This is a genomic window from Methylomagnum ishizawai (genome assembly GCF_019670005.1).
GTDB lineage: Bacteria > Pseudomonadota > Gammaproteobacteria > Methylococcales > Methylococcaceae > Methylomagnum > Methylomagnum ishizawai.
The window spans coordinates 2,905,891-2,963,342 of record NZ_AP019783.1 but is presented as its reverse complement, the minus strand read 5'-3'; the positions used below and the strand labels follow the sequence as shown (position 1 = coordinate 2,963,342).

Genomic DNA, 57,452 nt, shown 5'->3' with positions numbered 1-57,452 from the left:
GCTGGCCATCGCCGAAGCCGGGGGCCGGTTTTATGGCGCGAGCCGACAGGTCAGGGTGATGGTGGGCGGTTGTGGTTGAGGCGGGGTTTCGGCCTATCATTCCGCATCCCAATCTTCCCGCCGAGTGTGCCATGAGTGCCGAAACCCCCGCCACCAAACCCGCCGTCCCGCCGCCCGTGCCGGAGGTTTCACCCCTGGGCCGGCAATTCGCCGCCTATCTGTGCCGTTTGGGCGGCGAGGACGATCCGGCGGTGGCCTGGGCCGTGCGGCTGGCCTGTCTGGCGGTGGCCGGGGGCCAGGTCTGCCTGCGCCTCGCCGATTATGCCGGTACCACGATCCTGCCCGAGGATGGGACCGATCCGGTCGAACTGCCCGCCCTCGCCGAGTGGCAGGCGCGGCTGGGACGCTCGCGCCTGGTCGGCCCGCCCGGCCAGTTCGCGCCCTTGATCCTCGATACGGGTTCGCGCCTCTATCTGGCCCGCTATTGGAATTACGAGCGCAAACTGGCCGTGCGGTTGTTGGATTTGGCCGAAAGTCCCGCGGAAGGCATCGACCTCCCGCGCCTCCGGGCCGATCTCGACCGCTTGTTCGCCCATAACCGGGAAATCCCCGACCGCCAGAAATTGGCGGCGGCGGTGGCGGTGCTGCGGCGGTTCTGCGTGATTTCGGGGGGGCCGGGCACCGGCAAGACCTCGACCGTGGTGCGCATCCTCGCCGCCTTGCAAGCCCAGGCCGGGGCGCGGCCCTTGCGCATCGCCCTCGCCGCCCCCACCGGCAAAGCCGCCGCCAGGGTGCAGGAAGCCATCCGCAACCAAAAGCAAAGGCTGGATTGCCCCGACGCCCTCCGCGCCGCCATCCCCGACACCGCCTGCACCTTGCACCGCTTGCTGGGGGCGCGGCCCGATTCGGTGTATTTCCGCCATCATCGCGACAACCCCCTGCCCATCGATGTGGCCGTGGTGGACGAAGCCTCGATGATCGACCTCGCCCTGATGGCGAAGCTGGTCGATGCCCTGCCGGAACACGCCCGCTTGATCCTCTTGGGCGACAAGGACCAACTCGCGGCGGTGGAAGCGGGTTCGGTGTTCGGCGACCTTTGCGCCAGCCAGGGCTATGGCCTGGATTTCGTCGCGCGGCTGCGCGAGGCGTCGGGCGTGCCGGTCGCTAGCAGCGATATGTTCCCCCCGGCGCTTTCCAATTGCGTGGCCCTGCTGACCCATAGCCATCGTTTCCGCGAGGACAGCGGTATCGGCGCCCTGGCCCGCTTGGTCAACGAAGGCCGCCCCAAGCCCGTGCTGGATTTGTTGAACAAGGGCGGCCATGCCGATCTGGTTTTCGTGCGCGAACGCGGCAAACAGGTGCAGGACTTGGCCGAGCGCATGGCGCAGGGCTACGCCGCGTATTTCGCGGCGGTGGACGCCGAGGCCGGGCCGCGGGAAACCTTGCGGGCCTTCGACCGCTTCCGCGTGCTGACCGCCCATCGCGAGGGCGGACGCGGGGCGCGGGGCGTGAACCGGCAATTCGAGGAGCGGCTGTGGGCACAGCGGCGGCTATGGCCCGGTACCCGCTGGTATGCCGGGCGGCCCGTCATCGTCACCCGCAACGATTACGACCTGCGCTTGTTCAATGGCGATATCGGCGTGGCCTTGTTCCTGGAAGGGGAGTTGCGGGTGTATTTCGAGGACGCCGATGGCCGGGTGCGCGGCTTCGCGCCGGGGCGGTTGCCCGAACATGAGACCGTGTACGCCATGACCGTGCATAAGAGCCAGGGTTCGGAATTCGACGAGGTCTTGCTGTTGCTGCCCGAGGCCGCAAGCCCGGTGTTGGATCGGCCCTTGGTCTATACCGCCATTACCCGCGCCCGCCACAAGGCCGAAATCCGCGGTTTGCCCGCCGTGTTGGACGGGGCGATCAAAAGTCCGCCGCGCCCGTCTTCGGGTTTGGGGGAACGCTTGTGGCACAGTGGCCAATGAGCCGCGACTGGGCCGGAACCTCGCTGGGTCTGGCGTTGTGCCTGGGCGGCGTGGCGGGCGGGGCCGGAGCCGCGCCGGGGCCGGGTTGTCCGGGGAATGGCGAGGTCGCGCAACAGGTCGAGTCCCTGCGCCAGGAGTTCCGGCAGGCGATGGCCGCGCAGGAGCGCCGTCTGCGTGAATTGGAAGCCGCCTTGCTGCGACTGTCCCCGCCCGAACCCCGCACCGAAGCGGCCCGGCCCGCGCCCGTGCCACCGCCCACGCCAACCGCGCCGCCGCCATCCCGCGCCAGCCTCAGCGTCTGCGCCCAGGGCTGCGATGCCCGCGATTTGCAAAGCGCGGTGCGGCAGGTCGCGCCCGGCGGCGAAATCCGGGTCGCGGCGGAGACCCGTGGCGATTGCGCGGTCCTCGACAAGCCGCTCGTCCTCAAGGGGCTGCGCGGAGCCGATGGCCGGCGCGCCCATCTGGCGGGCGGGGTGTGCATGGGCAAGGCGCCCTTGGTGACGACGGCGGCGAATATCGTCATCGAAGGTTTCGAGATCACCGGGGCCGAGGTCGAGGACGGCAATGGGGCCTGCGTCCGGCTCGATCCCGGCACCCGCGATTTGACGATCCGGGATATCCATTGCCATGTGGTGCAGGATGGATTGTTGGGCCAGGTCGGCGGGCGCTTGACGGTGGAGGATTCGACCTTCATCGGGGATCGCGGCGGCCAGACCCATGGCAAATTCGGGCATGGGTTCTATCTTTGGGGCGACGCGGCCCTGATCCGGCGCACCCGTATCCTGTCGATCCAGCACCAAGGCCACACCCTCAAGACCGGCCTGGGTCAACTGACGGTCGAGGATAGCGTCCTCGCCGCCCTGGACGGCCATAATTCCCGCGCCATCGACGCCTATGGCGGCGGCAACCTCGTGGTGCGGCGCAGCGTGATCCAACAAGGACCGCATTCGGATAACAACGACATGATCGGGCTGGGCTTGGAACCGGGGCGGATGTTGGCCGGGGGCCATTCGCTCACGCTGGAGGATAACTGGGTGGTGTTCGACGCTGGCGGGCGCTGGCGGAAATCGTTGTTGCGGGGGCGGGAACTCGGACCCATCGCCTTGGTGGGGAACCGGCTGGTCGGCGTGGACGCGCCCGGTTTGGATACCGTCCGCGAAATCGGCGACCACTGGTTCGACGACCGGCGAAAAGCGGGTTTGCCGCCATTCGATGGCTCCCTGGAATCCTTGCCGAAGCCGGGCGGTGCCTTGTGAAGGGCGGGGCGGCGGGGCTTCCGCGATAAGCTCAGCACCGTTTCGCATTGAGCCATCCCCTGGCGGCGACTACAATGCGGTGTTTCTCAGCGCTACCGGCAATCCATGAACGACGAATTCCAGCGCCGCGCCGACGAGATCATCGAGGCCGGCCGTTTCATCCACGGCAAGGGCTGGGCACCCGCCACCAGCGGCAATTTCTCCGCCCGCCTGGCCGATGGCCGCATCGCCATCACCGTCTCGGGCCGCCACAAGGGCCAACTCACCCCGGACGACATCATGCTGATCGACGCCGAGGGCCGTTCCCTCGACGGCAAGAGGCCCTCCGCCGAAACCCTGCTGCATACCTCGCTCTACCGCCGCTACCCGGCAGTCGGCGCGGTGCTGCATCCGCACGGTCCCAGCGCCACCCTGGTGTCCCGGCTGTTCCGCGATGAGGTGGTGCTGGAGGATTATGAGTTGCTGAAGGCGCTGGCCGGGATTTCCACCCACGAAAGCCGCATCGCCATCCCGATCTTCCCCAACGACCAGAACATCCCCCGCTTGGCCCTCCGGGTCGAGGAATACCTGGAACTGCACGGCGATATTTATGGCTACATCATCGCCGGGCATGGTTTCTATACCTGGGGCGACTCGGTCGCCGACGCCCTGCGCCATGTCGAGGCTTTGGAATTCCTGTTCGATCTCGAAATCCGCTTGCACGGAGTCAAAACCCTATGAGCGTACTCACCATACACCCCGCCGACAACCCGGCCCAGGCCGAACGCATCACCGACCCCGACCTCATGGCCGAACGGCTGTGGGAAATCGGCGTCCTGTTCGAGCGCTGGCGGGCCGAGCATGAATTCTCCCACGAGGCCGATCAGGACACGGTGATCGCCGCCTACCGCAAATCCATCGACCGGCTGATCGACCGCTACGAATTCCATTCGGTCGATGTGGTCAGCCTCAAACCCGACCATCCGCAGAAAGATGAACTCCGCGCCAAATTCCTCAGCGAACACACCCACGACGATTTCGAGGTGCGCTTCTTCGTCGAGGGCCGGGGACTGTTCTACCTGCACGCCGAGGGCAAGGTCTACGCCGTGCTATGCGAACAGGGCGACCTCATCAGCGTGCCGGACAACATCCAGCACTGGTTCGACATGGGCGAAAATCCCGCCTTCAAGTGCATCCGCCTGTTCGCCACGCCCGAGGGCTGGGTCGCCAATTTCACCGGCTCGGCCATCGCCGCAAGCTTCCCCAAGTTCGAGCAATATCTGGCCGCCTACGCATGATTAAGGCGATCCTCACCGATATCGAAGGCACGACTTCCTCGCTGTCCTTCGTCAAGGATGTGCTGTTCCCCTATGCCCGCGAACGCTTGCCGGGGTTCGTCCGCGCCCATGGCGGCGATCCCGAAGTGGTGCGTTTGCTGGACGAAACCAGTGCGTTGGGCGGTTTCGCGGCGGAGGGCGAGCGGGCCATCGCCCAGCTTTTGGCCTGGATCGCGGAGGACCGCAAAGCCCCGCCGCTCAAGGCGCTGCAAGGCATGGTCTGGGAGGAGGGCTATCGTTCCGGCGCGTTCTTCGGCCATGTCTACGCGGACGCGGCACGGAAGCTGAGGGAGTGGCACGCGGCGGGCTTGGCCCTGTATGTGTTTTCCTCCGGCTCGGTCCAGGCCCAGCAACTGCTGTTCGCCCATACCGAATACGGCGATTTGACGCCCTTGTTCTCGGGCTATTTCGATACCCGCACCGGCCCCAAGCAAGAGCCGGATTCCTACCGGGCGATCGCCCGCCAGATCGGCCTGGAACCCGGCGCGATCCTGTTCCTGTCCGATATCGTCGCCGAACTGGACGCGGCCCGGGCGGCGGGATTCGCCACCCGCTGGCTGGTGCGCGGCCCGGCCCGGCCCGCTCCGGGGGGGCATCCCGCCGTGCCGGATTTCGACGCCATCGCGGAAATAGCCTGATTGTCCGCCAATCCATTGTTTTCCATGCTGTTTTTGCCTATCCCAGGAATCGCGGGTCCGCAGTGGGCCGGTTCCGGGGTGGCGCGTTTCGTGCTTTGTAGTTCGTCGCAATTAAAGGTTGATCCTGTCGTGGCTTTCCAAGTAAAGTGCCCGGCTTTCGACCAGGGAAATATTTCCCGCCCAAGTATCGAAGAATTCCCCGCCCAACCGCACCCGCTTGTGTCAGGGGGCTACGGAGAATTCCTCGATGCTTATGCGAAGACCGCTTGCTTCTTTTCCATCGAAGAGGACTTCCCGTGAGCAACCCATCCAAACTCGTCCTGGACCGCCAGGATTTTCCGGTCCGTGGCCTGTCGCGCCGCGGTTTCCTCAAGCGGGCGGGTGCCGCCGCCGTCGGCGCGATGCTGTTGCCCTCCGCCGAGGCCGTCGCCAAGAGCTTCAGCCGCGAACGCCTGCTCTCGTTCCACAATGTGAATACCGACGAGGAGATGAACATCCTGTGCTGTCCCGAGCAGCAATACGATGCCCGCCTCCTGGAACGCCTCAACCATTTCCTGCGCGACCACCACGCCGAGGTGTCGCGGCCCATGGACCCGGCTTTGTTGGACCTCCTGTTCGCCGTGTCGGTCTTCACCGGCAGCAACGGCACGTTCAAGATCATTTCCGCCTACCGTTCGCCCGAAACCAATAGCTGGCTCCGCAAGATCAGCCATGGCGTGGCCGAGCATTCCATGCATATCGAGGGCAAGGCGGTGGATATCCGCATGACCGACGTGGACACCCACACCATCCACCGGGTGGGTTTGGCGCTGCAACAGGGCGGCGTCGGTTATTATCCACGCCATGATTTCGTGCATCTGGATACCGGCGACGTGCGCTCCTGGTAGGCGCGGCCGGTCCCGATCCTCGGTTTTTTGAATTCAAAGGAGCAGCAGCGATGCGTATCGACGACGATGGCAATATGGAACTCAGCGCCGAGGAGAACCAATCCTTGATGGACGAACTGGATATCCCGGAAGAGGAATACGACGATCCGCCGGTCGAGATCGAGAGCGTGGGGATGGAGGGCGGCGCGGCCACCTTCACCGCCACCAACACCAAGACCGGCAAGACGGTGACTTTGGTGTTCGATCTGATGGGGGAGGGGGATTTCGAGGGATAAATCCTTTCAGTTTAGTCTGCCGGGGATCGCTGGCTCTCAAGCCCCGCTTGGGAACCAGCGGAAATCAGCGGACACCCCTGCTACCCGATCACCCCGCTCAATCCCTCCACCAAGGCCAATCCCGGCCTATCCCAGTAAATCCCGGTCTTCTGCCCCGGCTTGATGCCGCGCAGGAACAGGTAGAACACCCCGCCGAAATCCCGCCCATAGTCGTAGCCCGGTAGCCTTTGTCCCAGATAGCGGTGCAGGGCCACGGTGTAGATCAGGTATTGCAGATAATAATGATCGCGGGCGATGGCCGCGCCCAAGCGGGCCGGGGCGTACTTGGCATAGGCGTTGCCGAGCCAGTTGGATTTGTAGTCCGCCAGGTAATAGCGCCCGCCCGCCTCGAACACCAGGTCGATGAAGCCCTTCATATAGCCTTCGATATGCTTGAAATCGAGGTGCCGCGCCGCCTGGGCGAAGCGCGGGTCGCAGCCGTGTTCCGGGTTTTCCAACAGTTGTTGGAAGCGCCGCGCCGCGCCGCCCCGGATCGTATAGGTGAATTCCATTTCCACCAGCCGTTTTTCCGGCGGGATCGCGCCCAATAGCACGCCTTCCTTGTTGAGCGGGGTCGCCAGCAGGGTTTCGATGTTCTTGCGGACGGTGGCGGTCCAGGCTTCGTCCAGGCCGTGGGCCTTGAGCTTGCGTTTCACCAATTCGCCCAGCTTGTCGCCGTCGGGATGGGTGAAGTCCCAGTCCTCCAAAATGGCGTGCAGACACGTCCCGGCCTTGGCCCCGCGCGGAAAGGCGAACATGGAATCGCCCGCCGCTTCCTCGTCCTCGGTGTCGGGTTCGGCGGAGAGGTCGTAGTCGGGGTCTTCGCTGTGGCGGCCGGTGGCGAGCCCGGTGAAGCTGCTCATGCGCCAACTGGGATAGAGCCCTGTGCGCGAAAAGCCACGGGCCGCGAGTTCCGGGGCCGGGTCGATGTCGGCGGCGCGATAGCTCGATGGGACGCGATCCAGGGGGTCCACGCTGGCCCCGCCGTCCAGCTTGGCCGCGAACGCTTGCACATCCCCGAGGATCAGGGGATGGCCGCCTTGCGCCAGCCGTTGTTCCAGCGCGGCGGCGGGATCGGCGGCGGCGTCGATTTCGGGATTGCCGTGCAACAGCCAGCCCAGGGCGGTGGTATGCAAGCCTTCGCCCGGATCGCGGCCATTCCGCACATCGCCCCACACCACATAGCAGCGGTAGATGGCGCGGGTCAGGGCCACGTACAACAGCCGGAGCTTCTCCGACATTTCCTCCAACACCGCCTGGGCGCGGTGGGTTTCGATTTGGGGCGAACCCAGGTCCAGCACCGGCTCGCAGCCGTCGTGGAACAGGATGGCTGTGGCGAGGCGCTGCATCAAGCGTCCATCCCAGGCGAAGGGACAGAACACGATGGGATATTCCAAGCCCTTGCTGGTGTGGACGGTGACGATCTTCACCCGCTGGGCGTCGCTTTCGAGGCGCAGTTGGGCGGCTTCGTCGGCCTTCGCGGCTTGGCGGAGGGTATGGCCAAACCAGGTCAACAAGGTATCGATCCCGGCTTTGCGGCGGCTTTCGACTTGCAGCAATTCGGCGAGGTGCAGGAGGTTGGTCAAACGGCGTTCGCCATCGCGGTAGTCGGGGAGGTTCCGGGTCACGCCGGCTTCCTCGAACCAGCGCCGGAACATGGGCATGAAACCCTCGCGCAGCCAGAGCTGGTGATAGGTTTGGAAGCGCTCGAACAGCTTTTCCCAGCCCGGTTCGTCCTGTTGCAGCCGGTGGATGGCGTTGGCGCTATAGCCCATCAGTTCGGTGGCGAGGGCGGCTTTCATCAGGGATTCGCGCCCCGGCGACGCGATGGCGCGCAGCACCCGCTCCAATTCCAAGGCTTCGCCGCTCTCGAACACATTGTCCTGGCCTTGGCGCACGCTGGGCACGCCGCACAGGCGCAGGGCCGCCTCGACCTGGCGGGCTTGGTGGTGGGTCGCCACCAGGACGGCGATATCGCCGCCGTCGAGCGGGCGTCCGCCCAGGCGGTTGTGGCCCGCCGCCGCGCCGCGCAAGAGCCGGGCGATGGCGTGGGCCGCGCCTTCCGCCGCGAGGCTGGCGGCGGCGCCCTTGCCCAGCGGGACCGGCGCGCCGTCCTCGTCCTGCTCGGCGGGCAGCATCAGGAAGCGCAAGGGCTCGCCGCCATCGCCCGCGATCTGCAACGGATCGCGGGCGCGGTGGGCGGGCGCGACCGCCGGGTAGGGGATATCGTCCAGCAGGAACGGGCGCTCCCGGCCCAGGAACAAGGCGTTCACCGCCCGGATCAAGCCCGGTTCGGAGCGCTGGTTGTGCATCAGCGTCCCGCGCCGGATGTTGCCGGCCCGCCGCGCTTCCAGGTAGCTGAACACGTCCGCGCCCCGGAAACCGTAAATCGCCTGCTTGGGATCGCCCACGAAGAACACCGGCTGGCCCCCATCGCCGTACACCCGGCGGAAGATGCGGTATTGCACCGGGTCGGTGTCCTGGAATTCGTCGATCAGGGCGGCTTGGTAGCGGCGGCGGATGGTCGCCGCCAGCCGTTCGCCTTGTTCGGCGTCCAGCGCCGTCGCCAGCCGGTTCAGCAGATCGTTGTAGGAGAACAGCCGGGCCAGGGTCTTGCGCCGCTCCAACTCTTCATCGCAGTAGCGCAGCAAACGCGGTTTCAGCGCCATGAGCCGGGTGGTGTAGGCGGTACGCAAACGCTCGGCGGTGTTCAGCAAATCTTGGCAAGCTTGGCAGAACGGATGCTGTGGCGGCTCATGGCCCTTGTTCATGCAGGCCGCCAGCGTGGCCGCGCCCAGTTTGCCGACGCCTTCGGGCAGGGCGAGGCTAGGGAGGCCCGCCATACCGTCCAGCGGCCAGGGCGCGAGATAGGCGTCGGCCTCGGCCAGCCACAGCTTGAGCTTGGCGGCGGTGATCTTCTTGCCATTGAAGCCGCGATGGCCGAGCAAAAGCGCCGCAATGCCCGCCCGGTCTCGATGCCAAGCCAGGGCGGTCCGCCGCATGGCGGCGTGGAAGGCGGCTTCCAGCGCCGCCGTATCGGCCATTTCCTCCGCGCCCAGCACTTTCAAAAAGGGCTTGCCGACATGCCCGGCGATTTCCCCCAGCCAGAGATCGGGCGATTGCTTTTGTTCGAGCAGGAACCCGGCCCAGGCTTCCGAGGCGGGATAGACTTCGCACCGCCAAAAATCATCGACGATTTCGCGCAGCAACTCGGTTTCGTTGGGCAGGATTTCGCAATCGAAATCGCTGCCTGACTCGAAGGCGCTCTCGCTCAGGAGCCGCTGGCAGAAGCCATGGATGGTGAACACCGCCGCCTGGTCGAAACCGCCGATGGCGCGGGTCAAGCGCCGGACCGCCAGTTCCTGGGCCGGGGCGTGGCGTTCGAGCATGGCGCGGCAGAATTCGTCGCCATTGGCATCGCCGGTTTCCAACGCTGCCAGTACGTCCCTGAGACGTTTGCGGATACGGTCCTGTAGCTCGGCGGTGGCGGCTTTGGTGTAGGTGACGACCAGGATTTGATCCACGCTCAAGCCGGAGTCCAGGATCAAGCGGGTATAGAGTCCGGAAATGGTCCAGGTTTTGCCGGTACCGGCGCTGGCCTCGACCAGGGTCAGCCCGGAAAGTTCGGCTTGGTAGACGTTGAATTCAGGGTTGGGCGAGATTGCCATATATGGGTCCGAGTGAGGATGCGTTAAAATAAGCCTGGGATCATGAAATCTTGCCTAAAACCCTTATCGGGCGCGGTTATAGTCAATCCAGGGATGCACTGCTCGCTGACGCTCAATAATCATTATAAAATCGCTATAAAGGAGGGTGCCATGTATGCAAATCGTAGACAACATTATCGTCGGCCTTTCAGGTCCACCGCCTTGGTCATCCGCCAGGGGGGCTCGCCGCAATTATGCGTACGGGATTTGTCCTTGGATGGTTGCGGCGGTTATTTCAACGGTGATCCCCTGCTGGAGGCCGGCAGCGTGGTGCGGATGAAACTGCCCAGCCTGGACCTCGAAGTCTGGGCTACCTTGACCCGGCTCACGCGCCTCGACAAAGGCCGGTATTATGCCGGTTTCCATTTCGACCCTTCGACCCGCAAGCCGGTCTAGACGGGCAGGGCGCGGCTTCCGGGCCTCGATCCCAGGCGACGCACGCCCCCGCCTTACGGTCGATCCGGCACCCGGTGGTGCGCCATCCCGTGAATATCGGCTTGAACCGCTTCTCCTTTTGTACTGGCGGAGCCGACGCGATTCTGGCCGAGTCCGTCCCACAGCCCGCATCGCCAGCTCCTTGTTGAACACTACCGCCGGTTTTTCTTGGGCCTAGGGTATTCCTTGGCTATCTCCTGGGCCGTTCCACCGTTATCGGACGGCGAATATCCCCACATGGGCAAAGATCAGAAGCTTGGAAACCATCGGCTTTGGTCGGCTAGCTTCGGCGGTGGGAGGTGGGTATGGTGGCTATACGGTTTATCAGCCCGGATACCGCCGGAGCGGGCCCGTGTTTTCATCCAAAGTGGCGAACGCGCAAGACAGGTTCGGGCTGGTTTCGCCGGCCTGCTGGAAACCCTTTTTATCGAACGTATGGGGCGGAACGAAAACTTTTTCGCACGCTTTATGAACGGAGCGCGGTTTAAGTTACAGCGTTTTCAAATTCAGTTAGTAACCAATGGTGCTAGAGCATTTTCATGCCGTACAAGCAACATGAAAATGCTCTAGGGAAAGTTTAGGCAAGCTTGAGGAGGTCACAGAAAATTTATGTGATTGATTCCATAGGCTTTTGAAAGGACTGGAAAGGTTGGGAAAGCCTTACCCGCAGCACTTCTTGTATTTCTTGCCGGAACCGCAAGGACAGGCTTCGTTGCGGCCCACCTTGCCTTCCGCTTTGCGTACCGGGCTGGTTTGGGCGGCGAAATGGGCGTGGAGGGCGGCGACCGCGGCGGGCAGGGCGGCGGCGACTTCCTCGAAGCGGGTGCCGCTCTGCGAGATGGTTTTGCAGCCGCGCTCGGTGCCCAGCAACAGCATGGGCGAGAGCATTTCGCTGTGGCGGTCCAGGAGCTTGTCCCAAGGGTCGGGGGACAGCGACATGCCGGTCACGAAGCCCTGGCACCAGCGCTGCGCGTCTTGGACCGCATCGCCGTCGGCGGGGGTGGGATGCGGCGCGAAGCGTTGTTCCTTGATGGCGTCCTTGACCCGCTCATAATGGGTGAGGATTTGCCGGGTGAGGCGTTGTTCCTGCTCGGCGTCGGCGAACCCAGGCCGCTGCGCGCCCGCCTCGCTGTCCCAGGCCCAGGCCAGCCATTCCCCGGCCGGCACGGGCTCGGGCGAGAGGGCCAGCGCGGCGCACAGGCCGTCGAGTCCGTGCAGGTTCAGGCCGTGTTCCGGCATCGCGGTGGAAGAGAGGAAGCGGTCGAGTTCGTCGATGGAAGCGATGGTGGTCATGGATAGGGTCGGGTTCTCGTGATGGGGAAGCGGCGGCAACCGCCGGACATAAAAAACCCCGTGTCATCGCTAACATGGGGCTTGGGTTGGGGCGCCGGACCACCGGCACGGGAGTCCGCGGCCAGCCAACCGATGGAAAACAAGCGTTTGGGCACCTGTGTCCAAGGCGTTGATTTTACAACAGGATGAAGGTTTCTGGATGATTTTGTGGCGGAGCCTTTTGCCGCCCCTGGCCAGGAGCCCAAAGCTTGCTTTGGACTCCGGCGGACACCCGCTCACGTGGTCCCGGCCTTGACCGCCTGCCAATCCAGCCCGAACCGCGCCAGATATTTCCGCAGCCGGTCGGCGTCGTTGGGGCTGGCGCGTTGATTCCGGGACACGGCGAACAGCCGCCGCCCCGCGTCCGACAGGCTGGCCGCTTCCCGGCACACGCCGATCACCGCTTCCAGTTGCAGCCGGTCGAACCAATCGAGTCCCGCCCAGGCTTCCGGTGTCAGCAAACACCCGGCCCGGCCCCCGTCCGCCACCGGCTCCCACAAGGCCCGCAGCCGGGCGATTTCCGTTTCCACCAGGCTTTCGGCGATCCGCCCGCCCTCGGCCAGGGTCGCCAGCCGCATCACCGAAGCGCCCAGGTCGCGGAAATTGCCGCGCCACTTGGCGGCGGGCGACTGCGCGAACGCCAGGTATTTGCGCCGGGCCTCGGCGCTGAACCGCACCCGGTGGCCGAGTTCCGCCGAATGCCGGGCCAGGAAGAAATCCAAATTCGGCTCGATATCCTCGGGGCGTTGGGCCAGTCCGGGTAGTTCGTAGGTCCACAGGTTGATGCGGGCGAACAAATCCTCCCGGAACCGCCCGGCCAGCACTTCCCGCCGCAAATCGCGGTTGGTCCCGGCGATCAACTGGAAATCGCTGCCGACTTCGCGGTCCCCGCCCACTGGATAGAAGGTCTTGTCCTCGATGGCCTTGAGCAGCATGGCTTGTTCGTCCAGGCCCAGTTCGCCGATTTCGTCCAGGAACAACACGCCGCCATCCGCCGCCCGCAACAAGCCGCCGCGTTCCGCCATCGCCCCGGTGAACGCGCCCTTGACATGGCCGAACAAGGCCGAGGCCGCGCCATCGCCGCGCAGGGTGGCGCAATTCACCTCGACGAAACCGCCCGCCACCTGCCGCCGCGCCTTCTTCAACTCGAACACCCGCCGCGCCAGGAAGGATTTGCCCGCGCCGGTCGGTCCCATCAACAGGATCGGTGCCTTGGAACGCACGGCCACCTGTTCGATCTCGGTGATGACCCGGTTGAATTGCGGGTTGCGGGTGGCGATGCCGGATTTGAGCAGGGCGATGGCGTCTTGCTGGGCGCGGGCGAAGCGTTGGGCGATGGCGTCGTATTTGGAAAGATCGAGGTCGATCAGGGCATAGCCGCCGACTTCGCCCACGCCTTGGCGCTTGGGCGGGGAGGTTTGCAGCAAGGGGCCGGGCAGGTAGCGGGCTTCGGCCATTAGAAATAAGCAGATTTGGGCGACATGGGTGCCGGTGGTGATGTGGACCCAATAGTCCTCGGCTTGGGTATCGAAGCTGTAGCCGCTGGCGAAATCGAACAGCGCCGCGTAGACCTCGCCGAAATCCCAAGGATCGGCGATGTCCAGCGCCACGGGCCGGACCAGGGTTTCCGGCGAAACGGCGGCGATATCGGCCACGATTTGTTCGACCAGGGACAGGTGCCGCGGCGTGTAGAGCAGTTCGAAGCGGTGGACTTCCAAGTCTTCGCGCTGGGTCAGGGCCACGCTGGGACGCCACCTTTCCCAGCGCCCGGCGGCCCTGCCCGCGTCGAGCTGGGTGCCGATGAAGCCGATGACGACAAGGTTCTTCATGGGAATTTTCGCTAAGGATTTAGCCTTGAGTATAAAAATTCCCGGACCACGCGCCAAGCCGATGGAGTGCTTATCGACCCTGAAACAGATTGCAGATCAGATAAATCAATGGGTTGGAGCAATGGCGTAAACCCTGGCACGGCGGCTGCAATGGTTCAGCCGTAACCGCAACGATCACGAGATGAACGCCATGGCGAATCCACAGTTGTTCCAAAGCGCGGGGCCGCCGTTGTCGTACTGCTTTTTACGAAACCAGAGGGGCGCATATACTGGCGTATATACCCATCAACGGAGGACGCCATCATGTATGAAACGCGGGTCGCCAAGCTTTTTAAGAACGGTTCCAGCCAAGCCGTGCGCCTGCCCACCGAATTCCGCTTCGAGGGCAAGGAAGTGTTCATCCGCAAGGAGGGCGACAAGGTGATCCTGTCGCCCAAACCGGAATCCTGGGACGATTTTTTCGATGATCCCGACCGGGTTACGGCGGATTTCATGGCGGAGCGGGAAGACTTGCCGCCCCAGGAGCGGGAGTTGTTCTGATGCCGAAGCTCTACATCCTCGACACGGATACCTGTTCGTTCGTCATCAGGAACAAGCCGCCCGAAGCCCGGCAGCGCATGAACTCGGTGCCTTTGGACCAGCAGGTCATTTCCATCGTGACCTATGCCGAGTTGCTATATGGCGTGCGGCGTTCTTCCAGCGCCAAGGTCAACCGCGGGGTGGTCGAAAATTTTGTGCGCCACCTGGGCATCCTGGATTGGAACCGCGCCGCCGCCGAGCGCTATGCCGAGTTGCGGACCCAGTTGGAAGCCGCCGGTACGCCCATCGGGGCCATGGACATGATGATCGCGGCGCACGCCCTGAGCTTGGACGCGGTGGTCGTGACCAACAACGAGCGGCATTTCCGTAGGGTGCCGGGGTTGGTGGTGGAGAACTGGCTGACCGAAATACCCGTACCCGGCTTGTAAGCGAGCGGGGTGGTGAGCGGAAAGGCTTTTCAGTAAAAGTAGGCGGATTTATATGATTATGAATTCAATATCAATTGAAAAATAAAATCGCATGAAAATAAATTGGATTGCTGCCTATAATAAATTATTTGAGATCATTAATCGTTCTAATGAGCCTACATATTATAGTGGTCCAGAATTTTTGCGTATGGCACAGCAGGTGGATAAAGGAGTGCCAAGCTATGAGATATTTATTCAACTTAGAAACCAAAGCGGAAAAAGCACGTCTAGGAATGCTTTTTATTGGGATGTGATTAATTCATTCAGAGAAGAGCAGCGCTGTGAGCTTTTTAGGCTATTTATAGATGCTTTGGAGCCACATGCTAAAAGTGATGCGGATGAAATAAGAGCAATGGTATTTGGTGGTGGCTACGCTGTCCCAATAGCAAATATCCCTAGAAATATTTGGAGTTCTGAAAAACTGAATAAGTCTCTAAAAAACATCGATATGGCGATAGATTCACAGCAATTTAATCGCGCTGTGACATTGGCGTATACCTGTTTAGAGGGGCTATATAAAGCTTATATTAGGGAGCATATACCGGAAAAATCAAATGTTTCCGAATTGCTTCCCCTGTCGAAATTAGTTAAAGATGATATTTCAAGAAAACTACGCAAAACAGGTGCTTTTCCTGAGCAAATTGTGAACTCAATCCCAACGATTACGAACGCTGTTGCCAATTCACGAAATGGATTTAGTGAATCCCATTTCGATAAGGATGCTAATAAATGGCTGGCTATATTTGCTAGGGATTTAATTAATTCGATTGGTAGGTTATTACTTCACTTTTTACCGCGATGAATGCCGATGGGATTATAAGGTAAAGCGGCGGAGCGATCCGCAGGTTCCGGGTTCAAGTCCCGGTCGGCCTATGGCCGGTAGCGAATAGGAATTTCATCACCCCTTGTCATCGCGCCTTTTATTCCAGGGGAAAACCCATGAACCACGAATCCTACGAAGTCATCCAGCCCACCCAAGGCCACCATATCAAAATGTGGACCCGTGGCGTCCCGGTCGAGGAAGAAGCCAAGCAGCAGCTTTGCAACATCGCCCGGCTACCCTTCATCTTCAGCCATGTGGCGGTGATGCCGGACGTGCATCTCGGCAAGGGCTCCACCATCGGCAGTGTGATCCCGACCCTCGGGGCCATCATCCCGGCGGCGGTCGGGGTCGATATCGGCTGCGGCATGATCGCCGCCCGCACTTCGCTGACCGCCGCCGACCTGCCCGACCACCTGCATGGCTGGCGCACGGCCATCGAAAAAGCCGTCCCCCATGGCCGCACGCCCGGCAGCCGCGATGTGGGCGCCTGGACGAATCCGCCGCCGGAGGTGGACGAAGTCTGGGCCGAGCTGGAACCCCGGTTCCGCGAAATCACCGCGAAATACCCCAAGCTCGCCAAGACCAACAACCGTAACCACCTGGGGACGCTCGGCACCGGCAACCACTTCATCGAGGTCTGCCTGGACGAGGCCGACCGGGTCTGGTTCATGCTGCACTCGGGCTCGCGGGGCGTGGGCAACGCCATCGGCAACCTGTTCATCGAACTGGCGAAGGAGGATATGCGCCGCTATTTCATCAACCTGCCGGACGCCGATTTGGCCTATTTCCCGCAGCAAAGCGAGCATTTCGCCGACTATGTGCAGGCGGTGGAATGGGCGCAGGATTACGCCCGCCGCAACCGGGCGCTGATGATGCGGCAGGTGGTCGAGGCCATCCGCCGCATCATGCCCCGGCCGTTCGCGGCGGAGGTCGAGGCGGTGAACTGCCACCACAACTATGTGCAGCGCGAACACCATTTCGGCAAGAACATCCTCGTGACCCGCAAGGGCGCGGTGTCGGCGCGGGAAGGCGAACTCGGCATCATCCCCGGCTCGATGGGGGCGCGGTCCTACATCGTGCGCGGCAAGGGCGAGCCGCAATCGTTCTGCTCGTGCAGCCACGGCGCGGGGCGCTTGATGTCGCGTTCCGAGGCCAAGCGCCGCTACAGCGTAGCCGATCAAATTGAGGCCACCGAAGGCGTGGAATGCCGCAAGGACAAAGGCGTGATCGACGAGATTCCCTTGGCCTACAAGGACATCGACGCGGTGATGCGGGCGCAGGCGGACTTGGTGGAGATCGTGCATACCCTCAAGCAGGTGGTGTGCGTCAAGGGTTAGGCGGGCCGCGTCAGAGGGGGATATTTTTCGGTGTGCGCCGGGTGGTCATGGCGCGGAATAGCCGGAAACCCTGGGCCACTTCGTGCATGGTCTCGCTGGTGTCGATTTTGGAAGCGAACGCGATCCGCGCAGCCACGCCGCGTAGCTGGAAAAACCAAAACAACCCCATAAAGGGATTGATGAACAACTCGCTGCCTTTCGTCCTGGGGGTGACATGGAAATTCCCGAATTCACCCCGGATGGCGCTGGCTATGGAATTGGCGACGATACTCATATATCCCGGCAGCCGCTGGTTCAGGTATTCCACCAACTCCAAATAATCCCGTCCCTCGTCCATATCCTGGGTCAAAGCGATGGCACCCAGGTATGCGCCGTCCCTGGTGAGGGTGGCAATATTTTCCAGGCAGGCATGGTGATTGAGGTCGTGGAAATAATCGACACCAAACCCGGTCGCGACCAGATAGCGATGGGCGATGGGAACTTTGGCCGCCGCGATGATGGAACAGGCATCCTCGACGATGGTGCCGACCCCTACTTCATCGCCGAACATCAGGCTATCCGTGCCGCCATCGACCAGGATGAGCGTGTCTATACCGTATTTCTGGGTGATCACCGAATAGGCATGGCCGAGCGGGATAACCCCCAGCTTGTTGGAGCAAGCGTAAATATCGGGATTCTCGCCCCTAGTGCTTAGCCATTCCAGGATGAATTTCTCTGGAAAATAAGGTATATCCCGCGATTCTTGGGTGATCCGATAGGTGCCTGGACAGATTTCCTCGCTGTCCGTGGACGGTAATGCGGTGAAGGATAAGTTGGCCAGAACCACAGGCTTGCCGAGTTTGCGTAGATATAAATAGATGGGTATGCCGCTTGCCACGTCGAAACCACCACCCGCGCCCGCGATCAGGATGGATTTCGAGTCCGATAAGGCGTCGAAGAAGGGAATTTTCATTTTTAAAACCTATAAGCAGCGCTTTGTTCGATGTGGACTTTAATGCGGCATAATCCCGATGGTCAAGGATTATGATGTGAAATATATTCCGGGGGCCTGAAATGGTGAATGAATACTTGGAACTGGACGGTTCGGAAGGCGAGGGTGGTGGACAGGTATTGCGGACGGCGCTGTCGCTGTCCCTGTGTACCGGGACGCCATTCCGCATCGTCAATATCCGCGCCAAGCGCAAAACGCCGGGGTTGATGCGCCAACACCTGACCGCCGTGCGGGCAGCGGCGGAAATTTCCGGGGCCAGGGTCGAAGGCGACCGGGCCGGCTCGCAAATCCTCAGCTTCGCGCCGGGCGCGATCCGGGGCGGCGATTACCGCTTCGCCATCGGCACGGCGGGCAGTTGCACCCTGGTGTTCCAGACCGTCCTCCCGGCCCTATTGCGGGCCGATGCGCCGAGCCGGGTCGAACTCCAGGGCGGCACCCATAACCCGATGTCGCCGCCGTTCCATTTCCTGGAACGGGCGTTCCTGCCCTTGCTGCGGCGTATGGGCGCGGCGGTATCCTTGGAATTGGGGCGTTTCGGCTTCTATCCGGCGGGCGGCGGCGGTTTCAGCGCCCACATCGAACCCGCGCCCCAGTTGCGGCCCTTGGTCCTGGAAGAACGCGGCCCCCGCGTCCAAGCCTATGCCGAAAGCTTCATCGCCGCCTTGCCAGTCCACATCGCCCGCCGGGAATTGGACGTGGTCGGCAAGCGCCTGGGTTGGAACGCGGAACAGCTCCACCTGCGCGGCCTCGCCAACGACCAGGGGCCGGGCAACGCCTTGTTGCTGACCTTGGAACATGAACAGGTGACGGAGGTGTTTTCCGGCTTCGCGGAAAAAGGCGTGGCGGCGGAAACCGTGGCCGAGCGGACCGTCGAGCAGGCGCGGCGTTATCTCGCGGCGGGGGCGGTGGTGGGGCCGTATCTGGCCGATCAATTGCTATTGCCTTTGGCCCTGGCCGGGGCCGGGTCGTTCACCACGGGGACGCCGAGCCAGCACGCCATCACCAATGCCGAAGTGATCCGGAGCTTCTTGGACGTGGAGATTCGGATGGAACGGCGGGACGATGGGGCGTTCCGGGTCGGGGTGGGACCGGGCGGTTGAACGGCGGAATCCGGCGCGATGAAAAAGGCTTGCGGGGGCGACCCCGCAAGCCTTTGGTTTTGGGATGCGGACGGCGGTTTACTGGCAAATCCCCCCGGTACCGGGCGTGCAGCATTGGCCGGTCGAACGCTGGCACATCTGCACGAAATTCCCGCCCACCGAGGACGTATTACAGTTCTGCGCGGTGCGGAAATATTTCCCGCCCTCCACGTTCTGGCAGGTCTGGGCCAGATTGCCGACACAGCGCTTCTCCACGCCCGGAGCCACGCAGGGCGTCTTTTCCAGCACGTCCGCCGCGGCCTTGCGGTCGTCCAGCGGGGCGAGGTAGGTATAGCCGGGGGCGAAGAACTGGGCCGAGTTCGGGTCCATATTGGCGGGCCGTCCGGGGAAATTCGCCACGAACACATTCACCATGCCGCACTGTCCCATGTGGTTGATCGAAGGGTAGGGCGTGCCCGCTTGATGGATATCGCCTTCCCAGCCGGGCGTCGGCGACACGGCGTTGTTGAGCGTGGTGACGATGAAGCCCTTCAACTCGAACCATTTATGGCCCTTGCCATCGTCGAACGCCTGTTCGCAATCCATGTCGGCATCGAGCATCCAATAATGCATCCCGAAATTGTTCTCGTCGGCGATGCCATAGCCCGCCATCCACACATAGGGTTGGTTCTGGCCCTGGGCCGCGCTGGTGGTCCAGTCCACCGGCGAGCCGCCGCCCAGGCCGCCGCCGGGCTGGGCCTGGCCCGGTTCCCCGCCGTTCCAATCCAGGTAGGCGTCGCCCCAGCGGTAGACATTGGTGCGGGCGTTCAGCCAGTTGCGGTGGGTGATGCGGATGGGGGAGCCGCCCTGGCTCCCGCCCCGGACGAACATATCCTGGCCGGATTGGGTCTGGGCGTAGATGAACACCACGGTGCGGCGGATATCCCGCTTTGGGGTCGGCGACGCGGTTCCCAGGCCATAGGCCACCACTTGGTTGTCGTAGGTCGCCATATAGACCTTGCCGTTGGCCACCAGGGGCGGGGCGAATTTGGTCGCCGCGCCGACGTGGTCGTTCGGCTCCATCTCGCTGTCCCAAATCATTTGCAGGGTGCCGCCGGCCGCGCTCGACACATCGTAGGCGCGGAGGATGTTCGGCGTGGGGGCGATATTGGCGGCGGGGTCGCTGGGCAGGTTGCCTGCGGCCTGGTTCACCCAGAGGATGGCGTTCTGGGTGCCGTTGGCCGATAGCGACAGGATGCCGCCGGGCATCCCGCCCGGCGAGCCGGTGCCCCAGGAGGCGGTTTCCGTGCCTTTCGCCAGGGGGCTGCCGCCGAAATGGCCGCCGTTCTTGGCGAACACCCGTACCTGGTTGTTCTCGCCCTGCACGAACAGCAGGTTGTTGTGATAGACCCCGGTGCCGTGGATATGCGGGGTGCGGCCACCGTCCACATGGCCGATGGTGAAGGGATCGGTCGAGGTGACTTGGTTCAGGTCGTCGAACAGCGAGCCGTGGCCGTTCCAGGGTTGGTAATCGAAGGTGGCGACGAAGGGCGGGTCGATCAGCTTGCTGTAATCGCGTTGGCCCATGCCGCCGCGGTGGATGTGGTAGTACACGCCGTCCTTGCCGCCGGCGATCAGCCCGCCGCCCTCCGGCAGGGCGACCACGCCGCCCGCCGATAAATCTTGATCCTTGTGGGCGGCGTCGCGGTCGCGGTCGAGGAAGGGCGTGAACCAATCGGCCACCGCCAGCGAGCCGGGATCGCCGGGGTTCCACACCAGCCGCACCGCGCTTTCGCCGAGTTGGTCGGCCCCGAAGGCCGGGTTGTAGGGACCGTTGCCGGTGGCGACATAGATATCGCCGTTGTCGTCGATGGCGGGCGCGGCGTTCGCCATCCACACCCCGGCCCCGCCGCCGCTGCCGGACCCGTTGTTGGGGCTGGAACACCAGACATCGTGGGAAGCTTTGCCCTGGGGCAGCTTGGCGGTGTCGAAGGCGACCACCCAGCCCGCCGCCGTGTTCTGGCCCTCGCCACCGCCGAAGGCGACGACCACGGCCTTGGCGCCGCCCGGTTTTTGGATCAGGGCCAGCCCGGCCCGCTGCATCTGGCGGTAGCGGTCGAAGCCGACGCCGTTCTTGTTGTAGCCGTCGATCCGTACCGAGGGGAATTTTTCGTTGGCGAGATTGCCGATGTCCAACCCGAACAAACGATAGGTCGGGCCGCTGGTGCCGTTCTCATAGCCCCAGCGCACCACGTACAAAGTGCCGGTGGCGGGATCGATGACCGGGGTGCTGGCGATGCCCCATTCGCCATGGATGGTGAAGGGCTTGAGGGTATGGAGATCGTTGCCGGTGACCGGGGTGCCCAGCCAGCGGGCCGAGAGTTGGGCACCGCTATCGGCGTCGAAGGCGTATACGGTGTTGTGCATGGTGGCGACATAGACCACGTTGTGGAGGCCGCCGCCGATGTTGACCTGGGACGCATAGAGCGGCGAGCCCTCGATCTTGCCATCCACCTTGAGCGCGAAGCGCTTGTGGAACTGGTTGGCGTCGGCCTTGACATTGGCCGGGGTCAGCGTGGTTTCGGCGGTGTTGGCACCGGTCCGGTATGGGTCGTAGCTGCGCTCGAAGACGTTGACCGCCGCCTGCGCGCTGCCGAGACCCGCGAGGCCGGCCATGAAAATCCAGGTGGCCGACCATCCCGCCCGTGGGGCTGGTTGTTGATGTGTCATCTGTATGCTCCGATGTGATGGCCTGTTGGGGCCGCTAGCCTCATCCGCGCTCTAGGGTATGGCGCGTTCCGAATCCTGTTCCATATCCCGCGGGGCGCGCTTGGGGGGGAAGTGATTCTCGGGAGTTAATCTGGCACATTGGGAAGGCGAGGGATAGTGGCCCGGTACAGCGCTTCCGAAATGGGCTGTATCCGGTTTATGGTATTTTCCCGGCGATCCAGGCATCAAGCATCTCTATGGAGAGGCAGTCCGGGAAATTTTCCTGGTGGCTGCCCGGCGGTCCTAGCGCCGGATCCGCAAGCTGGCGATGGCCAGATGGATTTCCTTCAGGAAACACATCAAGGCCAGTATCAAGACGCTCATCGCCGCGATGAACAGCAAGGCGATGATGGCCGACACGTCGAGGCTTAAAAACGCGCCGACGAACAACACGACGATCAGGGTGCAGATCAATAGCGCGCAACTGGTGCAGAGGCTGATGGCCCAGTTGGCCATGCGGGCGCGGCGCGACAGTATCTCGAATTCACGGCGCATCTGCGGGGGAAGCTCGGCCGCTTCTTCGCAAAGATGCTCGATATGGCGCGAGCGGTCGACGACACGGCCCACACGGGCGCTCAGCACCGATAGCAGGGCACCGATGCCGGAGAGCAGGAAGACCGGCGCGACCGAAAGTTGGATGACATGGGCCATGTCGGCGGCTTGTAAAGTGTCTTGCATGGATGGCCTCGTGAGAAAACCCTGGACGGATCGAAAACCGGAAGTTTTCCACGATGTCTTGCCGGTTCCAAGGGTGGCCGGCTTCCCGGATTACCGGGCCGGGCGCTGGATCGGTTTTGGTTCGCCCGATTCCGCGGTGATGGCGACCGAAAGGCGGATCGTCCAGACCGTGGTGCGTGGGTTCCACGACTCGGGCACGGCCATGGCTGTCGGCCCCCGGTTTTCTGCCTGACGAGGGACAGGGTGATGGTGCCAGCTTTGCGCTGACCGGGCCGGTTCCGGCAGGCGCGCTTCCCGCAGAACCGGGAAGCGCACCATCTCCCACGGGGATGAACAGGCTGCTTCCCTGATGAGCTATGATCCAGGGCCTTTAATGCCCCATCATTAGGAATCCCATGAACGCTCCCTCCCAAGCTTTCGCCCACACCCCCAGCGCCAGTTACAGCCTCACCCTGCGCGTCCGCCTCTCCAACAAAACCGGCACCCTCGGCAAGGTCACCACCGCCATAGGCCGGGCGGGCGGCGATATCGGGGCCATCGATATCGTCGGCATCGGCCAGGATTATGTGCTGCGCGATATCTCGGTCGACGCCGGTTCCAGCGCCCATGGCGAGGACATCGTCGAGGCCGTCCGCGCCCTCGAAGGCGTCGAGGTGGTCAATGTCTCCGACCGCACCTTCCTCATGCACTTGGGCGGCAAGATCGAGGTGGTGTCGAAAGCCCCGCTCAAGACACGCGCCGATTTGTCCATGGCCTATACCCCCGGTGTGGCGCGGGTTTGCGAGGCCATCCACCGCGACCCCGACAAGCTGTTCACCCTGACCATCAAGAAGAACACCGTGGCCGTCGTCACCGATGGCACCGCCGTGTTGGGCCTGGGCAATATCGGCCCGGCGGCGGCTTTGCCGGTGATGGAGGGCAAGGCCATGTTGTTCAAGGAATTCGCCGGGGTGGATGCCTTCCCGATCTGCCTCGACACCCAAGACCCGGACGAGATCGTGCGCGTGGTCAAGGCCATCGCCCCGGTGTTCGGCGGCATCAACCTGGAGGATATCGCTTCGCCGCGCTGCTTCGATATCGAACGGCGTTTGCAGGAGGAACTGGATATCCCGGTGTTCCACGACGACCAGCACGGCACGGCGGTGGTGGTGTTGGCGGCCTTGCTGAACGCGCTCAAGCTGGTCGGCAAGCGCATGGAGGACATCAAGGTGGTGGTTAATGGCGTGGGGGCGGCGGGCGTGGCTTGCACCAAGATCATCATGGCGGCGGGGGTGCGCAACGTGGTGGGTTGTGACCAGCTCGGCGCTTTGTATCGCGGGCGGCAGGAACATATGAACGAGGCCAAGACCGCCTATGCCGAGCTGACCAACCCCGATGGCGAGCGCGGCACCGTCCATGAAGTGATCGAGGGGGCCGATGTGTTCCTGGGCCTGTCGGTGCCGGGGGCCATCACCGCCGCCGATCTCAAGAAAATGGATGCGCGGCCCATCGTGTTCGCCATGGCCAATCCCACGCCCGAGATCATGCCGGAGGAGGCCGAACCCCATGTCGCGGTGATGGCGACCGGGCGTTCCGATTATCCCAACCAGATCAACAACGTGCTGTGCTTCCCCGGTATCTTCCGGGGCGCTTTGGCTTGCCGCGCCACCCGCATCACCGAGGAGATGAAGCTGGCCGCGGCCCATGCCATCGCCGGGCTGATCGGCGAACACGAGTTGCACCGCGAATACATCGTGCCCTCGGTGTTCGATAAGCGGGTGGCGGAGGCCGTGGCCCGCGAGGTGGAGGAGGCGGCGTACCGCAGCGGCGTGGCGCGGCGGGCGGCGATGTAGCCGGTTACGCGATCCTGACTTCCAGCAAGGACACGTCGTCGTCGAAATCTTCCCGCCCCTGCCAGGCCCGCATCGCCGCCACCACTTCGGCGATCTTGCGTCCCGGCCGGCCTTCGGGTTCGGCCAGGACGCGCACGAACGCCTCGAACTCCACCGCCGCGCCGTCGGGACCGTTGATTTCGTATAGCCCATCGCTGAAGAGATAGAGCCGGGCCTCGTCCGGGAGGCTGGCCGCGCCGGTCTCGAAACGGGCTTCCGGCCAAGTGCCGATGGGCATGGCCCGGCAGCGCAGCAAACCCGGTTCCGTCCCGCCCAGCAGCACCGCCGGCGGATGGCCCGCGCTGGCATAGCGCAGGGTCCGGCTGGGGAGGTGTGCCACGCCATACCACAGGGTGAAATACAGGTTGTTGTGCTTTTCCATCGGGAACAAGCCGTTCAGCGCCACCAGCACGGCGGCGGGCTCGCGGAAATCCACGGTCGGGAGGCTTTGCCCCATCAGCGCGTTCATGGCGCTGACCGAGAGCAGGGCCGAGCCCACGCCATGGCCGCAGACATCGAGCAGGAACACCGCGAAATGCTCGGCGTCGATATCGAAATAGCCGAAGGCATCCCCGCCCAGCGAACTCGAAGGCAGGAATTCCCAGGCGGTGGCGAGTCCGGGCCGCTCCAGGGGCGGCGGCAGCAACGAGCGCACATAGGCGGCGGCCTCGGCCAGTTCGGCGGCCAAGGTCCGCTGGCTCTTTTCCAGGGCGGCGAAGGCTTCGTTGCGTTCCAGCAGGGCGATATAGGCCTTGCAGTGGTAGCGGATGCGGGCGATGAGTTCGATGCGGTCGGGCAGCTTCACCAAATAATCGTTGGCCCCGGCCCGGAACGCCTCGGCCTTGACCACGGCTTCTTCCTTGCTGGACAGCACGATCAAGGGCACCTGGGCGGTGTCGGCGTCGGCGCGGAAGGCCCGGACCAGGTCCAGCCCGTCGGTGTCCGGCATCACCAGGTCCTGGAGGATCAGGGTGGGACAGAGTTGCCGCGCCAGGGCCAGGGCTTGGCTGGGATCGCAGGTGTAGTGGAATTCGATATCGGGCTCGGTGAGCAACATGCGCTTCACCGCTTCGCAGATGATGCGCTGGTCGTCGATCAACAGCACCACGCTGTGGTGGGCGGGCAGGGCGGGGGATTCGGGGTTCATGGGTTTTATCGGAAGCGGTTGGGCGGCGGGATGATAGCGCCTAAAGCGCCGGACGGGCAGGGCCGGCCATCGGACCCATCCGTTCGACCAAGCGCCCGGCGATTTCCGCCAGCGGCAACACCGCGCAAGCCCCGTCCAATTCCAGGGCCGCCTTGGGCATCCCGAATACCACGCTGCTGGCTTCGTCCTGGGCGATGGTGTAGAAGCCCGCCCCGCGCAGGGCCAAGAGTCCCGCCGCGCCATCCCGTCCCATCCCGGTCAGCAATACCCCGCAGCCCCGCGCTTCCGCATGGCGGGCGAGGCTGTGGAAGAACACATCCACCGAGGGGCGGCAGGCCAGCCCCTGGGGTTCGGCGCTGAAATCCAGGTGGAAACGCTCGTCCAGGACCACATGCTCGGCCCCGGCGGCCAGCCACACCCGGCCCGCTTGCGGGCGCGTCCTCTGCGACAACGCCGCGACCGGCAGGGGCGAATGCCTATCCAGCAAAGTCGCCAACCCGGCGGCGAGCGGCGGGTCGAGGTGTTGCACGATGACGATGGCGGCGGGGAAATCGGCGGGCAGGCCTTCGAGCAGGGTCGCCAGCGCCTTGGGACCGCCGGTCGAGGCACCGATGGCGATCATGGGCGGTGGCTTGGGTTCCGCGGGCGCGGCGGCGGGCGGGACCGGACGCCGCCGCCGCGAAGGCGGTTCATGGCCGCACAGGGTGCCCAGGGTATCGATACGGTTCAGCAAATCGCCGCCGTCCAGCGCTCCGCCCGCCGCGCCCAGGCCGGGCAGGCTGGCGGCGTCCATGGCGCCCAGGGCCAAGGCTTCGTACACCCGTGGGTAATCGGCCTGGGGATCGGCGCAAATCAACAGGATGGGACAGGGCTGGGTCGACAGGATCAGGCGGGTGGCTTGGGCGCAATCCATATCGGCGAGCGACAGTCCCATCAGCAGCAAATCGGGCGGGTATTCCAGGCACAGCCCCGCCGTTTCCCGGCCCTGGGCGCTGGACCAGTAGAACTCCAGGCCCGGCGTCGCGGCCAGCAGCCGCCGCAAAGCCAGGGTATCCGGCCCGGCGTAGGCGATGGCGATCTTCATGGGGCGTCCGCCGCGCCGATGAGGTCGTGTACGGCGTCGATCAGGCCGGAATCGTGGAAGCTGCCCTTGGTCAGGTAATAATCGGCTCCCGCCTCCATGCCGCGCAGGCGGTCCTCGGGCCGGTCCTTGTAGGACACGATGACCACCGGCAGGGCGGCGAAGCGCGGATGGGATTTGATCTTCCGCACCAGGTCGATGCCGTTCATGCGCGGCATATCCACATCGCTGACCACCAGGTCGTAATCCGCAAGGCCCAGCGCGTTCCAGCCTTCCATCCCGTCCACCGCCACCTCCACTTCGTAGCCGCGATTTTCCAAGAGCTTCCGTTCCAATTCCCGCACGGTGAGGGAATCGTCCACCACCAAGACCCGCCGGGTCCGGCGCGGCTGGGTTCTGGTCCCGTGGCGGCGTGGGCGTTGGGCCTGGCCCGCCAGCCGTTCCGCCGAGCGCAGCAGATCATCCACGTCGAGGATCAACACCGGGACGCCTTGCTCGTCCACGGCGGCGGCTCCCAGGTTGGGGACCTTGCCCAGGCGCGGGTCCAGGGGCCGGGCCACCAGTTCGCATTCGCCGCGCAACGCATCGACCTCCAAAGCATAGCGCTGTTCGCCGTCGCCGATCAGGACCAAGGAGAGTTCGCCTTCGGGCAGGGGCGCTTCGTCCAGGGCGAGCAAGGCGCGGGCCGAGACCAGGGCGATGTTTTCGCCCGCGCCCGGAAAGAAATAATAGCCGCCCAGGCAATACAACTGCTGGCTGGACAGGCGCAGGGCCTGGTCGATGCGGGCCAGGGGCAGGGCGAAGGCTTCGCCCGCGATATCCACCCGCAGCACCCGCGACACCGAGCGGGTGGCGGGCAGGACCAACTCGAAGCGGGTGCCCTGGCCCGGTTCCGAACCGACTTTCAAGGAGCCGCCGAAGCCATGCACCATGGTCTGCACCACGTCCAGGCCGACGCCGCGCCCGGAGATTTCGGTCACGCTGTCGCGGGTGCTGAGCCCCGGCAGGAATAGGAAATCGTAGAGTTCCGCCGGACTGAGCCGCGCCGCCATGTCCTGGGTCACCAGGCCGCGCTCGACGATGCGGGCGCGGAGTTGGCCGAGATCGACGCCGCGGCCATCGTCCCGCACCGAGACCACCAAGCGCCCGGCGCGGTGGCGGGCTTCGAGGACGATGCGGCCCTCGGCGGGTTTGCCCTGGGCTTCCCGCTCTTCCGGGGATTCCAGGCCGTGGTCCAGGGCGTTGCGTAACAGGTGGTTGAGCGGGGCGTCCAGCTTGTCCAACACATCGCGGTCCACCCGGGTGGCGAGCCCCGCAAGGTCGAGGCGGGCTTGCTTGCCGAGTTGGCGGGCCAGGTCGCGCACCAGGCGGGGAAAGCCCTGGACACCGTCGGCGAAGGGCCGCATCCGGCTGCTCAGCACGGTGCGGTGCAGTTGTTCGGCCAGATGGATGCCGCGGCTGGAGATTTCGCGCAGGGCCGCGTCCTGCCGGTCCAGGGCGTTGTCCAGTTCGCGGAGGAGGTGTTTGGCGCTGGCCGGGTCCGAGTCCAGCGCCCCGGCCAGGCGTTGGCTGAGCTTTTTCAGGTTTTGCCCGGCGCGGACCAGGGGTTCGAGGCGCTGGGCTTCCAGCAGGGCTTCGGCGGCGTAGCCCAGCAGTTGGCTCAGGGTGTCCGCCGTCACCTTGACGGCCCGGTCGGGCGCGGTGCCGTCGCTGGGTGGCTGGGCCGGTGGGGTGGGTTCGATAGGAGCCGCGGCGGGCGGCGCTTCGGTCTCCGGCGGGACGTTGGCGGCGGCTTGCGGCGGGTCGGGGTCCGGCGGCGGGGCCGGGATTCCGGGGGGATCGAGCAGGGCCGCGATGCGCCCGGCCCAGGCTTCCGCCGCGTCGGCGTGGTGGTCCAGCCAGTCCGGCAGTTCGCCGCCGTCCACCAGGCTGAGTCCCAGCAGCCAATCCACCGCTTGCAGCAAGGTGTCGATGGCCGCGGCGTCCAGTGTTAAACGCCGCTCCTCCAGCGCCACGAACACATCTTCCATGTGGTGGGCGATGCGCTCCGCCGGGAGCAGGTCCACCACCCGCGCCGCGCCCTTGATCGAATGGGCGGCCCGCATCAAGGGCTCGGTCGTCGCGTCCGCGCCGCGCTCCAGGGTGAGCAAGCCTTCGGTCAGCGCCGCCGTGTGGGCCGCCATTTCCTCGCGGAACAATTCCAGCAGGAAGGCGTCCGGGGCGCTCACCGCACCGCCTCGGCGAAGTGGGCCACCAAGCGTTCCGGGTCCAGTAGGCTGACCCGGCGTCCTTCCACCTCGCACAGGGCCGTGACCGGGTGGTCGGGCGCGAGGCGCAGATGGGCGGGCGGGGGTTGCAGGCGGGCGCGGGGCTGGCGTTCGATGCCCAGCACCTCGTCGGCGGGGAAGGCCCAGCGCTGGCCCCGGACCTTGATGACCAACAAGCGGGGAAAAGCCCGGCCCGTGCCGGTCGGGGCCGGGTTTCCGGCAGTTTCGCTGCCATGGGGATCGAGCAGGTGTTCCAGGGTGAAACACAGTTGCAATTCGCCCTGGGCGTTGACCAGCCCCAGGAAATGGCGGTGGCCGCGATGCGGGACTTTGCGGACCGGGGCGGGATTCAAGGTCGCGTCCAGGCAGGACGAGGGCAGGGCCAGCCAATGGCCCGCCACCCGGAACACCATCAAGCCCAGGCTATCGGGGTCCGGGGTTTCCGGGATTTCGGCCAGGCGCCGCCGCCATTCCTCCCGGTATTCCGCCGGGATGGGGCGGTCCAGCAAGCGCCGTCCGGCCAGATGGTAGACCGGGCAGGAACGGCAATGGATGCAATATTCCAATTCCTCGCAGCTGCGGTCGCCGTGGGTGCCGATGCGTTTCCAGCATTGGCTTTCGGCCAGGGCCAGGCGGTGGGTCATGGCCCGACCGTCTGGCGCAGGCGCTGCCGTAGCCGTTCGGCCTCCGCCCGCAGGCCGCGGCGTTCTTGCAGCAGGGCGAGGTGGGCGAGGCTTTCGGCGTGGCCGGGGGCGAGGTAGAGGGCGCGGCGGAAATGCAGCGCCGCCCGTTCCGGCTGGTTCTGCCGGTCGTGGAGGATGCCGAGCAGGGCGTGTATGTCGGGATCGAGCGGGGAGTGCGCGACGGCTTGTTCCAGGAGGCGCAGGGCTTCCTGGTAAGCGCCTTGGTTGGCGAGGGTACGGGCCGTGTGCAGGGCGGGCGGGGACGGATTGGGCGGCGCGATCCTGGGGGATTGGGGGGCGTCGCCCGGCCCGGCGGGCGTGGAACGCAATCCGGGCGGGGGATCGGTGGGCGGCTTCCCCGGACTCCGCCGCGCCGCATCCGGGCTACGGGGCTGGGCCGTGGCTTTGCGCCAAGCGAACGCCCCGCTGTCGCCATGGCGGGCCCAGGCGGCGGGTTCCGGTGGCGTTTCGGCATGGCCCAGGAACAACAACCCGTCCGCCGCTAGGCCGTCCGCCAGCGACCGGCACAGTTGGACCCGGCCCGCCGCGCTCATATAAATCATCAGGTTGCGGCAGAATACCGCGTCGAACGGGGCATGCTGCCGCAGAATCCCGGCGTCCAGGGCGTTGCCCGCCACGAAATCCACCATGCCGCGCAAGGAGTCCGCCACCCGGAAGCGGCCTTCCGCCTCGGGCAGGAGATATTCCGCCCATTGCCGCGGGTCGAGTCCACGCAAGGCGCGGAGGCCGTAGTGGCCGCGGCGGGCGGCGTCCAGGGCGGCATGGCTCGCGTCCATGGCGACGATGCGGGCGCTGTCCGCATCCAGCCCGGCTTGGCGCAGGCTGATGGCGATGGACCAAGCCTCTTCGCCGCTGGCGCAGGGCAGGCAGAGGACGCGCAGCGGACGGTCCGCCCGCCCGGATGCCCCGGCGTGTTGGCGCAATAGGCCGAATGCGCCCCGTTCCCGGAAAAACCAGGTTTCGCCCACCAGCACTTGTTCCAACCAAGCCTGCCGTTCCAGCGGGTCGCGCCGCCACAGCCGGAGATAGGCCGCGTCCCCGTCCAGGCCGGTGGCGGCGCGGCGGGCCGCTAGCGCCAAGTCCGGCGCATCCGGTCCCAGGGTGTCGGCGTCCAGGCCGAATTCCCGTTCCAGCCAGGCGCGTAGGTAGGCGCGGTCGCCCGGCGTCATGGCGGATCGACCTCGGGTCCGGCCAAGGCCCGTAGTTCCGGCGTCAGCAACGCGGCCCAATGCACCCGCTGCGCCAAGCCTTCCTCGTCTTCGTAAAGGGTGGGGTCCAGCCAATCCGGGCCGGATTGGCGGGCGATGGCCGCCAGTTGATGGGCGGCGTCCAAATGCGCGGTATCGGTGACGTGTTCGGCCAGGAGCCCCAGCAAACCATCGCGTCCGCCCACCAGGATCACCCGGCTGCTCAGGGCCAGGACGCAAGGCTCGCCCTCGGCGATTTGGCGGAGGTCCAGCACCGGCACCAGGCCCCCCCGGTAGCGCAGCAAGCCGGCCAAGCCTTGGGGACCGGGCGGGGCGGGTTCCAGGGTCGGCACCGGCAAGACTTGGGCCACGGCCATGGCGTCCAGTGCGTAGCGCCGTGCCCCGAGCTTGAATAACAGCAACAACATCGGAATCAAGCCGCGGGGGCGGGGGAAGGCAGCCGCTTGACCAGGGAAATCAGGTTGCGGCCAGGGACGCGGCGATAGGCGCAAACGTCCATGTAGTGGCGGACCAGATGCACGCCCAGGCCGCCGATGGGCCGGTCGGCCAAAACCGCCGCGATATCGGGGCGGGGCGCTTCGGCGAAGGGGTCGAAGGCATCGGCGTCGTCCTCGATCTGGATATGGATGGCGGAGGCGTCGGCCTCCAGCACGACTTCGATCCGGCCGGCCCGGCCATCGGGATAGCCATAGTCGATGGTGTTGACGATGATTTCTTCCAGCACCAGATTGATTTGCATGACGAGGGCGGGGGACCAATCCCGGTCCGCGCCGAAAGCTTCCACCGCCAGCGACAGGGGTTCCAGTTCCGCCGTGTCCGGGCGCAGGTTCAGCTTGAGTTGGGCGGGGGCGGCGCTGCCGTTGGGGGTGTTGGGCATGTTGGGCGCTAGGGTGGGTGGGAGGCTATCGCGGCGGGAGATTGTCTCCCAGGCGGTCGCACAGGCACAATGTCGGCAGCAGCCGTACCCGGTGGGATTCCCGCCCGCCGCTCGTCAACAGTAAACCCATAATCAGGCCGTCATGCAAGAATTCACCGATCCGGCGTTAGCCAAGCTTTTCGAAGGCATCCAGGGATTCCAGCAGCGCTTTTACCGGCAGGAGCCGGACAAGATGCGGGATTTGGTCGAATACGGCCAGCATCCCGAGGTGCTGTTGATCGCGTGCAGCGATTCCCGCGTCGATCCGGCCTTGTTGACCGGGGCTGATCCGGGCGAATTGTTCGTGGTCCGCAATGTCGCCAACCTGGTGCCGCCCTATAGCCTGGACGGCAAGTACGACGGGGCGCGTTCGGCCATCGAATACGCGGTGCGCGACCTCAAGGTCAAGCATATCGTGGTGCTGGGCCATGCCCATTGCGGCGGCATCAAAGCCTTCCTGAGCGGTTTCGCCGGGCAGCCGCTGCCACGCGATTTCATCGGCGGCTGGGTTTCCATCGCGATGGATGCCTGCTGCAATTACGTGATGAAGCCTTTGGGCGGCGGCGAGGATACCGGGGGCGAAGAAGTCCGCGAACTGGATATCGAAAGCCTGCGCGAACATCAGCATCTGGTGGAACGCGCCGCCATCCGCGGTTCGCTGGCCAATCTCGCCACCTATCCCTGGCTCAAGGAGCGCATCGACGCCGGGGAGTTGAGCCTGTGGGGCTGGTGGTTCGACCTCGAAACCGGCGACCTCTGGGCCACCGACGCCGCCAATACGACCTTCCTGCCCGTGTTGGATTGATGCGTAAGCCCGACAATATCGTCTACTGGACCCAAGACCGGCCACCGCCCCGGCTGGCCTTGATGCTGGCTTTGCAGCAGATTTCGTTCCTGGCCGTTTATCTGGTGGTGTCGCCCTTGTTCGGGCGGGTGTTGGACCTGGACCACGAGCAATCCCTGCAATTGATTTCCGCCACCTTGCTGGGGTCGGGCATCGGGGTGGCGCTGCAAGCGGCCAAGCTGTGGGGCATCGGCTCCGGCTTGTTCTGTCCGGTGCAGGCGACTTCCTCCACCTTCGCCGCCTTGCTGGTCGCCAAGTCCAGCGGTGGTTTGGGGGCGGTGTTCGGGGCGGTGTGCATGGTGGGTTTGTTCCAGATGGGCTTCGCCCTGTTGTTCGCCAAGATGCGCGGGGTGTTCACGGTGCAGGTGGCCGGGGTCGCGGTGATGCTGATCGGGCTGGGCCTGGGGTCGAACGGGATGAAGCTTTTGCTGGAAACCGGCACCGACGCCACGCCCGGTCCCCGCGATGGCCTGTTGTTCCTGCTGACCTTGGGCACCATGATCCTGTGCAATGTCTGGTCCAGCGGCTTCCTGCGCTTGGTTTCGGCTTTTTTGGGCTTGTCGGCCGGCTTTTTGGGCTCCTGGTTCAGTGGGGCGATTCCCTTGGCGGAATGGGAAAAATTCGTCGACGCGCCTTTGTTCTATCTGCCCCGGCCTATGAATATCGGCTGGCACCTCGATGGTGGCGCGGTGTTGCCCGCCCTCCTGACCGGCTTGTTCCTGGCTTTGCATGGCTTCGGTGCCTTGGTGGCGGCGCAGCGCTTCAACGACGCCGATTGGAAGCGCCCCGACCCGGAATTGCTCAAACAAGGCATCTATGCCGAGGGCTTGACCAATATCGTCAATTCCTTCCTGAACGGCCTGCCGCTCACTTCCAGCGGCGGGGCGGTGGGCTTGGCGGCGGCGACCGGCTGCACCAGCCGCTATCTGGCGTTTTGGCTGGCGGGCATCATGGTTTGTCTGGCGTTCATGCCCAAGGCCATCGTGTTCTGGGAAATCCTGCCCGAGCCGGTGATGGGGGCGGCGCTGATCTTCCTGGCCTCGTTCACCATCATGGCGGGGCTGCAAGTCATCGCCTCGCGCCTGCTGGATAACCGCAAAATCCTCACCGTGGGTATCGCCTTGATCCTGGGTTTCAGCTTCGAGCCGCTGAAAACCCTGTTCCTGAACCTAGTGCCCGAATCCATGCGATCCTTGTTGTTCTCCGGCGTCGGGCTGGGCGTGTTGGGCGCGGTGTTGCTGTCGGCCTTGTTCCGCATCGGCGACCATACCCGCAGACGTTTGGTCATCGACGCCCGCCAGGGTTCGCTGGACGAGGTGGTGGCCTTCCTGGAACGCCAGGGCAAAAGCTGGGGAGCGCGGGCCGAAGTGGTGCGCCGGGCCGAATACGCCACCTGGCAGGCGTTCGAAATCCTCACCGAACACGCCGTGATGTCCGGTGGCGGCGACCGGCCCGCCCTGATTGAAATGGAAACCATCTTCAACGAATACAGCTTCGCGGTGGTGCTGTATTACCACGGCTCGCTGGTGCCCTTGTCCATGCATCCGCCCAGCCACGAGGACATGCTCGACGACGAGAACGACGCGGTCCTCAGGATGGCGGGCTATTTGCTGCGGCGCTTGGCCGATGGCGTCCGGGTGCGCGGCGCGGAGGGCCACGGCCATGGAGATTGCGAACTGAGGTTGGTTTTCAACGATTAAGCCGCGTCCCGGACCTGCCGGGCGCGTTCCATCATCTACCCATCACGAGGAAAACATGTTGAACATTGCCACGTCCCAAACGGGCGAAACCCTGGTCATCGCCTTGGAAGGCCGCATCGACGCCGCCAGCGCCAAGCACCTGGAACAGCAATGCCTGGACTTGATCGAGGGCGGCGCATCGCGCTTGGTCTTCGACCTGGGGCAGGTCGTATACATCAGCAGCGCGGGGTTGCGGGTGTTCCTGGTCGCGGCCAAGCGGCTCCCGCCCGAAGGTTCCCTGAAGCTGTGCGCCTTGAATTCCACCCTGCGCGATGTGTTCGAGATCAGCGGCTTCAGCACCCTGTTCCAAATCCTCCCCGCCGTCGGGGACGCGCTCTGATGGCGGAACACCGCGCCGGGCGGACCGGGATGCTCCTCAAATGGGCCGGCGTGGTCCTATTCGGCGGCGTGCTGGCCTCGGAGGCGTGGTGGTTCTGGCATCCCGCCGGGGAGCATGGACCGATCCGGCTCGGCATCATCCACGCCCTTACCGGGGCCATGGCCATCAGCGAAAAACCGATGGTGGACGCGGAATTGTTGGCGGTGGAGGAGATCAACGCCCAGGGCGGTTTGTTGGGCCGGCAAATCGAGGCCGTGGTCATGGACGGCGCGTCCGACCCCGATACCTACGCCCGGCAGGCGGAAAAGCTCATCGGCCAGGATAAGGTCGCCGCCCTCATCGCCTGCTGGACCTCGGCCTGCCGCAAGACCGTGAGGCCGGTGATCGAGCGCCACCACGCCCTGATGATCTATCCCATGGCCTACGAGGGCTTGGAAATCTCGCCCAATATTGTCTACACCGGCGCGGCGCCCAACCAGCAAATCCTGCCCGCCGTCAACTGGGCCTACGAGCATCTGGGCAAGCGCTTCTTCCTGGTGGGCTCGGACTATGTCTGGCCGCACTCGGTGAACGCCATCATCCGCGACCAGATGATGGCCTTGGGCGGGGAGGTCGTGGGCGAGGGCTATATGCCCTATGGCGGCTTGGATGCCGGGGCGGTCGTGGCCCAAATCCAGGCCGCCAGGCCCGATGTGATCTTCAGCACCCTGGTCGGCGATTCCAACGCGCCGTTCTACCGCGCCCTGCGCGAGGCGGGACTCCAGTCCCAGAAATTCCCGGTGGTGTCGTTCTCGATCTCCGACCCGGAACTGCAAAAGCTGCCCGCCGTCGATGTCAGCGGCCATTACGCGGCCTGGCCTTATTTCCAGGGCGTCGAGCGCAAGGAGAACACCGAGTTCGTCCACCGCTTCCGCCAGCGCTATGGTGAAAAACGGGTATTGAGCGATGTGATGGAAACCGCCTATTTCAGCGTGCATCTCTGGGCACGGGCGGTGGCGCAGGCGGGCACCACCGAGGTCAACGCGGTCAACGACGATTTGCTGGGGCAAAGCTTCGACGCGCCCGAGGGCATCGTCACCGTGGATTCCACCACCCGCCACACCTGGCGCTCCTTCAACATGGGCCTGATCCGCGAGGATGGCCGCATCGAGATCGTCTGGTCCGGCCAGCATCCCATCCGTCCGGTGCCCTATCCACGCACCCGCTCGGTCAAGCAATGGGATGATTTCCTCAAGGATTTATACCGCGGTTGGAAAAACCATTGGTTCAACGCCGCCACGGCGGAAGGGCGCATTTCCCATGAAACCCATTGATTGGCTCTCCGCGCTGCGTTCGCGCATCGGACTCAGCCTGGCCCGGCGGCTGGTGTTTTGGTTCATGCTGCTGCTGCTGGTACCGGCCTTGCTCTCGGTCTATATCAACGACCGCCTGACCCGGCGCTTGCTGCGCGAGAAGGTACAGGAGCAACTCAGCGTCATCGTTGCCGCCAAGGCCGATAGCATCGAGGACTACGCCTACGAACGCACCCGTGCCGCCGGTGTGTTCGGGCGGCTCAAACGGCTGGCGGTCGCCACGGTGGCCATGCGCAAAGCCATCAAGGGTTCGTCGGAATGGGCCACCGCCGAGGCCGATGTGCGTTCGCTGCTTTACTATTTCGCGCCCAACCTGGGGTTTTCCGAGGTGGTGTTGGTGGACCCAAGGGGCATCGTCCTGATGCAGACCCAGACCAACCTCGCCCTGGGCGACAACCTGCTGTACGGGCCGCAGCGCGATACGCCGATGGCGAATGTGTTGCGCCGCACCATGACCTTGCTCGACACCGATATTTCCGATTTCGCGCTCTATCCGGGGATAGAAACGCCCTTGGGGTTCATGGCGGCGCCGGTCTACGACCAGGAGGGCCGGGTGGTCGGCTTCCTGGTGCTGCAACTGAATACCGCCGAGGTGTTCGAGGCGTTCACCGATTATTCCGGCCTGGGCAAGAACGGCTATGTGGTGGTGGCCGCCTTGGAGGATGGTGGCGACTTGGCGCGGGTCGTGGCCCCGATCCGGCACCGGCCCGACGCGGCTTTCAATCTCAGCGTCAGATTGGGCGCGGAGATTGGCCAGGGTACGCAGCGGGCCGTGCTGGGCGGGCAGGGCAGTGGCGAACTCATCAATATCGAGGGGGGGCGGGTGTTGGCGGCCTGGACCTACATCCCCTCGTTCCGTTGGGGCATCGTGGTCCAGCAGGATATCGAAGAAGCCTTGGAAATGCTGGAGGAACAGACCAAGGCCATGGTCGTCTTGCTGACCTTGATCCTGATTCCGGTGGTGTTGTTGGCCCTGTGGGTGGCGCGGTCGATTTCGTGGCCCATCCAGATGGCGGTGATCACCGCCGAGCGGGTGGCGGAGGGCGATCTCAGCGTGGCCCTGGACACCAAGCGCGAGGACGAAACCGGCAAGCTGCTGAACGCCCTCGGGCGGATGGTGAGCTATCTCAATTCGCTGATCGGGCAGGTCAGGAAGTCCACCATCGACCTGGTGTCCGCCACCAACACCCTGAGCGCCATGACCCGCGCCCAGGGCGACGAAGCCGCCGGGCTGGGCGCGACCACGCTGCAAATCGCCGCCGCCGCCAAGGAAATCTCCGCCACCTCGGAAGAGTTGGTCAACACCATGGCCGGCGTGACCCAGGGGGCGGGCCATGCGCGGGACTTGGCGGATTCCGGGCAATCCGCGCTGGGCGATATGGAACAGGCCATGCACCATCTGGCTGGGGCCACCCAATCGATAGCCGGGCGTTTCGGCGTCATCAACGACAAGGCCAATTCCATCGGCAGCATCACCACCACCATCACCAAGATCGCCGATCAGACCAACCTCTTGTCCTTGAACGCCTCCATCGAAGCCGAGAAGGCGGGCGAATACGGCCTCGGGTTCGCGGTGCTGGCGCGGGAAATCCGCCGCCTCGCCGACCAGACCGCCGTCGCCACCCTGGACATCGAGCATATGGTGCGGGAGATGCACGACGCCGTGGGCAGCGGGGTGATGGAGATGGACAAGTTCAACGAGCAGGTGCAGACCAGCGTGGCCGAGACCCGCCGCATCGGTCAGCGCTTCTCGCAGATCATCCAGGAAGTGCAGGCTTTGATGCCCAGGTTCGAGGCGGTCCACGAGGGGATGCGCTCGCAATCGGCGGGTGCCCGGCAAATCCGCGACGCCATGGTGTCCTTGACCGAGAGCGCCCGGATTTCGGCCCAGGCCTTGGAGGAGACCAACGCCGCCACCCAGAGGCTGGAAGGCGCGATAGGCGAACTACGCAAGGAAATCGCGATTTTCAAGCTGCGCTGAGCGGGGGCGGTCAAGGAGGGTCGGCCAGGAATTCGGCGGTCCAACACTCCACCCGTGGCAGGCAGCGGGCCAGGGAAGCCTGGAGTTCGGGGATCGCGAAGTATTCGGGTTCGTGCAGATAGGGATTGCACATGCGCCCGACATCGGCGGCGTCGTGGCTGAGGTCCACCAAGCGCCCGTCGATGAAGTTGTATTGATGCTGGAAATGGCCGCGGATGGTCCCGCCGAACACCGCCTGCATGAACAAGGAGCCATATTTGCACGATCCCGACAGGTCGACCGGGGTGTCGAGGCGGAGTTCAACCGCCCTTTCGCGCCATTTCTCGAATAAAAATACCTTGGCGCGGGCGAAGTTCTCGTAGGTGTAGGGCAGTTGTCCGGGACGCGCCGTGGTCCAGCCTGGGGATTCCATAATGAAGCTCGATGTGTGGTTTCCGGGGCGGGGGCCAGGGCCGGCGGAATGGGTGGAGCGGGGTCGGGCGGAATCCCGCTGTTGTTATTTGGGTGGGGATGGCGCGGGTTGCCGCAGGGGATGGACGGACTTTACGCCGTGTCGGCTGGCGGAACAACCATGGATTTTGTAGGGCTGTCCGTTGTTTGTGGGATGGCGGTCGCGGGTTTAATCCCAGCCCACGGCCCTACCCACCAAGCACGAAAAAGCCGGGTCGCCCCGGCTTTTTTCGTTGTAACCAATCCGCCCTATCCCCGCACCAAATCCAATAAGTACGGAAACCGGGGATGGAACCGCTCCGGTGGCACCGCCAAATACCGCGTCCCCGAGCCGAAATCGAGGAAGCGCCCGCCCGGAGTCGAAGGTGGTTGCGCCACTTCCTGCGGCCGCCGCCGGTAAGGCGCGCTCCCGCCGCCCGGCTCGGCTTCGGGCGGCACCGGCGGCACGGCGACCGCCCCGGCAATATCGGGCCGGGCCGGCACATAGGTACAGCCGCAAATCACTTCCCCGGTACGGGCATCGAGCAAATCGAACACCAGCGCGGCCACCGGCGGCACGGTCGGATGCAGGCTCGACGGCGGATTCCACGCCTTGTAGCGCACCCCGGCCACGAACCGGCCCCGCTCGCGGGTCGCTTGCAAAGGCACGCGCTGGCCGTTGCACACCAACACATGCAGCGCCGGCGTGAAGCCCTCGATCTCGATTTGCACCCGCTGGTTGGCCGAATCCACGAAGCGCGATACGCCCCCGGCGGTGACTTCCTCCGACAGCAAGGGCCAAGGCTCGTGCGCCATCCGCAAATCCAGGGTGAGGTTGTCGAAGCGGGTCCGGCCCAGCGCCGGGAAACGCCGCTCCAGGAAGGGCGCGAACCATTCGGCCTGGAGCGGAATCCCGCCCCGCCCGATATCGCGGATCACCTCGCGCAAATCCTCCCACAGCACGGCGGGCAGCATGAACCGGTCCTGCAATTGCGGCCCCCAATCCTCCAACCGCGGATCGGCGGGATGCCGGGCCAGATGCGCCAACAAGGCGGCGAGCAACAGCGTCTGCGCCGTGGCCAGCGCGGCGTCGGGCGCGGTCTCGAAACTGCGGATCGCGATGCGCCCCAGCCGGTGGCTGCTGCGGTCGGGGCTGTAAAGCTGGTCCACCCGGATTTCCGCCCGCTTCATCTCGCCCGCAGGGTCCGCCAGCAAATGCCGCAACACCCGGTCGGGAATCCAGGGACCGGGGCTGTCGTCCAGCGGCATCCGCGACAAGGCGATATCGAGTTCGTACAGCGCGTCGTCGCGGCCCTCGTCCGGGCGCGGGGCCGTGCCCGAAGGTCCGATCAGCCTTCCCGCGAACAAATAGGACAGGCTGGGATGCCGCTGCCAATACGCCACCAGCGAATGCAGCAATTGCGGCCGCAACAGGAACGGGCTGGCGGGTGGCCGGGTTCCACCCAGGGTGATTTCGGCATGGCCGCCGGGGGCTTGTGGGCGACCGTTGGCGTCGTGGCGGCCGGCGTAGAGTCCCAGGGCGGCGGCTTCGCGGTAGGCCAGGTCCAACAGGCCACGGGTTTCCTCCAGCGAATCGGCCACGGGCAGCGCCACCCGCAGCACCCCGGCCTCGGGTTCCAGCACCAGGCGGCGCAGACGGAAATCCTCCGGCGGCTCGTAGCCTTCCAGCCGCACCGGGATGCCGGTGCCGAAGGCGGCGGCCTCGATGGCGTGGATCAAATCCAGCCAATGTTCGAGGTGGGTCAAGGGCGGCAGGAACACCGACAAACGGCCTTCGCGGACCTGCACGCACAGCGCGGTGCGCGGTGCGCGGCTGTCGATGCGCTCGGGGTCGGCCTGTTCCGGGGGTGGCGGCACGGCGATATAGGTGGTCAGCCGGGCGCTGAGCTCGCCGTAGACTTCGGGCAACAGGGGACGCTCCTCGAAATGGCAGCGCTCCGGGTCGTGCCCCGCGATATGGTCCTCGCCGACGGGGAGGCTATCCAAGGGCAGGCGATAGCCCAGCGGCGAATCGCCCGGTGCGAGATACAAAGCGCCCCGGCGGAATTCCCAGGTGCCGCTGGTCCAGCGTTCCGCCACCGGGTCCCAGCGCAAGGGCAGCACATAGCCCACCGGCTCGCGCCGGGTCTGCGACAGCTTGGCCGCCAGCGCCCGCCGTTGCAGCGGGTCGCGCAGGGCCGCGGTCGGCGGTTCGAAATCCAGGTGGGCGCGGTTCTGCCAGAGTTCGTGCAACTGGTCCTCGTAGGCCGGCTTCAAGTATTCCTGCGCCACGCCCAGCTTTTTCGCCAGGGTGTGGGCGAAATACTCGGCATCGGGGGCTTCCACCCCGCTTTCCGGCGAGGCCGCGCCGACCAGGAGGGCCGGATTGCGCCAAACCGGATGGCCGTCGGCGCGGTAGAAGCAACTCAAGCGCCAACGCGGTAGGTTTTCCCCGCCGAACCATTCGCCCTGGCTTTCATGGAACACCGGACCCGTGTTGAGCTTGCGCCCCAGGCGCAGGGCCAAATCCTCGGCGGCGGCGCGTTTGGACGGACCCATCGCCAGGATCGACCAATCCGGCGCGTAGCAATCGGTCTTGGTGAAACACAGGCTCGGACCCATGGCGAGGCCGATACCGTCCTCCGCCAATCGCGCGTCCACCTGCCGGGCCACGGCGCGGAGGTCGGCCCATTGCGCGGCGCTGTAGGGGGCGGGGTCGGCTTCCGGCGCTAGGCGGCGGACCCGGATTTCGCCCGAGAGTCCCGCGCTTTCGGCCCCGGCGCTTGCGAGCCATTCGGCTTCGTCGGCGCACCAGGGCAAGGCCCGCAAGGGATCGGGCGTGGACGCCAGCGGGAGGTAGCCCTCGTGGATGAAAAGCCCGGCGGCGGGATCGAGTCCGACCCAACCCGCGCCGGGCAGGAACACTTCGCACCAGGCATGGAGCCCGGCGCTATCCAGCCAGCGGCTGGTGGTGGCGGGGGCGTCCTGCCCCCAGGCGTGTACGGCCACCGGCTCCTGGGCCAACAACACCCGGTAGCCCGAGGTGAACCGCGCCGCCAGCCCCAGATGCCGGAAGCTCAGGACCAACAGCCAAGCGGCTTCCCAAGGCGAACCCTTGGCCTTGGCCAGCACGGTTTCCAAATCCACCGCGCCGGGGCTGGCATGGCCCGCTATCGCCAGATGGCGATGCACGGCGGTGGTGATTTTGCCCAGGGCTTCGAGGATATAGCCCGGTTCGACCGTGAGCGCCCCCAGCCAATCGGCCAGCAACATCCCCGGTTCCGGCAGGTGGAGATAAGGCGTCAGCTCTTTTCGCAATTGTTCGGGATACTCGAACGGGAATTGCGAATAGGCCGCTTCCACCAGGAAATCGAAGGGATTGAGCGGTTTGAGGTCGGCGATCAGGTCCAGGGTGATCTTGAGTCCGAACACCGGTTCCGGCAGGTCCAGCCGGGCCAGATGGTTCTCGAAGGGGTCGCGCACCCAGTTGATGAAATGTGGGTCGGTGTCGATCTTCAGCGAATAGGCGGTGATCGGCGCTTTGGTATGCGGGGCCGGGCGCAGCCTTAGCCAATGGGTGGGCAGGAGGACGCGGCGCTCGAAGCGTTGCGCCAGGGTGTGGGTCAGGGCGATGCGGGTAGTCATAACGGCCTACGCAAATCCAGGGTGCAGGGGAAATCGGGGTTGGGGGCTTCGGCTTGCGGTTCGCGGGCGAAGCTGCCCGGCACCGCGCCGTAATGGCCGGCGAGTTGCCGCGCCCAGCCGGGGGGGCCGGCCTCGCCCGCCGTGTGGCCCCAGGACCAGAACCGCGAGATGCGGCGCGATTCCGCTTCGTAGGCGTTGATGGGGAAGCTGTCGTAGGAACGTCCGCCGGGATGGGCCACGTGGTAGACGCAGCCGCCGACCGAGCGCCCGAGGCGGCGGTCGAACAGGTCGAACACCAGGGGCGCGTGCATTTCGATGGCGGGATGCAGGCCGAAGGCGGCTTTCCAGGCTTTGTAGCGCACACCGGCGACGTATTCGCCTTCGGGGCCGGTGGCTTGCAGCGGCAGGCGGCGGCCATTGCAGGTGACGCAATAGCGCTCCGTATCCAGCCCCGAGCACTTGACTTGCAACCGCTCCACCGCCGAGTCCACCACCCGCGCCTGGCGTTGCGCCCCGGCTTCCTCGCCCAGCACCAGCCAGGGTTCCAGGGCCATGCGGAGTTCGAGGGTCACGCCCTCGTAGCGCACCAGCCCGTAATGCGGGAAGCGGAATTCCAGGAAAGGCTCGTACCAGGCGGCGTCGAAAGCGTGCCCGCCCGCGTTCAGATCGGCGATGGCCGAGCGGAAATCGGCCCAGACATAATGCGGCAACAGGAAACGGTCGTGCAGCCGGGTACCCCAGCGGATCAAGGGATGGCGATAGGGCGTCTTCCAGAAATGCGCCATCATGGCCCGGAGCAATAGCATTTGCGCCAAGCTCATCTGGGCATGGGGCGGCATCTCGAAACCGCGGAATTCCAGCAAACCCTGCCGCCCGGACGCGCTATCCGGCGAGTGTAGCTTGTCGATGCAGAACTCGGCGCGGTGGGTGTTGCCGGTGAGGTCGGACAGGAAATTGCGCAAGGCCCGGTCCACCACCCAGGGCATCGCATTGTCGATCTCGCCCAGGCTGATTTCCAGTTCGTCCAGGAGGTGCGAGCCGCGCTCGTCCACCCGTGGCGCTTGCGAGGTCGGCCCGATGAAAGTGCCCGAGAACAGATAGGACAACGAAGGATGGTGTTGCCAGAAGGTCAGCAGCGAGCGCAGCAGATCGGGACGGCGCAGGAACGGGCTGTCGAGGGGCGTCACGCTGCCCAGGGTGACATGGTTGCCGCCGCCGGTACCGGTGTGGCGGCCATCGAGCATGAATTTCTCGGTGCCGAGCCGGGTCAGCCGGGCTTCCTCGTACAAGGCCACGGTATTGGCTTCCAGGGCTTCCCAATCCGCCGCCGGGTGGATATTCACCTCGATCACGCCGGGGTCGGGCGTCACCTTCAGGAATTTGAGCGTGGAAGTCGCGGGTGGCTCGTAGCCTTCGACGATGACCGGCATCCTGAATTCGGCGGCGGTGTTCTCGATGGCGGTGAGCAGGGCGGCGTAGTGGTCCGGCAGGTTCAACGGCGGCATGAAGATATGCAGCCGTCCGTGGCGCGGTTCGACGCACAGGGCGGTGTGCGGCACGCCGACCCATTGTTTGAAACGCTGGCGGATGGCGTCCGGCGCGGCGTCGGCGGCCAAGGGTTTGGGGTGCTTGGGCGGTTCCGGCGGTAGTCCCGTGCCCAGATGGAAAGGCTCGGGCGGGCGCGGCGGGGGCGGGGGTTCGATCCAGGTTTCCGCCTCGACCTCCGCCGCCCACGGCAGGCGGCTGATCGGTAGGCGCAAACCCATGGGCGAATTGCCCGGCATCAGATACATGGCGTTGCAGGGGAATTGCCAGGGCGCGGAATGCCAGCCGTTGCGGCCCCAATCCCACAGGATCGGCAAGGCATAGCCCACGGTGCGATCCAGGCCCCGCGCCAAGGCCAAACCCAGGTCGTCGCTATAACGCGGGGAGGCGGGCAGGGCGATGGCGTCGTAATTGGCCGGTTGGTTGGCCTCCCGCCATAGGTAATAAATCCAGTCCTCGAAGCCGGGCGTGAGATGGTCCGGGTTCACGCCCAGCCGCTCGGCCAAGCGCTCGGCGAAGCGGCGGGCCTCGGTCGGGCCGAAGCCGTAATCGCGCTTTTCATCGGCGATCAGGCTGGCGTCGCGCCACAACGGCACCCCGTCCGCCCGCCAAAAGCAGCCCAAGGCCCAGCGCGGCAACGGTTCGCCCGGATACCATTTGCCCTGGCCGTAATGCAGCAGGCCCCCCGGCGCGAAGCGTTCGCGCAGGGCCTTCAGCAACACCCCGGCCCGCTCGCGCTTATGGGCGCCCAGGGCTTCGGTATTCCATTCCGCGCCTTCCATGTCGTCGATGGAGACGAAGGTGGGTTCGCCGCCCATGGTCAGGCGCACGCCCAGTTCCCGCAATTCCTCGTCGACCAAGCGGCCCAGGCGGCGGATATCCCCCCATTGCCCCTCGGTATAGGGCTTGGTGACGCGGGGGTCTTCATGCACCCGCTTGACGATGTTGGCGAACTGGAAATCGATGACTTCGCACTTGTCGGTGTAGCCGGTCACGGGCGCGGCGCTGACCGCGTCGGGCGTGCAGGCCAGGGGAATATGCCCCTCGCCCGCGAACAGGCCGGAAGTGGGGTCCAGCCCGATCCAGCCCGCGCCGGGGATATAGACCTCGGTCCAGGCGTGCAGGTCGGTGAAATCCTGTTCCGGGCCGGACGGGCCGTCCAGGCTCTTCTGGTCGGCGGTCAGTTGGATGAGGTAGCCCGACACGAAGCGGGCCGCAAGGCCCAGGTGGCGGAGGATTTGCACCAACAGCCAGCCGGTGTCGCGGCAGGAGCCGGTACGCAGCCCCAGGGTTTCCTCGCAGGTCTGGATGCCCGGATCGAGGCGGATGGTGTAGCCGATGTGCTGCTGTAGCCGCTGGTTGAGCGAGACCAGGAAATCATTGATGTGGATTTTGCCGCCGGGCTTGGCCCCGGCCAGCCATTCCAGCAACAAGGGACCGCTTTCCGTCACCTCGAAATAAGGCTCCAACTCGTGGCGCAACAGCGGATCGTATTGGAAGGGGTAATGCTCGGCGTATTGCTCGACGAAGAAATCGAAGGGATTGATGACGGTCATTTCCGCCACCAGCCGTACGCCGATCTTGAGTTCCGTCACTTGTTCCGGGAACACCACGCGGGCCACGGTATTGCCGAACGGGTCTTGCTGCCAATAGACGCGGTGGTTCTGCGGCTCGATGTCGAGGTGGTATTCATGCACCGGGGTCCGGGTGTGCGGCGCGGGCCGCAGGCGGATCACATGCGGCGAAAGCGAGATGGGTCGGTCGTACCGGTAATGGGTGCTGTGTTCGATGCCTACGAGTATCGCCAAGGGGGTTCTCCTTGTGGTTGGCGCGCCAGGGGCGTAGAGGGGCTGCAATGCCGGGACGCAGAATACATGCCAGACATGGCAGAATCACGCGCTGGATGGGGACGGCGGTGTAAAAGATGGGGCGGGGCGCACCGGATGGGCGGAAATTGCACTGGGATGGTGCGTTTAGCCGAAACCGAACAGCTTGATTAACAACGGCAGGTTGTCGGTGAAGTCCACCGCCATGGCGGCCAGGAGCGGCAGGCTGCTCAGGAAGATCGGCCTTTGGGTGAAAGGACGGAACGCGCCTTCGTTGTATTGCTGGATCAGGAGGACGAGGTGTTCGAACTGGCCGACCAGGGGGTCGTTTTTCTCGCCTTTGTATTGGATGATCCGCCGGTTCAAGCATTTCAGGGCATTCTTGCAGGCCGCGTCTGCGGCTTTTTTGAGTCGATAATCGCAATACAGTAGATAGGCAGCGCTCGCGCCAATGACCAATTTCAAACCCAAGGGCGTAACCCAGTGGTCGAAATAGCTGGACCGGGCCAATACCATCAGCACCAAGACCAAAAATGGGTAGGCCATGATCGTATTGATTTCCTCGGTCAGTTTCCCGACAAAACGGACGCTGATCCATTCGTGCAACTTGTCTTGGTGGATTTTGATTTCGTTGCTGAAAGCCGCGCAAGTGAAGGATGGCCATCGCACTTCGCGCCCGGAGGTAGAGATGGCTTCGATCAACTGGGTCGCGACCTGCGCGGCATCGGTCACGAGGAACAATAATAAACTGAAACTTGGTACCAATAGCCCTAGCAATAGTATTTGGTCGATGGCTTTTATATTTTGGCCACGGTATGGGATATTGGGTTCGTGGATTTGGATGATTAGATAGCAGATGATATAAGATAACAAGGAAAATATTAATGCGCGGCAGAATCGTGTGGATGTCCATGGTAGCCAGTGTTTAGTTAAGAGGTCTTCCATGTGAATTGGCTTGTTGTTATGCTCTTTCTGTTCAGGAACGATTCGGGTTATAAGTTTTTTTATGAAACAGGTTTCTTTGCTATCTAGTGGTGAAATGTGTAAGCGATTTTCTTTGTCTATATTATTTGTTATCCACTCATCTATCGCTTTTGAGGATTGGTAATAATTAAAAACGAAGTACCCAGCAAAAATAAGTGCGGCAAAGCGCAATAACTCCGTGGGCCACATGCTAACACCTTCGCTGAGCGCAAAAGGTTCTTCATGGCTGCCGGTTAGTAGGAGAAAAATGATGATAATATAAAAAACAGCATAAAAAATAGCAAATATAATCGTGTTCTTGCTGTTTTTACTTGATAGCAAATGAAAAACTATTGGCAGTATTAATAGACCCAACAATGCTATCGGCTCGTTGATGATGTGAGGGCTAATATCTACAGGGGTAGGGTGAATGTTAATGCAGCTTTGCATGTCTTGGCACGGCTGCTTGCTTTGCGCTTGGAATTCGTTTAGATTAAATTCTCTAGTTCTGCCAATTTCAAATATTCTTGCTTTTTTATCATCTAGTGCTTTTAAAACTTCCTGTTGGGAAACATTGGAAGTGGTTAAAGCAATTTGTGTCGCCAAGAAATATGCCGTCTGCAAACTACTCCGAAACGGTGGTATATCCTTCTGTAAGCCAGCGTCTAGTTCCAATCCAAATGCAGAGACCACGATCAGGTTCCGTGCCCATTGATTCTGGTTAGGATGCAGATAGCGGGCATCCATGTCGTTGGTGAAGAACAACACATCGGGGAAAAGATTATGCATGGCTTCCAGAATCAACAGTTTGTCATAGACATCGCTGCCGAGGATTCCCACTGCTTTCAACGAGCCGTTTCCTTCCGAACGCCAGCGCCCATCCAAGGCTTTAATTTTTTGGGCAAGCCGTCGCACATAGTCGAATTGGCTGTTCCCGTCGGCATCCTCCATGTTTTCCCGGCTCTCTGCGCTGGTTGCGCCGCTGCCTTTCTTGTCTTTGCTTTTATCAGCTTTGCCGTCGCTTTTATCTTTATGTTTTTCGCCGTCCAGGCCGCGTAAGTATCTGAATAAATGAACGCAGTCATGGTTGGAAATTGCATCGACTTTTGTGTCGGGGCACCCGGTACTTTTAAGTATCTGAGCGAAGGTTACGGGAAGATGGTTTGCGTAAAGTGTGTCCCATTCCGATAGCAAAACTACATGATCTTTTTCTGGGCTGGGGTGTACGCCCCGCAGTCCCAGTTCGTCCCTAGCTGCTTCGGCCAGGGATTTATCGGTGGTGGTCGTACGGAGGAAAGGAATGTGGCAGGTCGCGAAATAATCCGAGAGCGTTTGAAATTCATTTAGAGATTTTTGCAGAACATTTTCTTGAACAGTCGCACTCGGCGAATAAAAAGTGAGATCGGACTGCGTTGAATAGCTAAGGCCGGCGCATTTGGTATCCTGATTGGGTGTGTTGACAGTGGTCGCTGATCCCGGTTTTTCCGCGACTTCGTTGACTAAATCCTGTAAGTCTTCCGAGTCGAATGGACCGAGTACGGAGATATGAAGATTGATTGATTTGGGTTGGGAGTCTGGTTGGGAGGGTGGCGTTGAAATTTTTTTAAAAAAAGCAACCAACTTTTGATATGGTGTAATTTTGAAGTCTTTTTGATTCAGCCATAAAACTAAAATCGATTTATAATCTGGTTTGTATCTCTCATTTTTTTGTACTGGCGGGTGGTTCTCATTTATTCCAACCGGTTTATAAGTCATCCATTCATAGATAGCTTTGGATTTATTGCCGTTATCAGGCGGTGTAAAATAAACATAATAGATATGCTCTGGCTCGTCGGATTGATAGCGCAGGGCCGCGTCGAAACCGGACAAAACCGCGTAACGTAAGCGCCGCCGGGTCTCAGCTTCCTCGAAATAGTGCCCATCTGGCAACATCACTGCGATAACTTTTTGTTCCCCCTGTGGTTGTTCTCTCGCATCGAGTTTATTTTGGATTTCCTGGGTAAGGGCCTTTAGGTCATGGCCAAGGTGGTCGCCGTTCTCATGTCCGTCCTTATCCTTATCCTTATCCTTATCCTTGTCCTTGTCCCGCGCCTCATGCGCCTCCGCCGCCTCGAACGGGTCTTGCCAAAGCCGGGCCTCGACTTCATGCAATGGCTCTGAAGGATTGGATTGAATATCGGGTCCGTTGGGTCGGCTTTGGTTATAGGGGTTTTGTCCGATGAATAGCGTGCCTACCAGCACAAGCGCTAGTACGCTGCCCAAATTGGCGAATGGAAACCCGAATTTGCCATCGTTTTGGTTGTCTTCGGCCATGGCGTGTTTCCCCCTTGATGTTGGATGGGTTCCAATGGCGTGACCGGAGCCGATGGCCGCTCGGCTGGGTGGAGATGTGCCGGTATTGATCCGACACTGATACGTTGCAAAATCAGGGGGGCGGCAATTGTGGCGGGTCGTTTCAAGTATAGCCCGTCTAAAAAAACAAATGGGTCTGTCAAGTAAGAGGGTGGGGTATCGATAGGGTGCAATGAGATCAGCCGTGGGTGGCGGAAGCTTGGCTCAATCTGGGTGACAGTGTGCGGTGGGGTTGGGGCGTGGCCATCCGGGCCGGATATCGGGCGGATTACCTCATCCCGCTGCGCAGATCGACCAAGGCTTGGTCGAAGTCGTCCACCCGGATCAAGCCCCGACGCGGAAATTCGAGGTCGAGAGTGACATAGACCGCCGCCGCCAGGACCAGGGCGAAACCGACCATGTGCAGCCAGTTGCGTGAATGGCCGCCCGCCATGCCGTAACCCGCCAGCAAGGCGCTGATCAGGGCCACGCCGAACAGCATCAGGTAGATGACGAAAGGCGGGTGCAGCAGGTTGGCCATGGTCCGGGTGGTGGTGATGTCGAACATGGTGTTCAGGGCGGGCAGTAGCAGCTTGGTGGCGTCCGCCGCCGCGTTTTGGGACTCCGAGGCCGCGACCGCTGCCCGCCAGATTTCCCCTTGCAGGGCATTGGACCGGGCCAGTTCCGCCTGGAAGGCGGCGGTGTCCCTGATTTTGCGGTAGACCTCGATCCGGGTGTCCACATAGTGCCGGAACAATTCCTTCAGGCGGGGCCGCGCCGCCTCCGGCAGGAGGTCCAGCCGCAGATAGGCGGTGCCGATGTCGTTGGTTTCCTCGACGATCAAATCGCGCCGCTCGTCGAAGCGGTGGGTCGCGCCGGAGAAGGTGAAGGCGACCAACAGCCCCAGCAAGGCGAACACCGCGCCCTCGACCGTGCCGGTGCCCGCCCTGGCGCCTTCGGGGTCCACGGCCAGCCTCCGGTTGCCGATGCGCCTGCCGATTTCCAGCATCGACAGCATGCCCAGGAATAACAGGAAGGTGAGGATGAAGGCGAAGAAGGCGTAGCCCATGACGGGATTCCTCCGTAGGTATGTGCTGGAAGTTGGGGCGTTGTATGGGCGCGATGCCTGGGCTTTGGGTCAGCTTAGCATCGGTGGGACGGCGTGGGTACGGGGCTTGGGGATAAGGGGCGATGGATCAAGAATCCACAGCCCCTTGAGGTTCAGGCTAAGAGGACATCCGGCACATAAACTGCTTACACGGTTTTGGCCTCGATCCGTCTTCCCAGGATCAGGGCGCACGCCAACTGAAGGAAGGCCAGATAGTTGGCTCCCCGGCAGGTGTAGCGGGTTCGGATGGCCCGGAAGCCCTTGAGCCAGGCGAAAGCGCGCTCGACCACCCACCTCCGCGCGGGGTGGGTTGGCTCGGAGTCGCAGGAACGCTTCTCCTCGCCGATCTTGCGGATATGGGGGGTGTAGCCCAGTCCCGCGACTTCCCGCTCGACCCGTTCGTAGCCATACCCTTTGTCCAGGCAAAGATGCCTGGGACTTTGCCCGGCGTCGGCGGGTGCCTCGATCACGGCCGCCTCGACGGTGACCGTCACCAGGCGGCTGTCGTGCACGTTGGCCCCGGCCTGCGCGACGGCGAAAGGCATCCCCTTCCCGTCCACCTGAAGGTGGATCTTGCCACCGCTGCGCCCACGATCCGTGGGATTGCGCCCCAGGCCCTCGTCCTTCTGGCAGCGGGCTTGGCGGACCGGGGCCTGCACCAGGCTGCCGTCCATCGACTGCCAAGCCAGGTCGAACCCCTCGAGTTCCTCGTACTCCGCCGCCGACCAGCGGAACATCTCCTTGAACACGCCGGCGGCAACCCATCTCTGAAAGTGCTCGTGGACCGCGCTTTTCGAGCCGTAGCAGGCCGGCAGGCAATCCCATTGGCAACCGGTCTTGAGCACATACAGAATCCCGTTCATGACCGTCCGGAACTCCAGCGGCTTGGAGCCGCCCGGCCTGCGCCGCTTGAACGGCTCCAACAATGGCTCCACGTGCTCCCACAGCCGGTCCGAGATTTCCAGGCAACTCATGGGTCTCCTCCGCTTCCGCTTCGCAAAAGACGGGTCTTTTAAGCGTTCGCCGCGCAAAGCACAAGATGTGCCGGATGTCCTCTAAGCCGGTTGGGATGGCGGGCGAGGCGTAGGAGGGAAAGCCTACACGGGTTCAGGCCGGTTCCGCCTCCGTCTCGATGGCATGGCAGGGGCATTGCTCGAAACACGCCATGCAGCCGGTGCAGCGCTCGTAGTCGTAGCGGTAGCGCTTGCCCGGCCCCAGCTTGAGGATGGCCTGTTCCGGGCAAGCGCCGTAGCAGCCATCGCACTCGAAGCAATTGCCGCACGAGAAACAGCGCTTGGCCTCGAACACCGCCTCGCCCTCGTCCAAACCCGCCACCACTTCCTTGAAGCCATAGCGGCGCTTTTCCAGTGCCAATTCATCCTGCTGGCGTTGCTCGGCCTCGGTGAAATACCACAGGTGCAGCTTGTCGAAGCCCGCCAGTTCGCGCTTGGGCGCTTTCACATAAACGGCATCGCGCAGATAGGCGTCGATGCAACGGGCGGCTTTCTTGCCATGGCCCACGGCCACGGTCACGGTGCGCTCGCTCGGCACCATGTCGCCACCCGCGAAGATACCGGCGTGCCCGGTCATCATGTTTTGGTCCACCACCACCGTGCCGTCCTTCTTGAAGGCGATGCCGGGAATCTCCTTGAGGAAGCCGGTGTCGGTGTCCTGGCCCAGCGCCAGGATCAAGGCGTCGGCTTCCAGGGTCTCGAATTCGCCGGTCGATTCCGGGTAGCCCTCGGCGTTGATCTTCATGATTTCGACCGTGATGCGGTCCTCGGTGATTTCCTTGATGGTGCGCAGCCAGTTGATCTTGACACCTTCCGAGATCGCCTCGTCGGCCTCGAACGAATGGGCCGGCATATGCGCGCGGTCGCGGCGGTAGATGATGAGGGCTTCTTCCGCGCCCAGGCGCTTGGCGGTGCGGGCCGCGTCCATGGCGGTGTTGCCGCCGCCGTAGACCGCCACCCGGCGTCCCAGCAGTGGGGTCGCGCCCAGGTTGGCCTCGCGCAGGAAGCTGACCGCGTCCAGGATTTTCCCGGCGTCGCGGGCCGGAATCTCCACCCGCTTGCTCAGATGCGCCCCGACGGCGGTGAAGGCGGCGTCGAAGCCGCCGCTTCGCATCTCGGCCAGGAGGTTCTCGACCTTGTGGTTCAGCACGATCTTGACGCCCAGCGACTCGATGCGGTGGATTTCGGCCATCAGCTCCGCCCGTGGGAGCCGATAGGCCGGGATGCCGAAATGCATCATGCCGCCCGCCACCGGCCCGGCTTCGCGGATTTCCACCTGGTGGCCCAGGCGGGCCAGATGGTAGGCGGCGGACAAGCCGCTCGGTCCCGCCCCGACCACCAACACCCGCCGACCGCTGGGCGGGGCGTCGGGTTCGATCTTCCAGCTTTCTTTCAGCGCCATATCGCCCAGGAAGCGCTCCACCGCGTGGATGCTGACCGAGGTATCGACCACGGCGCGGTTGCAGCCGCTTTCGCACGGGTGGTAGCAGACCCGGCCATGCACGGCGGGCATGGGGTTGTCGCGCATCAGGGTTTGCCAGGCTTGGTGGTAGCGGCCCGCTTGGACCTGGGCCAGCCAGGCCTGGATGTTTTCCCCCGCCGGACAGGCGTGGTTGCAGGGCGGCAGGAGGTCGAGATAGACGGGGCGTTGGGTGCGGAAGGGTCCGGTGCCGTGGTCGTGCTTCAGCAGATCGGCGGGACGGGTCATGTCGGCGCGTTTGGGAGTGCTGGTCATGGATGTGGTTCCTTGGCTGTCGTATCGCTTTGAGATTAGGCCCGTTCATGGGCTTCGGGCGGGGTGCGATGGAAATATAGAAATTATGGCGGATCGACGGGGAAATCGGCGTGACGGCGGGTTCCCGCGTTTCATGACCCCAGCAGCACGGCCTTGGCTTGGTTGATCTGCGCCGCCAGATAATCCGAACCACCCCGGTCCGGGTGCAGGCGCTGCATCAAACGGCGGTGGGCGGCGACGATCTCGTCGCGGCTGGCTCCGGGCGGGACGCCCAGGATTTGCCGGGCTTCCTCGGCATCCATCCGTCCTCCCGACCGGGAGGGGCGTCCGGGTTCGGAGGCGGAGGACGCCCGGCCCAGCCGTTGCAGATAGAGCCGCAACGCGGGCAATCCGAACAGCGCTCCCAGCAGCAGGAACCCGCCCAGCGGATTGCCCCGGCCCAGGCTGAGGAGCGCCGCCATCAACACGACCAGGAGCCAGGGTAGGCCGCCGCGGAGTCTTTGGGCGGCAGGGTCCGCCGCGGTGCCGAGGAAACGCCGCCCCGCCCAGAACGCGAGGGCCAAAACCAGGAAGGCGAGGACAAGCAGGAGCATGGTGTTTCCCAGTGGGGCAAGGAGGGTGTGGAGTCTAATCCTCCGGCGTCGGGCCGGGTAGGGGAGCGCCATGGGTTTTGGGGCGTGGCTTGCTGGCCGATTCGCCGCTATGGCATGATGGCCTTCCCCGCAGAGACCGCCCCGCCTCCTTTGAATCCCATGGAAACCGTTGGCATCGCACCGGCCGGCCGGACCTGGAGGCTTTTTTGCCGCTTTTGGCGGCGGCTCGCCGCTATCCCCGAAAATTCCATCAACCACCGCATTAGAAAACCACTATGACGACTATCCGATCTTTCAACCCGCCGATCCGCACGCTGATGGGACCGGGCCCGTCCGACGTCCATCCCCGCATCCTGGAAGCCATGGCGAGGCCGACCATCGGCCATCTCGACCCCGTGTTCGTGGGCATGATGGACGAGATGAAGAGCCTCCTGCACTACGCCTTCCGCACCCGGAACGAGCTGACCCTGCCGGTGTCCGCGCCGGGTTCCGCCGGGATGGAAACCTGCTTCGTGAACCTGGTCGAGCCGGGCGACAAGGTCATCGTCTGCCAGAACGGCGTGTTCGGCGGGCGCATGAAGGAGAACGTCGAGCGCTCCGGCGCGACCGCCATCATGGTCAAGGACGAGTGGGGCAAGCCGGTGGACCCGAACAAGGTGGCCGAAGCCCTGGCCGCGCATCCCGACGCCAAGATCGTGGCTTTCGTCCAGGCCGAGACTTCCACCGGCGCCTTGTCCGATGCCAAGACCCTCACCCAATTGGCCCACGATAAGGGCTGCCTCGTGATCGTGGACGCGGTGACTTCGCTGGGCGGCTCGCCGTTGGAAGTGGATGGCTGGGGCATCGACGCCATTTATTCCGGTTCGCAGAAATGCCTGTCCTGCGCGCCCGGCTTGTCGCCGGTCAGCTTCGGGCCGCGCGCCGTGGAGAAGATCAAGGCCCGCAAGACCCCGTGCCAAAGCTGGTTCCTCGACCTGAGCCTGGTCATGAATTATTGGGGCGGCGGCACCAAGCGGGCCTATCACCATACCGCGCCGATCAATGGCCTCTATGGCCTGCACGAAGCCTTGGTGATGTTGCAGGAAGAAGGCATCGAGAATTCCTGGAAGCGCCACACCGACATGCACGAAGCCCTGAAGGCCGGTTTCGAGGCTTTGGGCCTCAGCTTCGTGGTGCCGGAAGGTTCGCGCCTGCCGCAGTTGAATTCCGTCACCATCCCCCAGGGCGTGGACGACGCGGCGGTGCGCGGCTTGCTGCTCAAGCGCTACGGCCTGGAAATCGGCGCGGGCCTCGGCGATCTGGCCGGGAAGATTTGGCGCGTGGGCCTCATGGGCCATAGCTCATCGGCCAAGAACGTGGTGTTCTGCCTGACCGCGCTGGAAGCCGTGTTGAGCGAAATGAAGGCTCCCATCGCCGCCGGGGTCGCGGTGCCCGCCGCGCAGGCGGTGTTGGCGGCGAAGGGGTATTGATCCTTCGGGTCTTTGTATCGGGACGCGGGCAGGGATGCCCGCCCCAGGGTTAAAGGAAACGCCATCCCAGCCGTTATCTTGGCGAGTCGTCCCCGTTCCCAGGGTAAGCCGCCATGAACATCCTCCCCCAGAATGCCGCCTCGCCGCGCTTGGACCTATTCCAGACCTTGCGCCGCCAAGGCGCGACCGTGGTCAACGCGGACCCGTCCGCTTCCGGTGCCGCCCAGGCCAGCCACAGCCCCGGAACCCCGACATCGACCTCCAACAAAACCCCCGACCTGATCGAATCCTATGTCGGCCAGCGCCTGCGTTCCGCCTTGGACGGGCAGGACGCCAAGGCCGCTTCCTCCGCGAAACCGGCCCGGTTCGAGGATTTCTCGCCCGCCGCCGTGGCGGGCCGCATCGTCGATTTCGTCGGCCAGCGCCTTGCCAAGGTCGAGGATGCCGATAAGCGGGCGGCGCTGCTGGACCAGGCCCGGCAGGGCATCGAGCAAGGTTTCGCCGATGCCCGCGATGTGCTGAAGGGCATGGGGATGTTGCAAGGCGGGGTGGCGCAGAACATCGACGATACCTATGGCCGGGTGATGGACGGCCTGGACCGCCTTGGTCGGGGCGGCTCCGCCGACACGGTCCCGACCGTGACGGACCCGGCCACGGCCACCCCCATGGGCCAAGCCGCGGCGGCGAGCTTCGCCCAGGTCGAAACCAACGCCGTCAGCCTCTCGATCCAAACCGCCGACGGCGACCGGATCAACTTCAGATTCCGGGGCGAACAAGGCGCGGCCCTGACCGCCTTCGCCAGCCAGGGCCGGGACGGCGCGGAATCCGGTGCCAGCCTCGTCCAATATCAATCGAGCGACTTGGGTTTCAGTGTGGAGGGCGATCTGGACGCGGGCGAGCAAAAGGCCATCGCCGCCTTGGTCAAGGATGTACAGGGCTTGGCCGGACGGTTTTTCAACGGCGATGTGCAGGCCGCGTTCCAGCAAGCGGCGAAGATGGGTTTCGATAACCAGGAACTGGCCGGTTTCTCGCTCAAGCTGACCCAGACCGTGGAAACCCGCGCCGTGGCCGCTTACCAGTCCACCGCCGCGACCGCCAACGCCCCGGCCCCGTCGATCCAGGACGCCGTGAGCGCCACCGCCGACCTGCGCAAGCTGTTCCAATCGGCCCAGGCGTCGCAGGTATTCGCCGATCCCGGCCAGGCCCTGTCCGATTTGTTCGGCGGCATCGCTAAGGCCCAAGGGCTGACCCAACAGCCGGAGACCGATCCGACTTTACAGCGGGTGAAGGATTTGTTGGGTCAATTCACGGGGAGCGACTACGCTTTGTCCTAGGACGACGAGTTTCCTCCTGAGACTGGGCGTATGGACGATGCGCTGGAAGAGAGGCCGCCCGATACCGAGGGCGGCCTTGTTTTTGCCCGGAGGTTTCATCCTCCCGCGCTTGACGGTCCTCCGCCCCCGGCGCAACATGCCCGCCGCCCTGGGCGCTGCGTCCAGAGCCGTTTCCATCCAATCATCCCCCAGGAGGCAAGCTATGATCCTACGCGCCGTATTGTTCGCGTCCGCCGCCCTGCTGGTGCCGTCGGCACCGGCCGTCGCCCAAGGCCTGGACCCCCATGAGGTCCAAGCCCTGCGTACCTATTGCAAGGCCGATGTGGAACGGCTCTGCCCCAATGTCGAGCCGGGCGGCGGGCGCATCAAGGAATGCCTGATGGCGCAGAAGGAATCGATGTCGGTCGGTTGCGCCAAGGCCTTGCAGGAATTGAAGAAGGAAATGAAGCAGAAATAGCCCGCGTCGCGGGCGCGGGCGGGCCGGTTCAGCCCAGCGCCTTCACCGCGATGGCGGCCCCGCCCAGGGGGCTGCGCCCCAGTTCCAACCGTCCGCCATAGGTTTTGACGATGGAATGGACGATGGCCAGCCCCAGCCCATGCCCCGGCACCGCGGGGTCGGCCCGCTCGCCACGTTTCAGGAGGCGCTCGGCCACCGCGGGCGGGATGCCGGGGCCGTCGTCCTCGACCGTGATTTCCAAGCCATCCTCCCCGTGCCGGGCACCCAGAGCCACCCGGTTCCGCGCCCATTTGTAGGCGTTCTCGGTCAGGTTGCCGAGGATTTCCAGCAAATCCCCCTCGTCGCCCCGGAACATCAAGCCGGGATCGATCCGGCTTTCGCAAACCACGCCCTTGTCGGCATAGACCTTGTTCAAGGCGGCGACCAATTGCCGGGCCTTGTCGGCCACGGGAACCGGCGGGGCCAGGGGGCTGCGCCCGGCGGCGGCGGCGCGCTTCAACTGGTATTCGACGATGCGGTTCATGCGCTCGATCTGTTCCAGGGCCACCGTCTTGGCATCCTCCTGGGGCGCGTCGAAGCTGCCGCGCAGCACGGCCAACGGGGTTTTCAGGCTGTGGGCGAGGTCGCCCAGCGCATCGCGGTAGCGGGCGAGGTGCGACTCGGCCTGGTCCAACAGGGCGTTGAGGTTGCCGGTGAGTCCGTGCAATTCGCGTGGGTAGAAGCCGGTCAGCCGCTCGGCCCGGCCCGCCTCGATCCGCCGGATATCCGCCGCCACCCGCCGCAAGGGCGCGAAACAGCGCCGCAGGATCAAGGCTTGCAACAACAGCAGCAGCAAGGCCGCGCCGCCGAACCAGCGCCACAGGTCGCGCCGGACTTGGTTCATCCGCCCGTAGTAGTAGCTTTCCTTGTCGTCCAGGGTTTCGGCGACCTGGAGGATGTGGGCGATGGGGGCGCGGTTCTTGGCGGTGGCGTAATCCACCCGGAGGCTCAGCACATGGAGCTGGGTGCCGTTGGCGAGTTGGATGGGGTCGAGCCGGGCGGTCCAATAGCCGGGCAGCGGTGGCCAGGGAATGTCGAGGTTCTGGGCCGAATCCGACAACCATTCGCGCTTCTGGTCGGTTTGCCGCACCAGGGTGGCGTACAGGCCGGAACCGGGCTGGACGAAGCGGTCGTTGAGGGTTTG

48 protein-coding genes and 1 tRNA gene (2 of these 49 only partly in view) are annotated in these 57,452 nt (G+C 64.0%); 27 read left to right on the top strand and 22 right to left on the bottom strand.

The annotated features are described in order from the left end of the window. The 9 genes from K5658_RS13470 to K5658_RS13430 form a co-directional block, all read left to right on the top strand. Positions 1-79: the 3' end of a thiosulfate oxidation carrier protein SoxY gene (locus tag K5658_RS13470; RefSeq protein ID WP_221063643.1), read on the top strand. Its footprint begins 392 nt before the window's first position; the window shows 79 of its 471 coding nt (coding positions 393-471); the start codon falls outside the window, past its left edge; it ends in the stop codon at positions 77-79. 52 nt (positions 80-131) lie between these two features. Next, complete coding sequence (gene recD / locus K5658_RS13465) at positions 132-1,973, top strand: exodeoxyribonuclease V subunit alpha (RefSeq protein ID WP_221063642.1); 1,842 nt, start codon at positions 132-134, stop codon at positions 1,971-1,973. After that, entirely contained in the window at positions 1,955-3,229 is a 1,275-nt protein-coding gene (locus tag K5658_RS13460; protein ID WP_221063641.1) for a right-handed parallel beta-helix repeat-containing protein, read from the top strand. Before recD ends, K5658_RS13460 begins: the two co-directional genes overlap by 19 nt. Before the next feature lie 105 nt (positions 3,230-3,334). After that, positions 3,335-3,949 carry a methylthioribulose 1-phosphate dehydratase gene (locus K5658_RS13455; RefSeq protein ID WP_221063640.1) on the top strand — a complete coding sequence of 205 codons (615 nt, stop codon included), beginning with the start codon at positions 3,335-3,337 and terminating at the stop codon, positions 3,947-3,949. Then, on the top strand, positions 3,946-4,506 hold the full coding sequence (locus tag K5658_RS13450) for a 1,2-dihydroxy-3-keto-5-methylthiopentene dioxygenase (RefSeq protein ID WP_221063639.1): 561 nt from the start codon (positions 3,946-3,948) through the stop codon (positions 4,504-4,506). The genes K5658_RS13455 and K5658_RS13450 overlap by 4 nt, the downstream gene beginning before the upstream one ends. Further along, complete coding sequence (gene mtnC / locus K5658_RS13445; protein WP_221063638.1) at positions 4,503-5,183, top strand: acireductone synthase; 681 nt, start codon at positions 4,503-4,505, stop codon at positions 5,181-5,183. The genes K5658_RS13450 and mtnC overlap by 4 nt, the downstream gene beginning before the upstream one ends. Continuing rightward, positions 5,184-5,483, top strand: coding sequence for a hypothetical protein (locus tag K5658_RS13440; RefSeq protein ID WP_221063637.1), 300 nt, complete (start codon positions 5,184-5,186; stop codon positions 5,481-5,483). Beyond that, positions 5,480-6,070, top strand: coding sequence for a YcbK family protein (locus K5658_RS13435; protein ID WP_246628445.1), 591 nt, complete (start codon positions 5,480-5,482; stop codon positions 6,068-6,070). The genes K5658_RS13440 and K5658_RS13435 overlap by 4 nt, the downstream gene beginning before the upstream one ends. Positions 6,071-6,120: 50 nt before the next feature. Continuing rightward, a complete protein-coding gene (locus K5658_RS13430) occupies positions 6,121-6,345 on the top strand; it encodes a hypothetical protein (RefSeq protein ID WP_221063636.1) in 225 nt (74 codons plus the stop codon). Between the two features lie 80 nt (positions 6,346-6,425). On the opposite strand, the gene recB is transcribed toward K5658_RS13430, so the two are convergent. Next, a complete protein-coding gene (recB, locus tag K5658_RS13425; protein WP_221063635.1) occupies positions 6,426-10,052 on the bottom strand; it encodes an exodeoxyribonuclease V subunit beta in 3,627 nt (1,208 codons plus the stop codon). Between the two features lie 150 nt (positions 10,053-10,202). Here recB and K5658_RS13420 point away from each other — a divergent pair, with 150 nt between their 5' ends. After that, the gene (locus K5658_RS13420) at positions 10,203-10,487 is read left to right on the top strand and encodes a PilZ domain-containing protein (RefSeq protein ID WP_221063634.1); all 285 of its coding nucleotides are present in this window, start codon (positions 10,203-10,205) and stop codon (positions 10,485-10,487) included. Positions 10,488-10,763: 276 nt separating this feature from the next. Further along, entirely contained in the window at positions 10,764-11,096 is a 333-nt protein-coding gene (locus K5658_RS13415) for a hypothetical protein (protein ID WP_221063633.1), read from the top strand. A 90-nt stretch (positions 11,097-11,186) separates the two neighbouring features. On the opposite strand, the gene K5658_RS13410 is transcribed toward K5658_RS13415, so the two are convergent. Next, positions 11,187-11,819 carry a YecA/YgfB family protein gene (locus tag K5658_RS13410; protein WP_221066980.1) on the bottom strand — a complete coding sequence of 211 codons (633 nt, stop codon included), beginning with the start codon at positions 11,817-11,819 and terminating at the stop codon, positions 11,187-11,189. 275 nt (positions 11,820-12,094) lie between these two features. Continuing rightward, on the bottom strand, positions 12,095-13,687 hold the full coding sequence (gene rtcR, locus K5658_RS13405) for an RNA repair transcriptional activator RtcR (protein WP_221063632.1): 1,593 nt from the start codon (positions 13,685-13,687) through the stop codon (positions 12,095-12,097). A 303-nt stretch (positions 13,688-13,990) separates the two neighbouring features. On the opposite strand from rtcR, the gene K5658_RS13400 reads away from it, so the two are divergent. The 5 genes from K5658_RS13400 to K5658_RS13380 all read left to right on the top strand — a co-directional run bounded on the left by K5658_RS13400 (position 13,991) and on the right by K5658_RS13380 (position 16,854). Beyond that, positions 13,991-14,227 (top strand): antitoxin, encoded by a 237-nt coding sequence (locus K5658_RS13400; RefSeq protein WP_221063631.1) that lies wholly within the window; start codon positions 13,991-13,993, stop codon positions 14,225-14,227. Next, positions 14,227-14,655, top strand: coding sequence for a type II toxin-antitoxin system tRNA(fMet)-specific endonuclease VapC (gene vapC / locus K5658_RS13395; RefSeq protein WP_221063630.1), 429 nt, complete (start codon positions 14,227-14,229; stop codon positions 14,653-14,655). The genes K5658_RS13400 and vapC overlap by 1 nt, the downstream gene beginning before the upstream one ends. Before the next feature lie 91 nt (positions 14,656-14,746). Further along, on the top strand, positions 14,747-15,496 hold the full coding sequence (locus K5658_RS13390) for a hypothetical protein (RefSeq protein ID WP_221063629.1): 750 nt from the start codon (positions 14,747-14,749) through the stop codon (positions 15,494-15,496). Beyond that, positions 15,497-15,567 (top strand) — tRNA-OTHER (locus K5658_RS13385). 66 nt (positions 15,568-15,633) lie between these two features. Next, on the top strand, positions 15,634-16,854 hold the full coding sequence (locus K5658_RS13380; protein ID WP_221063628.1) for an RtcB family protein: 1,221 nt from the start codon (positions 15,634-15,636) through the stop codon (positions 16,852-16,854). A gap of 10 nt (positions 16,855-16,864) precedes the next feature. On the opposite strand, the gene K5658_RS13375 is transcribed toward K5658_RS13380, so the two are convergent. Next, entirely contained in the window at positions 16,865-17,806 is a 942-nt protein-coding gene (locus tag K5658_RS13375; protein WP_221063627.1) for a DUF1152 domain-containing protein, read from the bottom strand. A 101-nt stretch (positions 17,807-17,907) separates the two neighbouring features. Here K5658_RS13375 and rtcA point away from each other — a divergent pair, with 101 nt between their 5' ends. After that, on the top strand, positions 17,908-18,945 hold the full coding sequence (rtcA, locus tag K5658_RS13370) for an RNA 3'-terminal phosphate cyclase (protein ID WP_221063626.1): 1,038 nt from the start codon (positions 17,908-17,910) through the stop codon (positions 18,943-18,945). 78 nt (positions 18,946-19,023) lie between these two features. Here rtcA and K5658_RS13365 read toward each other — a convergent pair whose 3' ends face one another. Further along, positions 19,024-21,654 carry a PQQ-binding-like beta-propeller repeat protein gene (locus K5658_RS13365; RefSeq protein ID WP_221063625.1) on the bottom strand — a complete coding sequence of 877 codons (2,631 nt, stop codon included), beginning with the start codon at positions 21,652-21,654 and terminating at the stop codon, positions 19,024-19,026. A gap of 282 nt (positions 21,655-21,936) precedes the next feature. Further along, complete coding sequence (locus K5658_RS13360) at positions 21,937-22,371, bottom strand: DUF2721 domain-containing protein (protein WP_221063624.1); 435 nt, start codon at positions 22,369-22,371, stop codon at positions 21,937-21,939. A 10-nt stretch (positions 22,372-22,381) separates the two neighbouring features. Between K5658_RS13360 and K5658_RS13355 the strand changes: the two genes are divergently transcribed. Then, complete coding sequence (locus K5658_RS13355) at positions 22,382-22,603, top strand: hypothetical protein (RefSeq protein ID WP_221063623.1); 222 nt, start codon at positions 22,382-22,384, stop codon at positions 22,601-22,603. 163 nt (positions 22,604-22,766) lie between these two features. After that, the gene (locus K5658_RS13350) at positions 22,767-24,203 is read left to right on the top strand and encodes a malic enzyme-like NAD(P)-binding protein (protein WP_221063622.1); all 1,437 of its coding nucleotides are present in this window, start codon (positions 22,767-22,769) and stop codon (positions 24,201-24,203) included. A gap of 4 nt (positions 24,204-24,207) precedes the next feature. Here the strand turns inward: K5658_RS13350 and K5658_RS23975 are convergent, their stop codons facing one another. The 7 genes from K5658_RS23975 to K5658_RS13315 are packed head-to-tail and all read right to left on the bottom strand — an operon-like array spanning position 24,208 to position 31,526. Further along, positions 24,208-25,389, bottom strand: a complete 1,182-nt coding sequence (locus tag K5658_RS23975) for a SpoIIE family protein phosphatase (protein WP_221063621.1) — start codon at positions 25,387-25,389, stop codon at positions 24,208-24,210. 40 nt (positions 25,390-25,429) lie between these two features. Beyond that, positions 25,430-26,473 carry a chemotaxis-specific protein-glutamate methyltransferase CheB gene (cheB, locus tag K5658_RS13340; RefSeq protein ID WP_221063620.1) on the bottom strand — a complete coding sequence of 348 codons (1,044 nt, stop codon included), beginning with the start codon at positions 26,471-26,473 and terminating at the stop codon, positions 25,430-25,432. Continuing rightward, positions 26,470-28,698 carry a hybrid sensor histidine kinase/response regulator gene (locus tag K5658_RS13335; protein ID WP_246628444.1) on the bottom strand — a complete coding sequence of 743 codons (2,229 nt, stop codon included), beginning with the start codon at positions 28,696-28,698 and terminating at the stop codon, positions 26,470-26,472. Before K5658_RS13335 ends, cheB begins: the two co-directional genes overlap by 4 nt. After that, the gene (locus tag K5658_RS13330; protein WP_221063619.1) at positions 28,695-29,381 is read right to left on the bottom strand and encodes a chemotaxis protein CheW; all 687 of its coding nucleotides are present in this window, start codon (positions 29,379-29,381) and stop codon (positions 28,695-28,697) included. Before K5658_RS13330 ends, K5658_RS13335 begins: the two co-directional genes overlap by 4 nt. Beyond that, positions 29,378-30,610, bottom strand: coding sequence for a CheR family methyltransferase (locus K5658_RS13325; RefSeq protein WP_221063618.1), 1,233 nt, complete (start codon positions 30,608-30,610; stop codon positions 29,378-29,380). Before K5658_RS13325 ends, K5658_RS13330 begins: the two co-directional genes overlap by 4 nt. Further along, a complete protein-coding gene (locus K5658_RS13320; protein WP_221063617.1) occupies positions 30,607-31,056 on the bottom strand; it encodes a chemotaxis protein CheW in 450 nt (149 codons plus the stop codon). Before K5658_RS13320 ends, K5658_RS13325 begins: the two co-directional genes overlap by 4 nt. A gap of 5 nt (positions 31,057-31,061) precedes the next feature. Beyond that, the gene (locus K5658_RS13315) at positions 31,062-31,526 is read right to left on the bottom strand and encodes an ATP-binding protein (RefSeq protein WP_221063616.1); all 465 of its coding nucleotides are present in this window, start codon (positions 31,524-31,526) and stop codon (positions 31,062-31,064) included. 142 nt (positions 31,527-31,668) lie between these two features. Between K5658_RS13315 and K5658_RS13310 the strand changes: the two genes are divergently transcribed. The 5 genes from K5658_RS13310 to K5658_RS13290 are packed head-to-tail and all read left to right on the top strand — an operon-like array spanning position 31,669 to position 37,821. Then, the gene (locus tag K5658_RS13310; RefSeq protein WP_221063615.1) at positions 31,669-32,370 is read left to right on the top strand and encodes a carbonic anhydrase; all 702 of its coding nucleotides are present in this window, start codon (positions 31,669-31,671) and stop codon (positions 32,368-32,370) included. After that, a complete protein-coding gene (locus K5658_RS13305; protein WP_221063614.1) occupies positions 32,370-34,109 on the top strand; it encodes a uracil-xanthine permease family protein in 1,740 nt (579 codons plus the stop codon). The genes K5658_RS13310 and K5658_RS13305 overlap by 1 nt, the downstream gene beginning before the upstream one ends. 55 nt (positions 34,110-34,164) lie before the next feature. Next, complete coding sequence (locus tag K5658_RS13300) at positions 34,165-34,488, top strand: STAS domain-containing protein (protein ID WP_221063613.1); 324 nt, start codon at positions 34,165-34,167, stop codon at positions 34,486-34,488. After that, complete coding sequence (locus K5658_RS13295) at positions 34,488-35,801, top strand: ABC transporter substrate-binding protein (protein ID WP_246628443.1); 1,314 nt, start codon at positions 34,488-34,490, stop codon at positions 35,799-35,801. The genes K5658_RS13300 and K5658_RS13295 overlap by 1 nt, the downstream gene beginning before the upstream one ends. Beyond that, complete coding sequence (locus tag K5658_RS13290) at positions 35,788-37,821, top strand: methyl-accepting chemotaxis protein (protein WP_221063612.1); 2,034 nt, start codon at positions 35,788-35,790, stop codon at positions 37,819-37,821. The genes K5658_RS13295 and K5658_RS13290 overlap by 14 nt, the downstream gene beginning before the upstream one ends. 10 nt (positions 37,822-37,831) lie before the next feature. Here K5658_RS13290 and K5658_RS13285 read toward each other — a convergent pair whose 3' ends face one another. The 8 genes from K5658_RS13285 to K5658_RS13250 form a co-directional block, all read right to left on the bottom strand. Next, entirely contained in the window at positions 37,832-38,233 is a 402-nt protein-coding gene (locus K5658_RS13285; protein WP_221063611.1) for a transcriptional regulator, read from the bottom strand. Positions 38,234-38,520: 287 nt separating this feature from the next. Next, the gene (locus K5658_RS13280; RefSeq protein ID WP_221063610.1) at positions 38,521-41,895 is read right to left on the bottom strand and encodes a transglutaminase family protein; all 3,375 of its coding nucleotides are present in this window, start codon (positions 41,893-41,895) and stop codon (positions 38,521-38,523) included. Beyond that, the gene (locus tag K5658_RS13275; protein ID WP_221063609.1) at positions 41,892-45,248 is read right to left on the bottom strand and encodes a transglutaminase family protein; all 3,357 of its coding nucleotides are present in this window, start codon (positions 45,246-45,248) and stop codon (positions 41,892-41,894) included. The genes K5658_RS13280 and K5658_RS13275 overlap by 4 nt, the downstream gene beginning before the upstream one ends. Positions 45,249-45,413: 165 nt before the next feature. Continuing rightward, on the bottom strand, positions 45,414-48,542 hold the full coding sequence (locus K5658_RS13270; RefSeq protein WP_221063608.1) for a hypothetical protein: 3,129 nt from the start codon (positions 48,540-48,542) through the stop codon (positions 45,414-45,416). A 307-nt stretch (positions 48,543-48,849) separates the two neighbouring features. Then, positions 48,850-49,629, bottom strand: a complete 780-nt coding sequence (locus K5658_RS13265; protein ID WP_221063607.1) for a bestrophin-like domain — start codon at positions 49,627-49,629, stop codon at positions 48,850-48,852. A 185-nt stretch (positions 49,630-49,814) separates the two neighbouring features. Beyond that, positions 49,815-50,642 (bottom strand): IS5 family transposase, encoded by an 828-nt coding sequence (locus K5658_RS13260; RefSeq protein ID WP_221063606.1) that lies wholly within the window; start codon positions 50,640-50,642, stop codon positions 49,815-49,817. 133 nt (positions 50,643-50,775) lie between these two features. Then, positions 50,776-52,416, bottom strand: a complete 1,641-nt coding sequence (locus K5658_RS13255; protein WP_221063605.1) for an NAD(P)-binding protein — start codon at positions 52,414-52,416, stop codon at positions 50,776-50,778. Between the two features lie 131 nt (positions 52,417-52,547). Then, a complete protein-coding gene (locus K5658_RS13250; RefSeq protein ID WP_221063604.1) occupies positions 52,548-53,009 on the bottom strand; it encodes a DnaJ domain-containing protein in 462 nt (153 codons plus the stop codon). A gap of 275 nt (positions 53,010-53,284) precedes the next feature. Here K5658_RS13250 and K5658_RS13245 point away from each other — a divergent pair, with 275 nt between their 5' ends. The 3 genes from K5658_RS13245 to K5658_RS23580 all read left to right on the top strand — a co-directional run bounded on the left by K5658_RS13245 (position 53,285) and on the right by K5658_RS23580 (position 56,269). Further along, entirely contained in the window at positions 53,285-54,478 is a 1,194-nt protein-coding gene (locus tag K5658_RS13245; RefSeq protein WP_221063603.1) for a pyridoxal-phosphate-dependent aminotransferase family protein, read from the top strand. A 113-nt stretch (positions 54,479-54,591) separates the two neighbouring features. Continuing rightward, the gene (locus K5658_RS13240; protein WP_221063602.1) at positions 54,592-55,812 is read left to right on the top strand and encodes a DUF5610 domain-containing protein; all 1,221 of its coding nucleotides are present in this window, start codon (positions 54,592-54,594) and stop codon (positions 55,810-55,812) included. A gap of 202 nt (positions 55,813-56,014) precedes the next feature. Beyond that, positions 56,015-56,269, top strand: a complete 255-nt coding sequence (locus K5658_RS23580) for a cysteine rich repeat-containing protein (RefSeq protein WP_246628442.1) — start codon at positions 56,015-56,017, stop codon at positions 56,267-56,269. 28 nt (positions 56,270-56,297) lie between these two features. Here the strand turns inward: K5658_RS23580 and K5658_RS13230 are convergent, their stop codons facing one another. Further along, positions 56,298-57,452: the 3' portion of an ATP-binding protein gene (locus K5658_RS13230; RefSeq protein ID WP_221063600.1), read on the bottom strand. The gene runs 201 nt beyond the window's last position; 1,155 of the gene's 1,356 nt are visible here — the last part of the coding sequence; its start codon lies off the right edge, out of view — the gene reads right to left on this strand; the stop codon is at positions 56,298-56,300.

What these genes read in the sequence shown, in the direction of transcription:
- recD (WP_221063642.1), top strand. Translation starts at nt 132, where the DNA reads ATGAGTGCCGAAACCCCCGCCACCAAACCCGCCGTCCCGCCGCCCGTG.
- K5658_RS13455 (WP_221063640.1), top strand. Translation starts at nt 3,335, where the DNA reads ATGAACGACGAATTCCAGCGCCGCGCCGACGAGATCATCGAGGCCGGC.
- K5658_RS13450 (WP_221063639.1), top strand. Translation starts at nt 3,946, where the DNA reads ATGAGCGTACTCACCATACACCCCGCCGACAACCCGGCCCAGGCCGAA.
- mtnC (WP_221063638.1), top strand. Translation starts at nt 4,503, where the DNA reads ATGATTAAGGCGATCCTCACCGATATCGAAGGCACGACTTCCTCGCTG.
- K5658_RS13430 (WP_221063636.1), top strand. Translation starts at nt 6,121, where the DNA reads ATGCGTATCGACGACGATGGCAATATGGAACTCAGCGCCGAGGAGAAC.
- recB (WP_221063635.1), bottom strand. Translation starts at nt 10,052, where the DNA reads ATGGCAATCTCGCCCAACCCTGAATTCAACGTCTACCAAGCCGAACTT.
- K5658_RS13420 (WP_221063634.1), top strand. Translation starts at nt 10,203, where the DNA reads ATGTATGCAAATCGTAGACAACATTATCGTCGGCCTTTCAGGTCCACC.
- K5658_RS13415 (WP_221063633.1), top strand. Translation starts at nt 10,764, where the DNA reads ATGGGCAAAGATCAGAAGCTTGGAAACCATCGGCTTTGGTCGGCTAGC.
- K5658_RS13410 (WP_221066980.1), bottom strand. Translation starts at nt 11,819, where the DNA reads ATGACCACCATCGCTTCCATCGACGAACTCGACCGCTTCCTCTCTTCC.
- rtcR (WP_221063632.1), bottom strand. Translation starts at nt 13,687, where the DNA reads ATGAAGAACCTTGTCGTCATCGGCTTCATCGGCACCCAGCTCGACGCG.
- K5658_RS13400 (WP_221063631.1), top strand. Translation starts at nt 13,991, where the DNA reads ATGTATGAAACGCGGGTCGCCAAGCTTTTTAAGAACGGTTCCAGCCAA.
- vapC (WP_221063630.1), top strand. Translation starts at nt 14,227, where the DNA reads ATGCCGAAGCTCTACATCCTCGACACGGATACCTGTTCGTTCGTCATC.
- K5658_RS13390 (WP_221063629.1), top strand. Translation starts at nt 14,747, where the DNA reads ATGAAAATAAATTGGATTGCTGCCTATAATAAATTATTTGAGATCATT.
- K5658_RS13380 (WP_221063628.1), top strand. Translation starts at nt 15,634, where the DNA reads ATGAACCACGAATCCTACGAAGTCATCCAGCCCACCCAAGGCCACCAT.
- K5658_RS13375 (WP_221063627.1), bottom strand. Translation starts at nt 17,806, where the DNA reads ATGAAAATTCCCTTCTTCGACGCCTTATCGGACTCGAAATCCATCCTG.
- rtcA (WP_221063626.1), top strand. Translation starts at nt 17,908, where the DNA reads ATGGTGAATGAATACTTGGAACTGGACGGTTCGGAAGGCGAGGGTGGT.
- K5658_RS13365 (WP_221063625.1), bottom strand. Translation starts at nt 21,654, where the DNA reads ATGACACATCAACAACCAGCCCCACGGGCGGGATGGTCGGCCACCTGG.
- K5658_RS13360 (WP_221063624.1), bottom strand. Translation starts at nt 22,371, where the DNA reads ATGCAAGACACTTTACAAGCCGCCGACATGGCCCATGTCATCCAACTT.
- K5658_RS13350 (WP_221063622.1), top strand. Translation starts at nt 22,767, where the DNA reads ATGAACGCTCCCTCCCAAGCTTTCGCCCACACCCCCAGCGCCAGTTAC.
- K5658_RS23975 (WP_221063621.1), bottom strand. Translation starts at nt 25,389, where the DNA reads ATGAACCCCGAATCCCCCGCCCTGCCCGCCCACCACAGCGTGGTGCTG.
- cheB (WP_221063620.1), bottom strand. Translation starts at nt 26,473, where the DNA reads ATGAAGATCGCCATCGCCTACGCCGGGCCGGATACCCTGGCTTTGCGG.
- K5658_RS13330 (WP_221063619.1), bottom strand. Translation starts at nt 29,381, where the DNA reads ATGACCCACCGCCTGGCCCTGGCCGAAAGCCAATGCTGGAAACGCATC.
- K5658_RS13325 (WP_221063618.1), bottom strand. Translation starts at nt 30,610, where the DNA reads ATGACGCCGGGCGACCGCGCCTACCTACGCGCCTGGCTGGAACGGGAA.
- K5658_RS13320 (WP_221063617.1), bottom strand. Translation starts at nt 31,056, where the DNA reads ATGTTGTTGCTGTTATTCAAGCTCGGGGCACGGCGCTACGCACTGGAC.
- K5658_RS13315 (WP_221063616.1), bottom strand. Translation starts at nt 31,526, where the DNA reads ATGCCCAACACCCCCAACGGCAGCGCCGCCCCCGCCCAACTCAAGCTG.
- K5658_RS13310 (WP_221063615.1), top strand. Translation starts at nt 31,669, where the DNA reads ATGCAAGAATTCACCGATCCGGCGTTAGCCAAGCTTTTCGAAGGCATC.
- K5658_RS13305 (WP_221063614.1), top strand. Translation starts at nt 32,370, where the DNA reads ATGCGTAAGCCCGACAATATCGTCTACTGGACCCAAGACCGGCCACCG.
- K5658_RS13300 (WP_221063613.1), top strand. Translation starts at nt 34,165, where the DNA reads ATGTTGAACATTGCCACGTCCCAAACGGGCGAAACCCTGGTCATCGCC.
- K5658_RS13295 (WP_246628443.1), top strand. Translation starts at nt 34,488, where the DNA reads ATGGCGGAACACCGCGCCGGGCGGACCGGGATGCTCCTCAAATGGGCC.
- K5658_RS13290 (WP_221063612.1), top strand. Translation starts at nt 35,788, where the DNA reads ATGAAACCCATTGATTGGCTCTCCGCGCTGCGTTCGCGCATCGGACTC.
- K5658_RS13285 (WP_221063611.1), bottom strand. Translation starts at nt 38,233, where the DNA reads ATGGAATCCCCAGGCTGGACCACGGCGCGTCCCGGACAACTGCCCTAC.
- K5658_RS13280 (WP_221063610.1), bottom strand. Translation starts at nt 41,895, where the DNA reads ATGACTACCCGCATCGCCCTGACCCACACCCTGGCGCAACGCTTCGAG.
- K5658_RS13270 (WP_221063608.1), bottom strand. Translation starts at nt 48,542, where the DNA reads ATGGCCGAAGACAACCAAAACGATGGCAAATTCGGGTTTCCATTCGCC.
- K5658_RS13265 (WP_221063607.1), bottom strand. Translation starts at nt 49,629, where the DNA reads ATGGGCTACGCCTTCTTCGCCTTCATCCTCACCTTCCTGTTATTCCTG.
- K5658_RS13260 (WP_221063606.1), bottom strand. Translation starts at nt 50,642, where the DNA reads ATGAGTTGCCTGGAAATCTCGGACCGGCTGTGGGAGCACGTGGAGCCA.
- K5658_RS13255 (WP_221063605.1), bottom strand. Translation starts at nt 52,416, where the DNA reads ATGACCAGCACTCCCAAACGCGCCGACATGACCCGTCCCGCCGATCTG.
- K5658_RS13250 (WP_221063604.1), bottom strand. Translation starts at nt 53,009, where the DNA reads ATGCTCCTGCTTGTCCTCGCCTTCCTGGTTTTGGCCCTCGCGTTCTGG.
- K5658_RS13245 (WP_221063603.1), top strand. Translation starts at nt 53,285, where the DNA reads ATGACGACTATCCGATCTTTCAACCCGCCGATCCGCACGCTGATGGGA.
- K5658_RS13240 (WP_221063602.1), top strand. Translation starts at nt 54,592, where the DNA reads ATGAACATCCTCCCCCAGAATGCCGCCTCGCCGCGCTTGGACCTATTC.
- K5658_RS23580 (WP_246628442.1), top strand. Translation starts at nt 56,015, where the DNA reads ATGATCCTACGCGCCGTATTGTTCGCGTCCGCCGCCCTGCTGGTGCCG.